The sequence below is a fragment of the Candidatus Nitrosoglobus terrae genome (assembly GCF_002356115.1).
Classification (GTDB): Bacteria; Pseudomonadota; Gammaproteobacteria; order Nitrosococcales; family Nitrosococcaceae; genus Nitrosoglobus; species Nitrosoglobus terrae.
On the sequence record NZ_AP014836.1, the window covers coordinates 1,605,172 to 1,662,842 of the forward strand.

Genomic DNA, 57,671 nt, shown 5'->3' on the forward strand with positions numbered 1-57,671 from the left:
GATAATGGCAACACGTAAGCAGTTAACACCGAGATAGTTAGTTTTACTTACCTTAACTTAAAGGGGTAGGGGGTGGCAATTTAGCTATTGTCGCCCCCTATTAGCTTAGACTAATTAATTGTGGCGTTCTATGTTAACGCTAAACGCTATCACTTTATATCTGTTACGGGTAAAGGAGTCTCCCCAGTATGAGTAGGTAAGATAGGATATTCTATTTTAGGTTGCTCACCCGTTAAGGTTTTTAAGAAAGCAACAACAGATGCCGTATCTTTACTATCAAGCGTAATACCTAGCTGCGTTGATCCCATGATATCCACTGCTTGATTAAGATTCCACACTTGGCCAGAATGAAAATAGGGAGGAGTTAAAGCCACATTTCTTAGGGAAGGAGCTCTAAAAACAAACTCATCACTTGCTTTTTTAGTTATAGCAAAACGTCCTTTATCTTTCTCTGGCAGCACATCAGGGCGAGGTTTTTTTGCAACACCAAAGGGATGATAGCTATTGCCGCCCACATTAACCCCATTGTGGCAATTTGAACAGCCTTTATCCATAAATAATTTAAGCCCAGTTTTTTCGGTTTCGGTCAATGCCTCAGAATTACCTTTAAGGTATTGATCAAAGCGTGATTTTGGGGTTAGCAAAGTAGCCTCAAAAGCTTCTATGGCTTTAGCTGTATTATCAAAGGTCACTGGATTAGCCTCATTGGGGAAGGCTTTCCGGAAACTTTGAACATATTCCGGAATACTCTTAAGCGTATCTTCTACACGTTCTGGGGTATTATTCATCTCCACTCCTGCTTGCACCGGCCCTTTTGCCTGTGCTGCCAGATCTGATGCCCGCCCATCCCAGAATTGAGCTACATTAAACACAGCATTAAGTACAGTAGGCGCGTTACGAGGCCCTTTTGCCCATCCATGACCAATAGAAGTTTCCTGTAGATCTCCGCCACCAAGTGCTAAATTATGGCAAGTATTACAACTAATTAACCAACTTCTAGAGAGACGAGGATCAAAGTAAAGCCATTTACCAAGTGCAATTTTCCCCGGTGTTATCGTCACTCCGTCACGCAAAGCGGGTGGGGTAGCGGGAATAGGTTTAAATAGAGATTGAGCCTGCTGCATAAGCTTATCATCCCCCTCTTTTGCAAGAATGGGATTAATATGGCCAGCTCCCAGCGTCAACGCTAAACAGATAGCAAGTTTTTTCATTCTTCTCCCTCCTTAATATAATGGGCGCGTTAAAAATATGGAGGCAAATCTGATTTATAATTTATCCGTATAACTTTCATATCATGAGTTTTTAATAACAGATATTATAAATACCGTTTCTAATCATTATTCCTTAAATTAAGCGCTGCCTCTTCTAATATTAGATCTAAATTTATTTTAAAAATGTAATTGTAGTCTTGAAATTGATTGCTTACAAATTTACAGTTAAATCCAGAAAAAATGAGCATTAGATCTAATAAATATCTAAAGAACCCCTACTCTAGATAAATACATTCTCGCCTACCCTGCTATACTAAATTTCTTAATTAATTACTTTAACCGTTCTAATTTCTCCCAACGCTGATATAGCTGCTTAACATTGTTTTCTGCCTTTTGAAGCTGGGCGTATAGTGTTGCCAAACGACCAGCGTCACTCATAATTTCAGGATCATGGAGCTGTTGCTGAAAGGTATCCACGATATGCTCTGCTTTAATTATTTTTTGCTCAATTCGATTAAGCTCTTTTCTTTCCTCATAGCTTAGCTTTAAAGAGGCTTTTTTTTCAGAGTTAAGCTTATTTGGGAAATCTTTAGTAGCTGGCTGGGGCTTTCTGGCCTCAAGCCACTGATAATAGTCCGCAAAAAATTCAACTTTTCCGCGGCCATCGAGATAAAGTAGGGTATCGCTAAGACGATCTAACAAAAACCGATCGTGGGTAATCAGTACAATAGCGCCAGGAAAATCTTGTAAACTCTCCTCTAGCACCTCGAGGGTAGGGATATCTAGATCATTCGTAGGTTCATCCAGCAATAAAATATCTGCAGGCTGTAGCATTAAGTTAGCAATTAAAACTCGGGCTTGCTCCCCACCAGAAAGCTGAGAGATGGGAAGCCCTAATTTCTCTACAGGAAAAAGAAAACGTTTAGCCCAAGCGCTGATATGAACAGAATGCTCTCGAAAAACAACCCTATCTCCTAAAGGACATAAGGCTTCCTTTAAAGTTAGCTCAGGATTTAGCTGCTCTCGCTTTTGATCAAAGACTACTACCCGAATCCCATCGGCCCAAGTAATAGTACCTAAATCAGGGGCTAATTCTCCTCTCAATAGTTGTATTAACGTAGTTTTCCCGCTACCATTTTGCCCTAGCACTCCCACGCATTTACCTGGGGAAAGCTGTAAATTTAAATGCGCAAATAGCGCTCTCCCCCCGCGACTAATCCCAATATTTTGGGCTTCTAACAGTTTTTTGGTTTTTCGCCCAATGGCTTCAAAATCAATTTTTGCCGCTTTACCTTGCTGTACATTACGCGCTTTAATTACTTTCAGCTCACCCTGAAGCTGTTGAGCACTATTTAGGCGATAGCGCGCTTTAGAAGTCCGGGCTTTTGAACCTTGCTGTAACCACTCCAGTTCTCGCCGTACTTTATTAGCCAACACCAACTCTTGCTGTTCCTGTTGGCTAATAGCGGCCTCTCGTTTTTGGAGAAAGCTGCTGTAATTACCTTCTACCTTAAGAAATCCTTCTGGATATTGTTGACTGATCTCAACGATCCGATTAGTGGTATTTTCTAAAAAATAACGATCATGACTTGCTAACACAAACGCAAACGAGGATAGCTTTAGTATCCCCTCTAGCCATAAAATCCCTTCCATATCCAGATGATTGGTGGGCTCATCCATAAGTAATAAATCTGGTTTCTGTATCAACGCTCGACTAATAGCAAGCCGTTTACGCCAACCTCCTGATAAAGTCCCTACCTTTTGCGTTGGATCAGCAAACCCTGTTTGACGAATTATTTCCTGAGTACGCTGATCGTACCCCACTTCCAGCCCCCCTTCTGGAAAGGCATCCTGTAAGGTTTCTTCAACCGTTTTTTCTAAATTAAAGCGATCTTCTTGAGGTAAATAAACTACAAAAGTGCTCTGCTTTCGTGTAATTTCTCCTGAATCAGGAAGCTCTACTCCGGAGAAAATTTTCAATAACGTGGACTTTCCAGAACCATTAGGGCCAATTAATCCTAAACGCTCATCAGAAAAAAAATTCAAAGAAATATCGGAAAATAAAACCTGATTTCCATAAGACTTACTTATAGAATAGCTGCTAATCAATAAAGTTGAGGCCATTTTTTGTTAAAACTTACAATTTCAATAAGGCTTACGGGCTTCAAATCGTAGCCGCACATAATCAACTATCCAAGAGTTATCGCTACGGCATAGTTTAGGGCGCAGCTTATCACATACTTCAGCAATGAACTCTGGCTGCTCAAGCTTAGGCACATCGGCGATAAAACATTGCCCAAAAGTCCAAAGCCATTGACTCATATCCGTAGATAATAAAGTTGGGCGCTGAAATAACTCAATCCGGATCAGCTGAAACCCAATAGACTCAAGTAGGCGCTGATATTCTTCGATGCTTGGAAAATACCAAGGGTTGAAGGTGCTAGGATCAGCTCTATATCGTGTTAGTACTTGGTATAACGCGGTGACAATAGTCTGGATATTCCCCTCTCCACCAAGTTCTCCAACAAATCTCCCGCCAGGAATTAAAGCCTTCCAGACCCCTTCGGCTACAGCTCTTGGCTGTTTCATCCAATGTAAGGCTGCATTACTAAATACAGCATCAAATTCAGCGCTAAATTGAAGATACTCACCGTCCATTAGCCGAGCCTCCAGTCCTTGTGCCCTTACAGCATTTATAAATTCCGGACTACTATCCACGCCAACGACATGGCATCCAAAAGCTGCTAGCTTCGCTGTAAGTGTCCCATCACCACAGCCTAGATCAAGGATATGCTCGTCTATTTTTGGGTTTAACCATGCTATCACAGGCATTCCTAGATCTGGCACAAACTGGGCATTTTTCCTATAATTTTGTAAATCCCATACTTGCCCAGCGCACATAAACATCTCCTCTATACTCGGCTGATAAACAATCTTTATATTAGTGATATTTTATCTTAGATGAGAGTTATCCTATAATAGTGTATGTTTTCCATATGCTATCGCAATATGTCTCTTAAGCAGCTCAAGCATTAAATTGCTTTTAACCCTACCTTAGTAAATCTTACTCTTAGACTACACTGTCATAAAATTTAATAATTTTGCATTATTTAGCTTTCAATAAATCTTCTTAGCTAGAATAACTAGCTAATGAAATTAAGCTCTTTCTTGATCACAAACTACAAACAAATAATTTCTACTAAATACCTAGATAACATACTTACTCAAGTTAATCTTACAAAACTCTTTTCTTTCGTAAGCAGAAAACTTGAAGTGATATTACTCATACATTACAGAGGAAAGCAACTTAAGGAGAACAACATGGGATTTCTAACCAATAAAAAAGCGCTTATTGTAGGAGTAGCTAGTTCTCGCTCTATTGCCTGGGGAATTGCACAAGCCATGAAAAAGGAAGGGGCTGATCTAGCTCTAACCTATCAAAGTGAGAAACTTCAAAGTCGGGTTGAAAAGCTTGCCTCCGAATGTGGTACTGATATTATCCTTCCATGTGATGTAAGTAGTGATGAGCAAATTGAAATGCTTTTTACTCGTCTTAATGGCTATTGGAATCATCTAGATATCATCATTCACTCAGTCGCCTTTGCTCACCGTAATCAATTACAGGGTAATTACCTAGAAAATCTTACCCGGGAAGGATTTTTAACCGCCCATGAGATTAGCTCCTATAGTTTTTCCGCTCTGGCAAAAGCAGGTAGAACCATGATGCAGGGCCGCAATGGTGCCCTCCTTACTTTAAGCTATCTAGGGGCAGAGCGAACTATTCCCAACTATAATGTAATGGGAGTTGCTAAAGCGAGTCTTGAAGCAAACGTGCGTTACATGGCAACTTCTCTAGGACCTGAAGGTTTACGAGTTAATGCTATTTCCGCTGGTCCCATTAAAACGCTAGCCGCTTCAGGAATCGATAATTTCAATAAATTCCTGACCTACTCCGAGCACAACACGCCTCTTAGACGTAATGTTACTATTGATGAAGTTGGCAATGTAGCGGCATTCCTCTGCTCTGATTTAGCTTCAGGCATAACAGGTGAAATCATTTACGTTGATAACGGTTATCATATTATTGGAATGGGAGAATAACCAAGCCATCTCATTTCTATAAGTAATCTGATATTTATTCATATAGCTGAGGCGAATTTAATGGCTATCTCAAAGCAGATAAGCACTTAAATTCGCCTATACGTCTATTTTTCGATTAACCATCATCCCTTTTTGCTTGAAAATGAAAGATCCTAATCTGCTGTTTTTTATGATCAAATTAGAGATTTTCAGGGTATAGTTTAATCTTGGCCTTTGATTTTATCCCTTCAATAAAACTACGATAAGTAATCTCACCACGGCTACGCTCAATTTCTTGGATTAAAGATTGACGTGTCTTTTCATCTAATTTGTTGAAATCTCCATCTCGAACTGAGTAAATACCCAGTACGGCATAATCACCTGTTTTCAATAACTGTCCAGCAAACACTGAACCTTCCAGCTCTGATCGCGATAATCCATAGGCTGTGATCAGAATTTCTGGTGGAATATCAGCATTTATATCCTCTCGAGTATAAAATCTCTTCTCACTCCAGTTGACTCCTTCTTCAGCAAAAACAATCTCTGGCGACTCACCCTGTTGCAGCCGCTTAATAAACTCTTCTCCTAGCTCTTGAATTTTAGTTTTAGCTTCTGATCGAGTCAGTTTTTCTTTAATTTCTTTCTGAATCTCCTCAAAAGGCTGAATGTAAGCAGGAATACTTCTATTAACTCGTAGTACTACTAAATCATTAGGCCCTAATTCAATGGCTTGGCTATTAATCCCCTCCTCTAGTACCTCTTCACTAAAGGCCGCTGCTACCACTTTAGGATTAGCAGCAATTCCGCTGCCTCCACCCCGAGGGAAAGGCTTGCTAGTCTCAATCATAAGTCCAAGGGCTTCAGCAGCCATCTCAAGGGAGGAAGAATTCTCATACGTGAGGTTATCCAAGATATCGGCTTTTTCATAGAATTGATCTTCTGCCTGCTGTTGGCGATATTTTTGCGCTAATTCTTCACGTACCTCATCAAAGGATTTAGCTTTACCCGGCTGAATCCCCGTAAGTTTGATGATGTGATAACCAAATTTACTCAGTATTGGTTTACTCAAATCTCCTACTTGTTTTAATGAAAATACCGCTTGTTCAAAAGCTGGATCCATAACCCCGCGACCAAAAAAACCTAAATCACCGCCATTCTTGGCTGATCCCGCATCCTTCGAAACTTCCTTAGCAACCTTTTCAAAAGACTCGCCTTTCTGCAACCTTTCAAGCACTTGCTGCGCCTCTTGTTGGGCGGTCTTATCGTTTTCTGGTGTAATTGATATCAATATATGGCTGGCTCGACGCTGCTCCGGCACGGTATATTGATTTTTTATCTCCTCGTAAAAATTATGTAATACCTGCTCATTGATAGAAATATCTTTAGCCAGAGATTCTCCAGTGAGTCGTAGGTAATTGATGACAACTTGTTCTGGAATCTGAAACTCATCTGGATGGTCGTTATAGTATTCATGCAATTTACCCTCATCAATATGAGCAGTATCATAATACTTAGATACAGGTATAATCCCATAACTAATCTCTCGCTGTTGATATCGCAAGCGAGCTATATCTTCTAATTCCTGCTGGGTAACAAAAGCTGAAAAACGTAAGGTAGAAACTAATTGCTCGCTTAGTAAAGCTAAACGCAAGCGTGACTCGTATTCAGCTGGCTCTAATCCTTCACTATTTAATACACTCTCATAAAGGGCAGAATCAAACCGTCCAGTTTCATCCTGAAAAGTTTTATTAGTTTGGATAACTTGACTGAGATCTGAATCACTCATGTTTAGTCCAAGCTTAGTAACAGTTTCTAGTATTAAGCGTTGTTCAACTAGGCTGTTTAAAACGTTTTGCTTAATTGCCGGATCATCCAGCATATTTTCTGAGAAACCTTGGCCTATTAAAAGGCGTATTTGCTGTAGATAATGCTGGAATGCTGTACGGAATTCTGAGATGGTAATTTCTTCACCATTTACAGAGGCAGCAATGGTTTCACCTCCATCACGGAAATAGTTATTAATACCCCAGAGAGTAAAAGGAATAGCAATAAGCCCAATAATTACCCAAGCTAAGATACCTTGAGCGCGATTCCGTATGGCTTCCAGCATAAATTTAGATACCCCCTTAGCAGGATAATTAAGTTAATTAGAAAAAAAAAGCGCATTTACAATCATGTAAATTGCGCTTTTTATTTTTATAGTCACTAAAAATGGCGGAGTGGACGGGACTCGAACCCGCGACCCTCGGCGTGACAGGCCGATATTCTAACCAGCTGAACTACCACTCCTAAAAACTACCCGCCCTACATGGTGGGTGCTGAGGGGTTCGAACCCCCGACTTTCGCCTTGTAAGGGCGACGCTCTCCCAGCTGAGCTAAGCACCCAAGAAACTTCTAGTTTACGGCATCTTTAAGAAGCTTTCCAGCTTTAAATAACGGACTCTTAGATGCACTAATTTTAATTTCCTCACCCGTCTGCGGATTACGGCCAATTCGAGCAGCTCGCTCTCGAACAGAAAAAGTGCCAAAACCAATAATAGCCACTTGATCTCCGCGTCTTAGGGCATCAGTAACTGCCTCGATAACAGAGTCTACGGCACGAGCTGCTGCAGCTTTAGTCAGACCTCCCGTTTCCGCCACCGATTCAATAAGCTCTGATTTATTCACTAAAATAATTCCCCTATTTTCTTTGATGCTATAAACTTCAACTTATTCTACGGCTCACCAGTTAGCTTCCTCAGCTCGGCTTAGTTCAAATAAATTTCGTAATTTATACCAATTGGTTGTGAATCGGTCAAGCGCCTTTACATTTCAAGCATAGTTTCAACTATTTATCTATCTGCCCCTAATCTGCCTATTTAATATCAGTTATTGCGAGTTATATATTAGTTAATCTTACTAGATTAAGAAACTCAGGGGGAGATAATCAATATGATAACGCTCACTTAATACAGATTATATTTTACGTACTACTACGTATTGTTACCTATATCGACAGCAATATAACCTCTTCACAAATAAATAAAAAGGGGGAAATATGATTAAGCGTTATAGGTTAGCCCGTCTTGTGGCTATTGCTACATTTTCACAGAGTGGTTGTATGTTTCATCCACAAACTGTGCATCTACAACCACAAGTTCAATACGTTGATAGTGACGATGGTCATGGATTGCCTATTGCACTCATAGTGGAAGATGAGCGGCCAACCCAAAACTTAGGGCACAGAGGTGACGGAATGATCTCAGCGGCCGCTATAACTACTGACTCAGACATTGCAGCAACCATCAAACAACACATCGCTCAAGGGCTTACCCATCGCGGCTTCAAAATAGCTGATGATCTAAATAGTATGCCACATGCAACGCTTACAGTACGTATACGTGATCTGCAAACACAACTACATTCCGGTTTCTGGGTTGGCCATCAAGAATCTAATGCCGCCGCACAGGTTACAGCAACCCAAGGTAATCGTACATATGAGCGTTTTTATCGCGCCGACTCAAGGAAATCAAAGATTTTTGTTTCAACTGCGGGGCAAAATAGTAAATATATAAATACAGTCTTATCTAATTTAATTGATAAGATTATTAATGATAAGAAATTAATATCATTAATAACGTCAAATGACTAAAAGACTCTTGTTCTTGTATTGGTGATGGAAAACCCTTTTGAAGGGTTTCGTTAAATAATATTAAACTGCTGTCATTACCGCACCGCTTCGCTATTTAGGAATGTCACATTGCTATGCTTAATAACGGAGTGTAGTGGGAAACTATATCAGGAAAAATTAAAAAAACGAACCTAGACCAGACAGGGTATTCTGGTATCAGCTTAATAATAAGGAATTAAGAAGAATTGCAGTAGAAATAAAATTAACCGCTAAAACCAGGGCACTATCAGGAAATATTGGGAAATGATTCCAATAAATAGTGATTGCAGTTTTGTTTTATATTTATATGTTGCGTCAAACGAAGCAATTAAAAACAGACTTAAAAGAATATTTGATGATATTTAATGCACATTGAAGTAATTACACTGGATTATTTTAAAAGACGATTTATAGAGCGATGATCTTGACTCAAAGCGTAAGCCTGTCTAGGCAAGAAGAGAGCAAGATAAGCTCAAAGTAGAACAGGAGAGGCGACGAAGACAAAAACAGATTGAAGAGGAAGAACGGGAACGTAAACAGCTGGAGAAACTAAAACAGGAAAAGATCCAGCGGGAGCAGTAATGACTTAAACAACTATCGGAAGAACGCTGGAAACAGATATACAAATGGACTAAACAGATTAGAATTCCAATAATAATTGCATGTATTTGGATTTTTATACGGTTCACTTTCCTTTAAAATCAAAAACCTATTTAACAGATAGCTAGCCTCGCTGCGTGACCCTAAACCACCCTTGCCTAGCTTGCTTTTGGGGTGTGTGTCGTCAAGGGTTCGCTGCACCAAATCCTCACCCGCTCGCACTCACGCTGCTCTCGTTTACGCTCTGAGGCTTGCCCCTGACGAAAAACGCATCTCAGATGCGCTGTAAGACATTCTAAACCACAATCCCTTACCTAGAGAGATTATAGAGCGTTCAAGCGCATCAAAGGCTCATGATCCTGAAAGACAGAACAGCAAGAGACACGCAAAACTCGTTTTGCAAGTCGGGTCGCTGCTGACTAAGCGAAGCACGGTAGGTTTGGAAGATTTGACATGGTACACAAAATCACTGCTTTAAAAGACTAGATAGGAGTGAGTTTTATAGTAAAAGTGACTTAATTTTATGAAAGAGAACAAAAAACATGTTTTTTGTACTGAAAAAATATTCTTGTGTTGACTCATTACAAATGATGATACTTTTATAAGCACAAGATTACTGCTAAAGGAGAAGTGTCAATGAAAACCACAAGAAAAAATCAAGATCCTAGGGAAGATTATTAACCTTAAAAGCTATCTATCTGGATGGAATCGAAATCTTGCACCTGAAAATGGGTCGCTGGAAAAATCAGCTTTTCCTCTCGAACTAACCATATTGTTCTCATGCCCGCCTTTGCTGCCGCATTTAGCTCTGCTTCAACATCAGATAAAAAAAGAATTTGCGGGGGCAAAATTTTAATTTCTTCAGCAATACGCTGATAAGATTCTGGATCGTGTTTAGCGCCAATATGGGTGTCAAAATAACCACTAAAAAACACAGTCAAATCACCAGCAATAGTATGAGAAAATAGTAGCTTCTGCGCTTGAACAGAACCAGAAGAAAAAATATAGAGTGTAAGACCCACCTCTTTCCAAGCTCGCAAGTTACGCGCAACATCCGGGTAAATATGGCTAGTTAAATCACCTCTCCAATAACCTTCCTCCCATAGAATCCCTTGCAAGGACTTTAATACTGTTACCTTGGCATCAACATCAATCCATGCAATTAATTGACTAATAATACCCTCCAGACTTAAATGCTTATCTTGGGCAACAACTCGGACATCCTCCAGTAAGGAAACTATCTGTGGATCTTCAGCGTGCTGTTTTACAAAACACGCTATCCGCTCCCGTGAATAAGGAAATAATATGTCTTTAACAAAAGAAAGAGAGGTCGTAGTTCCCTCAATATCAGTGATAATAGCCCGAATCATAATTTTTATTGCTCTAAACGAGGAAAGCGATCGGCAATATCACTGCCAGTAAAATCAGCTACCCATCCATCTGGTGTGGTAAAGAAACGGATACATTTTAAGTTTGGATTTGCACCCATATCAAACCAATGCCGAATTCCCGCAGGCACGCTGATAAGATCGCCAGATTGACAAAGCAAAGCATATACTTTTCCTTGGGTATGTAAATAAAATTGTCCTTGACCCTCGACAAAGAAGCGTACCTCAAAGTCATCATGGGTATGTTCTTTTAAAAATTTTTCTCGAAGCCCTTTTTTTTCTGGATGATCAGGCTTGATACTGATAACGTCCACTGATTTAAATCCATATTGCTGACATAACTTATCTACGGAATCCCGATAAGCGGCTAGAATTTCTTCTTGAGAAGATTCTGAAATTAAAGATTCCCGTTCTTCCCAGCGCTGAAACTGTACCCCAATCTCATCCATATATTGAGCAATATTCTCAAATTGTATATGGGTAGCCGCCTGATTAGGATCGTCTTCATTATAAATCTTTAATCTACTCATAGGTTCTATAATCTCCGTCTAAGTACCTCGCACTCAAATAAAAACTCAAGCGCCTCTACACGATGGCGAGCCTGTTCAACACTACCTCCCCAAGTATATAGGCCATGACCTGCAATAAGATACCCAGGGCTATCTGGTGTTTGTGCTAAGTAATCATCTACAACAATGGATAAACGGCTTATATCCTGATCATTAGGAAAGATAGGGATCCGCACTGAGATTTGATGAGTCTTTATTCCAGGAAGAATCTTAAGTAGCTCGTAATCGCTTAAGATTAATTCATTTGGCAACAAACAAGATAGTACCGTAGCATAAACCGAATGCGTATGAAAAATAGCATTAATTTCTGGAAAGCGCCGATATAGCGTTCCATGCAACAAAGCTTCAGCAGACGGACGTTTATTTGTAGCTGATAGAGGAGAGGCATTAAAATCTGTAACCAGCATCCCCTCTGAGTTTAATTGACCTTTATGCCACCCAGATACTGTTACTATCATACAGGTGGAAGCAAGCCGAGCTGAAAAATTACCGCTGGTAGCTGGCACCCAGCCCTGATCAAAAAAGAAGCGGCCAGCATCTATCAACTGGGTAATAGTTTGCTGCAGATGAGCATTTCCCTCATTCAAATGCTATAGATCCTCTCGTAATAATTTAGAAACTCAATAGGTGCTTCGACAACCAGCAAAATCTACCTTTTCATAAAGGCGAGTATATTAAAAACAAAACAAATATTACTTCTAATCTCCTAGTGGAGATATTAAAATTAATCGCTACTTCCTTAACATAAAGTTATTTACCCTCATAGAGGAAAAAATAAATCTAATAATAATTAGGATAAATAGCAATCATTAGAATCGAAAAACTATACTATAAGCTCTTAAAGTTGTTTATAGATCCTAGAAAATCTCTAATTATAGAATCTACCAAAAGCTAAAAGGATAATGAGTGATGAGACCAAGCCGTCGTACTCCGGATGAATTACGCCATATTCGCCTTACACGCCATTATACAAAGTATGCCGAAGGTTCGGTATTAGTAGAATTTGGTGATACTCGTGTTATCTGTAATGCTTCAATTGAAGATCGGGTACCTCGATTTCTTAAAGGTGCAGGGCAAGGTTGGATTACTGCTGAATATGGCATGCTACCCCGTTCTACTAATAGCCGAGTGGGGCGAGAAGCTACCCAAGGCCGCCAAGGAGGGCGAACTATGGAAATTCAACGCCTGATTGGTCGCTCTCTACGGGCAGTTGTAGATCTAGTCGCCCTAGGTGAAATCACATTAACCATTGACTGCGATGTTATCCAGGCCGATGGGGGAACCCGCACTGCAGCTATTACGGGAAGCTATGTAGCTTTAGTTGATGCAGTCAATAAGCTTGTCAAAAAAAGAATAATTGCCCGCAATCCTATTCATGGACAAGTAGCCTCAGTATCTGTAGGGATTTATGAAGGAGTACCCGTACTAGATCTAGATTACCAAGAGGATTCAGCTGCTGAAACCGATATGAATGTAGTAATGAATGAGGCTGGTGCATTTATTGAGATCCAAGGAACAGCTGAAGGTCATGCCTTCCGGATGAATGAACTTCAATCCATGTTAGATTTAGCAAAAACTGGGATTACCACCTTGCTTGAAAAACAAATAGAAGCGCTCTCTAGGAACTAATATCATGTTATCGCAGCCTATCGTTCTCGCCAGCCATAATCTTGGTAAATTACAAGAGATCAGCGCTATTTTAAGCCCACTTCAGATTGAATTGATTTCCCAATCCAAGCTCAATATCTCCGAGATTGAAGAAACCGGCCTCAGCTTTGTTGAAAATGCAATTATTAAAGCCCGTCACGCTGCCCGCTATACAGGGTTAGCAGCTATCGCTGATGACTCCGGATTAGAAGTTGATTCACTGAATGGAGAACCAGGAATTTATTCAGCTCGCTATGCGGGTTTAGGTGCCTCTGATCAACAAAATCTAGAAAAATTATTAGAAATGCTAAAAGAAACACCAGAAACACAGCGCCATGCCCGTTATCAATGCTTCATTGTCTATATGCATCATTGGCAAGATCCAACTCCCCTTATCTGCCAAGGCACTTGGGAGGGTCATATTCTCGCCATCCCTCAAGGCAATGGCGGATTTGGCTATGATCCCATTTTTTACCTCCCTAATCACCAGTGTACTGCTGCTCAGCTATCAGCAGCGGAAAAAAACCGCTACAGCCATCGAGGTAAAGCTTTAACCGCTCTACTAACAGCGCTTAACTATAAGAAAAATTAGATCTATCTATATAGTGGGTATTTTTCATTACACTGAAGGCAAAAAATTCGTATTATGTTTCAATTCGATACCTTGCCGCCTCTAGGATTATATATCCATCTTCCTTGGTGCTTGCGTAAATGCCCCTATTGTGATTTTAATTCTCATTTATTACCGGATGAATTTCCTGAGAAAGCTTATATCAATGCCCTCATCAGGGATCTAGAACAAGATCTGCCCCGGGTTTTGGATCGGCCTATCCGGAGTATTTTTATAGGTGGGGGTACACCCAGCCTTTTTTCCCCAGAGACGTTAGATCAATTACTCTCGTGGGTACAAAGCCACCTACCGCTGATATCCCCAATAGAAATTACACTGGAAGCTAATCCCGGAACAGTAGAGCAAGGGCGCTTTACTGAATTTCGTGCCCTTGGCCTCAATCGCCTCTCCCTTGGTATTCAGAGCTTTAATGATAACGCCCTTAAACGCTTAGGCCGAATACACGGCGCCAGAGAATCTCATCAGGCCGTAGTCACAGCTTATAATGCTGGATTTGATAATATCAATTTAGATCTTATGTTCGGCTTACCTGAGCAAACAGAGATTCAAGCGCTTGCGGATATAGAAACAGCCATTCGTTTTATCCCGCATCATATTTCCCATTACCAGCTCACGATTGAACCCCATACCTATTTTCATCGTTATCCGCCTTCATTACCTGCTGAAGAGGCTATCGATGCTTGGCAAATAGCTTGCCATACTCGCTTAGCCAAAGCAGGCTATCATCACTACGAGGTCTCTGCCTTTGCTCAGAAAGATCACCAAAGCCAACATAACCTTAATTACTGGCGCTTTGGAGATTATCTCGGAATCGGCGCTGGTGCCCATGGAAAAATTACCGACCCTAAAACAAACTGCATTATCCGAGTTTGGAAAATTAAACATCCTATGGGGTATCTAGCTAAATCAGATAGTATAGAGAGAATCGCAGGAGAGACGATTCTCTCACCTAAAGAGGCGGCCTTTGAATTTATGCTTAATGCTTTACGTCTAACCACCGGTTTCCCTAGCCAACTCTTTCAAGATCGCACTGGCCTTCCTTTGAGCATAGTAGAGAAAACGCTACAACAAGCACAACAACTAGGGTTAATTGAATGTGACTCCCATAACATCCATCCCACTCAGAAAGGACTCGCTTTGCTTAATGAGTTATTACAATTATTTTTACCGTAAAACCCATACCAGTATTTATTTTCTTATCCTTAAGGTATATTACTGCCTCGTTTTTCTTTAGCGCAGATAATCCAGTTGTAGTAATATCGCCGCTGACTTCTTATTATGAATCTTTTAAAACACCAGCTCCCCCCAGAATGGGCACCCCAAGAGGGTGTTATAATCGCTTGGCCTTCAGCTGAGAGTGATTGGGGATCTCGGGTGAATGAAGTTGAGACAGTATATCTCAATATCGCTCGCGAAATCGCCTGCAGGGAAAAGCTCATTATTGTTTGCCATAGCCCACATCAGCTAACTGAAGTTGATCAGCAGCTAAAACAGCAACAAATAAACAGCACTTCCATATCTCTTTATGTTGCTCCCTTTAACGATACCTGGATCCGAGATTACGGACCCATTAGCTGCTTAACGCAAAATGGGCAAATTCAGCTGCTCGATTTTGTATTTAATGGCTGGGGTAAAAAGTACAATGCGACTCTTGATAATCAAGTATCAACCCAGCTATACGAACAAGGGGCGTTTAATACGAGTGTATTAAAACGATCAGATTTAATCCTTGAAGGGGGAAGCATCGAGGTTGACGGCGCAGGTAGCTTACTGACAACGGCAAGCTGTTTATTATCCAAGGCTCGTAATGCCCATTTCAATCAGGTCGCTATAGAGAATCAGCTTAAATACTGGCTAGGAGTTGAACAAGTATTATGGCTATATCATGGACAGTTAATTGGAGATGATACCGACGGCCATATTGATACCTTAGCCCGATTCTGTAACCCACACACAATATGCTATGTAGCCTGTGATGATCCTGAAGATGAACATTACCTTGAGCTTCAAGCTATGAAAGCAGAACTCAGTACCTTCCATACAAAAGGTATCCCTTACCGCTTAGTGCCTCTTCCTTGGCCTTGCCCCAAATTTAGCGCCAACGGTAAGCGGCTGCCGGCAAGCTACGCTAATTTTCTTATTATCAATGGAGCGGTATTGGCGCCTACTTATCAAGATCCAGCAGATACTAAAGCTTTATCAATCCTCCAAGAATGCTTTCCCGATCGGCAAGTTATTGGCATTGACTGTCTTCCTCTCATCCAGCAATATGGTAGCCTCCACTGTATCACCATGCAGCTGCCTGCAAGGACTATTTAGAAATATCTTATAAACTAATACTATCGGATAACCCATTGAAAGTTGCTATCGTCCAACAAATTTGTAGCCAACAGCAGCAGGAAAACCTTAACCACAGTATTCAAGGTATTCGCGAAGCTGCCTCTCAAGGGGCAAAGCTTATTCTGCTACCAGAGCTACATATCGCACGCTATTTTTGTCAAGTTGAAGATACTCGTTATTTTGCCCTAGCTGAGCCTATCCCTGGCCCCTCAACAGCAATTTTTAGCGCCTTAGCAGTAGAGCTTAAGGTTGTTCTGGTCATCTCCCTTTTCGAGCGCCGAACTGCCGGAATTTACCATAATACGGCAGTAGTTTTAGATACAGATGGTCGTATCGCAGGCCGATACCGCAAAATGCATATTCCTGATGATCCTGGTTTTTATGAGAAATTTTATTTTACCCCGGGAGATCTAGGATTTACCCCTATTAATACCTCTATTGGTTGCCTTGGAGTCTTGGTGTGCTGGGATCAATGGTACCCTGAAGCAGCCCGCTTGATGGCTCTGGCTGGCGCAGAGCTACTCCTTTATCCCAGTGCCATTGGTTGGAATCCCGAAGATGATGCGGCAGAAAAATACAGACAACGAGAAGCTTGGATTACAATACAACGCGCCCATGCTATTGCAAACGGATTACCCCTTCTCTCCAGTAACCGAGTAGGCATAGAAGCTAATCCTAACCAACACATACCAGGGATTCAGTTCTGGGGTACAAGCTTTATTGCTGGCCCTCAAGGTGAGCTGCTTACTATAGGGTCAACAGATGAACCTATAGTATTAGTGACAGAAATTGACCTTCAGCGTACCGAAAAAATACGGCAAATTTGGCCTTATTTTCGAGATCGCCGGATTGACTCCTATGGAAAGCTTAGCCAACGCTATCTTGATTAAAGAAAAATGACTCAATAGAGATTATCCTGTTAGCCTATCTAAAATAGCAGCTTGCACTAGATCAAGCTTAGACTCAATGGTTACTATTGGCGCTTTGCACTGCTCAATTGCAGTATTGGGATCTTTTAGACCATGACCCGTTAGCGTGCAAACTATCTTGCTATTACCGGGTATTTTTCCAGTTTCGATATCCCGCATTGTTCCTGCTAAAGAAATCGCCGAAGCTGGTTCGCAGAATATACCTTCTTTTTCAGCAAGTAGCTTCTGAGCCACTAGGATCTCCTCATCGGAGCAGGCACTAAACCAACCCTGAGATTCTTGCTGTGCCCTCCAAGCTTTATCCCAGCTTTGGGGATAGCCAATGCGAATAGCTGTAGCAACCGTCTCTGGTTTATCAATCATTTTTCCTTCTATAAAAGGGGCTGCCTTGCTAGCTTGGTAACCGCACATACGAGGTCGCGTATTTACAAACCCTTGGGAATGATATTCACTGTAACCCATCCAGTAAGCAGTAATATTACCCGCATTACCCACCGGTAGGCAGTGAAAATCCGGGGCAAACCCTAGCTCCTCAACAATCTCGAAAGCGGCAGTTTTTTGTCCTTGGATTCGATAAGGGTTAATTGAATTTACAATAGTGACTGGAGCTTTACTCGCCACCTCCTTAACTAGCTGCATACCTATATCAAAGTTACCCTTTATTTGAATCACCACCGCCCCATGCATCATCGCTTGCGCAATTTTGCCGTAAGCAATTTTACCCTCAGGAATAAGGACAAAAGCCCTAATCCCGGCTCGCGCTGCATAGGCAGCTGCAGAAGCTGAAGTATTGCCGGTAGACGCACAGATAATAGCCCGGCTTCCCTCCTCTACAGCTTTAGTGACAGCTACAGTCATCCCTCGATCTTTAAAAGACCCAGTAGGATTAAGCCCCTCATACTTGATATAAATATCGACTTCTCGATTAAATGCTTTTGGGATATTGTTCAACCTAATCAGAGGGGTGTTTCCTTCTCCTAGGCTAATAATCCGAGTATCATCATGAATAGGTAGCCGATCGCGGTATTTGTCAATAAGACCTATGTAATGTGATCGAAATGGCATCATCTAAAACCCTATCTTTATTATTTCTTAAATAAGATTGGTAAGCGCAAATCCTATAGTAATATTTTAATCCAGAGTCTCTAGTCGAATTCGTACTATTTTCCCTTCAATGGATTCTAGTGCCTCAATCCGGCAAATTGCCTGATTCATATTTCGCTCTAATACCGGCTGAGTCAACATGATAATAGGAACATAGCTCTCCCCAAAGGCCGGCTCTTTTTGCAAAACTGCCTCAATACTAATACCTTGTTCCCCCAATATATAAGTAATTTCTGCAAGTACGCCTGGGCGATCTATAGCTTGCATACGTAAATAATAGGCTGTTTTAGCCTCTTCCATCGAAAGAATTGGGATTTCTACCAGCGCATCAGGCTGAAAAGCAAGGTGGGGTACTCTATTTTCTGGATCAGAAGTCAAAGCGCGCACCACCTCTATCAAATCAGCAATCACTGCAGAAGCTGTGGGCTCAGAACCAGCCCCTGGCCCATAATAAAGGGTTGATCCTACCGCATCACCCTTTACCACAATTCCGTTCATTACCCCATCTACATTAGCAATTAAACGGCGATATGGAATTAGGGTAGGGTGCACCCTAACCTCAATGCCTATTTCTCCCCGTCGAGCAATACCCATATGTTTGATTCGATAACCCAGTTGATCAGCATAATCAATATCCTCGCGAGTAATCGTACAAATACCTTCGGTATATACTTGTTCAAATTGCAATGGGATACCAAAAGCGATAGAGGCTAAAATTGTCATTTTATGGGCAGCATCAATACCCTCTATATCAAAAGCTGGATTTGCCTCAGCATAACCACGCTGCTGAGCATCTAACAATGCCTCAGCAAAACTGCATCCTTTATCCTGCATCTCTGTCAAGATAAAGTTATTGGTACCATTGACGATCCCAGCCACCCACTCAATACGATTACCTGCTAGACCTTCTCGTAGCGCTTTGATAATCGGAATACCTCCACCTACCGCCGCTTCAAAAGCAACCATCACCCCTGCTTTCTGGGCAGCTGCAAAAATCTCATTACCGTGAAGTGCAATTAATGCCTTATTTGCCGTAACTACATGCTTACCTTGGGTAATCGCCTCAAGCACTAGATGGTAAGCTAAATCAACTCCTCCCATCAGTTCCACAACCACTTCCACTTGCGGGTTGATCACCACTTCCCGTGGATTAGTGGTTAGCCTAATATTCTCTATCTTACAGCTACGATCCTTGTAAAGGTCACGAGTAGCCGCCCAGCAAATCTGAATACCCCGCCCAGCACGGCGGGCAATTTCCCCAGCATTACGCGAGAGCACATTCACTGTGCCGCTACCCACTGTTCCTAAGCCTAGTAACCCTATCTTAACCGGTTCCAATAAATTTCCTCTTTGATCAAGTAATTAAATATTTATTAAGCGCGCTTAAACATCTGTCGAATTCCGCGAATAGCTTGGCGAGTACGGTGTTCGTTTTCAATTAGACTAAAACGAACATAACTGTCACCGTAGGTACCAAAACCAACCCCAGGAGATACAGCTACCTTAGCTTCATTTAGCAGTTTTTTAGAAAACTCTAAAGAACCTAAGTGGCAGAATGGCTCTGGAATAGGTGCCCAAACAAACATCGTTGCCTTTGGCAATTCTATTTGCCAACCTATATCAGAGAGTCCTTGGCACAAAACATCACGGCGTTTTTGATAAATTTCACAAATTCCTTTGACGCAATCCTGAGGACCCTCTAAGGCAGTAATAGCCGCTACCTGAATAGGAGTAAATGTGCCATAATCTAAATAAGACTTCAGGCGCGCTAAAGCGGCAACCAATATTGAATTACCGCACATAAATCCCACTCGCCAACCTGGCATATTATAAGTTTTTGATAACGAATAGAACTCTACAGCAATATCTTTAGCTCCTGGTATCTGTAAAATTGAGGGGGCATAGTAATCATCAAATACGATCTCAGCATAGGCAAGATCATGTACAACCCATAGGTTGTACTCACGAGCTATGGCAACCACCTGTTCAAAGAAAGGCAGATCTACGCACCAAGCAGTTGGGTTAGCCGGAAAATTAAGCACCAACATCTTGGGTCGAGGCCAAGTATCTTTAATAGCCTTTTCTAATTCAGTAAAAAATTCCTCTCCTGATATAAGCGGAACATGGCGTATATCAGCGCCAGCAATCACAACCCCATAAGGATGAATAGGATAGGCTGGGCTAGGGACTAAAACAGCATCTCCTGGACCTAAAGTTGCCAGCGCCAAATGCGCTAACCCTTCTTTTGATCCTATAGTCACAATAGCTTCACTTTCAGGATCTAACTCTATATTATAGCGTCGGCGATACCAATGACAGATAGCCCGCCGCAACCGAGGAATACCCCGTGAGACGGAATAGCGATGAGTATCTGGGCGTTGCGCAGCTTCTACCAGCTTATCTACAATATGCTTCGGGGTAGCATGATCCGGGTTGCCCATTCCAAAATCAATAATATCCTCTCCTCGAGCACGAGCCTTAGTCTTTAATTCATTGACAATATTAAAAACATAAGGTGGGAGACGTTGAATACGCGGAAATTCCTTAATCAATCTACATTACCTACTCACCAAATGGTGCAACCTTAATAAATAATATTCTAAAAAGATAAGCGGTCAAAAATACTGTGTGAGGAAAAAAAGTGTCAAAGGAAAGACATTCTAAACCTTTAATTAATTATTTTTGTAACCAAAGCTATGCAATAAATGCTCATTATCTGGCCATCCTTCGCGAACTTTAACCCATAGTTTCAAATAAACTTTACGCTCAAACATTTTTTCCATGGCAATACGAGCCTCATAACCCACTTGCTTAAGTCTTTCCCCTTCCTTTCCAATTACAATAGCTTTTTGCCCAAGCCGTTCAACATAAATTACTGCTGCAATCCGATAAAGATTTTGCTCTTCCTCAAAAGATTCCACCATCACCGTAAGCACATAGGGTAACTCTTGCCCTAGGTGGCGAATTAATTTCTCACGGATGAATTCTGCTGCTAAAAAACGTTCGTTGCGGTCTGTTACTTGATCCTCAGGGTATATCATTGGCCCTTCTGGTAGCAGTTCAACAACTTTTCTCTCTAATGCCGATATATTATCTCCTTTCCAAGCTGATATAGGAACAATCGCTGTAAATTCCATTTTCCTAGAGATCTGTTCTATCATTGGCAGCAACAATTTCTTATCAGTTAATCGATCTATTTTATTAAGAACAAGGACAATAGGAATTGTACATTTAGCCAATCGCCGTAAGATCCATTCATCATCTTTAGTAAACCGATTAGCCTCTACAATAAATAAAATTAAGTCTACTTCTTCAATCGTAGAATCTGCTGACTGATTTAAATATCTATTTATTAATCGACGTTCTTTATCTTGAAAACCTGGAGTATCCACATAAAGCACCTGAGCTCTAGGCAGAGTTTTAATCCCTAAAATCCGATGCCGTGTTGTCTGTGGTCGATGGGCAGTAATACTTACTTTCTGGCCTAAAATATGATTAAGTAGAGTTGATTTACCTACGTTAGGACGACCAATAAGCGCAGCATAACCACAGCGGATATTGTTATCTTCCTTAATAAGCCCTTCAGTCATCCGTGTTCTTATCTCTTAATAATAATAGCTCTAAAATCTGAGTTGCTGCATCCTGTTCAGCCTTACGTCGGCTATAACCAGTACCTATTCTAGATGGAAAGTTATCTATAATACATTGAACTTGGAAAATCCGCTCGTGAGACTCCCCGCTAACCGCATTTATTCGATAATCCGGCAAGGGTAGCTGCCGAGCTTGAAGATACTCCTGAAGACGAGTTTTAGGATCTTTAAGCACGGATTCACTAGTCAGCGCTGCTAATCGATCACGATAGAGCAACTCTATTAACTGGCGGCAAGCTTCTAAGCCATTATCCAAGTAAATAGCGCCTATCACCGCTTCAAAAGCATCTGCAAGTATCGAAGTACGATAGCAACCCCCACTTTTTAATTCACCCAGACCTAGAACTAAGTAACTCCCTATTTCAAGCTCTCGGGCTAGCTCTGCTAGGCTATCTTCCTTAACTAAAGTTGATCTAATTCGACTTAATTTTCCCTCTTGCGCTTCAGGAAAGTAACCATAGAGGAGATCAGCAATGATAAAATTTAGAATTGAATCCCCTAGAAACTCCAAGCGTTCATTATTTTCTTTAGCAGCGCTACGGTGAGTCATTGCTTGCAGTAACAAAGCAGGATTTTTGAAATGATACCCTAATTTTTGACTCAGCTGTTTTAAACTTTTAGCCATTAGGGGAAAAACATCAATTTATACGTTGAACAACAAAAACATATAATCAGTAAGGTTTTTACTACCCGTACTCACTCTTAGGTATAAATGAGTACTTTATTTATTATTAATTTATCGATTTTCCGATACGTCCCCAAATAACCCCTCCCTGATCCCAGCGCCAGCTCATCCAAACCATAAACGCTTTGCCTACTAAATTCTCTTCTGGCACCACTCCCCAAAAACGGCTATCATTACTCCGATCTCGATTATCTCCCATCATAAAATAATGACCATTAGGCACCTCATACTCACCTTCCCCAAGAATAATTCCTGGGTTAACTACAACCTGATGATCCTTATCTCCAAAATACTCAATCCGAAGCTCATCAGGGTAACCATATGAATGATCCTCTTGATAGTAAGGCCCCGTGACCTCTTGCCGCATAGGCTCATTATTAATATAAATAGTTTTATTAACATAATTAATGCGATCACCTGGTAACCCAACTACTCGCTTAATATAGTCGACGCTAGGATTCTTAGGGTAACGAAACACAACCACGTCACCTCGATGGGGCTCATCCATATTGATAATTTTTTTATTGATAACAGGTAATCGAAACCCATAAACAAATTTATTTACTAGAATAAAATCTCCAACCATAAGTGTTGGAATCATAGATCCTGAAGGGATACGAAAGGGCTCTACTAAAAAGGAGCGCAATACTAAAACAGTAAATATGATAGGAAAAAAGGAGCGTGCATACTCTACTAATAGAGGCTCCTTAATAGACCCTATCGCAGTAGATTCATGAGCTACATCTGAACCTATTCTAGCCACTGCTTTCCGCCGCGCAGGTGCCCATAGCCACGCATCTAAAGCCCAAATCATTCCTGTAATTGCGGCAGCAATTACCATCATTGTAGGAAAATCAAAACTCATTAGAAACAACTACCCTTATTTACAAAACCAGAATCTAAAAAACCCTAATCAGCGTCAAACTTATTTTAGGAAAGCTTTTTCCCTACTTTTAATACTGCCAAAAATGCCTCCTGGGGTATTTCTACCGATCCTACCTGTTTCATGCGTTTTTTACCTGCCTTTTGTTTTTCTAGTAACTTACGCTTACGGGTAATATCACCTCCATAACATTTAGCGGTTACATTTTTACGTAAAGCCTTTACCGTCGTACGGGCAATGATATGCGCCCCAATTGCAGCCTGAATAGCAATATCAAATAGCTGTCGTGGAATAAGCTCCCTCATTTTTTCAGCCAGCTCTCGCCCTCTATAGTAGGCCTGATCTCGATGAACGATAAGCGAAAGAGCGTCTACTTGCTCGCTATTAATCAATAAATCCAATTTTACTAAATCAGCTGCTTGAAAACGTAAAAAATGATAATCAAGGGAAGCATAACCCCGGCTTACAGATTTAAGGCGTTCGAAAAAATCAAGCACTACTTCACTTAAAGGTAATTCATAGTGAAGTAAAATCTGATTCCCTAAATACTGCAGTCGCTTTTGTACTCCTCGCTTCTCCTCACAAAGACCAATAACAGCACCAACATGCTGCTGAGGTACCAAGATATCAGCTTGAATAATAGGTTCACGAATTTCAGCAATATATCCAGGATCAGGCAGTAAAGAGGGATTATCAATGGGTAAGACCTCACCCTTATGAGTCAATATTTCATAAACTACTGTGGGGGCCGTAGTAATGAGATCTACGTTATATTCTCGCTCTAGTCGCTCTTGCACAATTTCCATATGTAGCATACCCAAGAAACCACAACGAAAACCAAAACCTAAGGCTTGTGAAGTTTCCGGCTCATAAAATAAAGCTGCATCATTAAGGCGAAGTTTGGCAAGTGCTTCTCGAAGATCTTCATAGCCATCAGAATTTACAGGAAATAGCCCAGCAAAAACTTGGGGCTTCACAGGCTTAAATCCAGGCAGCGACTTAATCGCTGGTTGCCCAGCATGAGTCAAAGTATCCCCTACTGGCGCTCCATTGACCTCCTTGATTCCAGCAATCACATAGCCTACTCCGCCAGCAGAAAGTTGCTCAATTTCCTGGCGCCTAGGGGTGAAAAAGCCTATTTTTTCTACTTGATAATACTGCCCAGTAGACATAACCATAATCTTATCCTTAAGTTTAAGGCTACCATCCACGACCCGTACTAGAGAAATAACGCCTAAGTAATTATCAAACCAAGAATCAATGATAAGCGCTCGCAAAGGCGCGGCGGGATCACCCTTAGGCGGAGGAATACGCTCAATGAGCGCTTCCAGCACTTCCTCAATTCCTTGCCCCGTTTTAGCACTCACCTGTAGGGCATGACTAGCATCTAATCCAATAATTTCTTCAATTTCTTGACATACTTTCTCAGGATCTGCCGAAGGAAGATCAATTTTATTAAGCACAGGGACTACTTCCAAGCCTTGCTCAATCGCCGTATAGCAATTAGCAACACTCTGGGCTTCAACACCTTGAGAAGCATCAACAATTAATAAAGCCCCTTCGCAAGCGGCCAATGATCGGGACACCTCATAAGAAAAATCTACGTGCCCTGGGGTATCAATAAAATTCAGCTCATAATTCTCTCCGCTACGCCCTTGGTAACGTAAAGAGACACTATGCGCTTTAATCGTAATCCCTCGTTCACGTTCAAGATCCATAGAATCCAAAACCTGATGATCCATCTCACGTTCGCTCAACCCGCCACAAATCTGTATAAAGCGATCAGCTATTGTAGATTTACCATGATCAATATGAGCGATAATGGAGAAGTTTCGAATATTCTTCATGCTGCAGCAGGTAAAATAAACATTAGCTATAAAACAAAATACCGGCCAAAGACCCTTGTTTAACCGGCATCTTAATTATAGATTTTGATAAAAATCTTTGTATTATTTCATTTAGGCAACGAGTAGCCCTAACTATTCTTCGGTATTTTTATGGCAATAAAAGAAGTACTCTGTCCTCGCTGTAGCAGCATCGGCACAGTTTTACCTGAAGGAAGTTTTTCCACTACACCTTTGAATTGTTTAATATCTTTTATCTGAGTATCATTAATGCTTAGCAAAATATCACCGCTTTGAACTCCAGCCTCAGAAGCGGGTCCCTCTGTTACATTGATAACCTGTATACCCGAGTCCAAATTTAACTGCGCCCGTTTTTCAGTACTCAGATCAGCGACCTCAAGAGAGAGCCGTTTTTCAATAATTTGCCCTGGTTTACCAACAGCCTTCTGCAGTTCTCCTTCTTCTGGCAGCTCGCCAATCTTGATTTTAAGCGTCTTTTGAGCACCACTTCGTAAAACCTGAACATTAATAGTCTGGCCTACCTTTGCTAGCCCAACTAAGGGTGGTAGTGCCGAGGATTGAGGTACCGGCTTTCCATCAAAGCTAAGAATAATATCACCTACTTGGACTCCCCCTGCAGCCGCTGGACTACCAAGTAATATCTTAGCGACTAAAGCACCTTGCGGTTTTTCCAACCCAAAGGATTCAGCCAATTCTCGAGTTACATCTTGAATTATCACTCCAAGCCAGCCACGAGTCACCTGTCCTTTTTCCTTAAGCTGCGCTACAGCCTCCATCGCCACATCAATGGGTATCGCAAAGGAAAGACCCATAAATCCACCGGTACGACTATAAATTTGAGAATTAATCCCTATCACCTCTCCTGCTAAATTAAAGAGTGGGCCACCCGAATTTCCAGGGTTAATTGCCACATCTGTTTGAATAAACGGTATATAGCTTTCCTCTGGCAAGCTCCTTCCAAGCGCGCTAATGATCCCCGCTGTAGCTGAGTACTCAAAACCAAAAGGCGATCCAATAGCCAATACCCATTCACCTACTTTAAGATCACGCGAGTTACCATGTTTTAGCGTTGGTAATCCTTCCGTCCCTACTTTTAACAGTGCAAGATCGCTACGTTCATCGCTACCTATTACCTTAGCCTCTAATTCTCTACGATCATTGAGGCGTACGATGATCGTATCAGCATCACGGATAACATGGTAATTGGTGATAATGTATCCATCCGATGAAATAATAAACCCTGATCCTAAAGAATGAGTTTCAAATTTTTGCTGACCCTCATCTCCTCCTTGATCGCCAAAAAAGTGGCGAAAAAAATCATCAAATGGGGTTCCTTTTGGAAACTGATGTAATCCACGCGGAAAGCCAGGTCCGCTTCGAGTAACCTTTTGAGTAGTACTAATATTCACTACTGCAGGGCTATTTTTTTTCACTAACTCAGTAAAATCTGGTAATCCTTCCGCCTGCACGCCGCTTATTATCAGTAACAGTGCTATAAAAAACACCCATTGCTTACCCAAAAAAATCTTCATACTAGCTCCCAATATTTACCGCTTAGGAAAAATAATTTATTAGTAAATTAAAATTTTATCTTAAATACTGCCCTAGATCTCTTAATACTGAGGCTAAAGGAGAATTATGGATAATCATCTATAATAATTTTATTTTGCACAACTATCCTTTTCAGGATGCATAATTTTAAGCTCAAAACCTGTCCCAATTTTATATGTCTCATCCCTAAGACTCCTCCTAATAACCCTCCAAGGCTTAGCCATATCACTATATTCTCACCACTACCAAAATATTGAACTAGGATTTCGCCTAATCCAGCACCTAAAAACATGATCAGTAGTGGCATTATATAAAGTAAGAAAGCATTTAAAAGAAATGCTTTTCCAGAAATTCCTACAATAACACTCTCCCCTATTTCTGCCCCTATTGGGTTAAATGCCTTTATTATCATAGGCTTTTTTATTAGATATCTCGTAATTTCTCTGGTACCGCATTCATTACTAGCAACGCAAAAATTACAGCCAATATCCTGCACTTTCTCAACCCAAGCGTATGTTGCATCCGTTGCTACTACACGGGCTTTCTCTACAATCACACCTGAGGATTTAATCAGCACTGGAGTTAATATAATGGATGGATTTACCGATTCGCTCCACCGTCGTATGGGGAACCTCTCCCACTATGGTTAAATTATGAAGCGCCTGAATAATACCATAGGCGTTCACCGCTCCCATGCTCGAAAAACCACGTAAATAGCTTTGATGATCCTCCATAATAGGCTCAATAAATACCGACACCGAGCCTAACCCGTCTGAGTAAGCAAAATGCTCTACAGGCGCTTGGCTATTAGGTAGTAGGTGTTTGCCGTGAGCAACTAAAGTAAAGCCTTCAGGCACCCAATCAACCTCCCATTTACTTTCATAGTCACTGGCTTCAACCTTCAATGGTTTACTTTGGCGGCATGAAGTTTTTTTTCCTGCTACTGTCGGCAACAAATCAGTATCTTCAATTTTTTCGCGCAACAGTACTGAGGTAAACATGATTTGCTCTAGTGTACCACCTTCCTTTCCTATCATAGTAGTCTTCAGCAATAGCCCAGTTTCACTATCCACCCATAAGCGATAGCCATACCGATATTGATCTATAGGGGTAATAATCACCCGTTGCGCACTTCTTCCCGCAACTCGATCCATTCCTCCTATGGAAAATTGATAGTGATCACCTATCACCTTTAATTTAGTCGACCAGCGCTTTGGAAAGTAATTTTTATCGTGGAAATTTTCACCTCTAGCAGATCCTGTTTTATTATCAGGAAACACACAAGTCACTAGCCCATTATTACGGATAATCTCTTGTGGCATGCCATTAAGGGAAATCAAACGATCATACTCTCCAAGCTCATCTGCCTTATGGATAATACGAACAGCTTCCAACTGACTATCTCGTAAATAAACAAAAACCCCTTTGTAGTTAAGGGATTTGGAGGCTTGCTCCACTCCGTTAATTAATTGTAATGCAGTATCGGATTCATTGGCTATTGCTAAGGAAGATATCATCAGGGCTACTAAGAACACTGAAGAAAATTCCCAATAGGAATTACCTAGGGTTTTCATAAAACACGATACGCCCATAACGAAGCATTCCTGGCATATTAATATACTCAGTATGATTAACCAAATAAGTATTTAAACGCTCCTTAACCCCCCGATCTAAAACCGCTGCAGGATGATTATTTTCTAAAGCAGATATTGTTTGAAAATTGGAAATAACTTGAGGTGAACCGTTTATAGCCTGAGGTTCTAATGGGATCGGTTTGCTCATTAACGCCTGTATTCCCAGTACTGTAACTGCGCTTAATGATGCGGCTAAGGCAAGGCTTGCTAGATATTGCCACTTTAGATAGACTTGCTTAGAGATGTCTTTACTACGATATTGTTTTACTGCCAGCGACTCATCATCTGGGGTATAAGAAATCTTCATGGCTAGATGCTGTAAAGATATCTCTGGTAGGTGATCATGCATAGAATCCCTAGCTAAATGATAGGCCAACCAGCGTCTACGTACTTCCTTTTGGGTTTTAAACGCTAAGAGTACTGACTTTATTTCTCTAGATGGTAGTTCTCCATCCATTAAAGCTGATAATTGCTCATTAGTTTTATCATTCATCACGACTTCAACCCTCTATAATCCATTAATACTATTAGGGCAATAAATACCCTCAAATAATTAATTTAAGTGGTAAGATTGATTAAAAGAGGATTAATTTTTTCATCAATAATCTCTCGTGCCCTAAAAATACGCGAGCGTACGGTACCAATTGGACAACCCATGGCTTCAGCAATCTGGGCATAACTCATCCCTTCAAGCTCTCGTAGAGTAATCGCCATACGTAGCTCATCAGGTAGCGCTTCAATAGTTTTACTTACTGTTCTAGCAATTTCATCACGTAGTAGCAAATGCTCCGGTGTAGCATAATCTTTTAATGCTGTTTCTACAGCATACTGTTCTACCTCTTTCGCATCAATATCGTTTTCTGGGGGCCGGCGATTTTGTGCTATTAAATGATTTTTCGAGGTATTAATAGCGATACGATACAACCAAGTATAAAAGGCACTTTCTTCTCGAAAATGTGGTAAAGCTCGGTAGGCTTTGATAAATACCTCTTGCATTACATCTAGAGCCTCCCCAGAATCATGGATATAGCGAGAAACAAGCCTTAATACTTTTCGCTGGTATTTAAGCACCAGCATATCAAATGCTGCTTTATCTCCATGCTGAACGCATCGTACTAGCTCATAATCAACTTGCTTGTCGCTCATACCAGACCAGTTACCCTATTGGGAAGTAACTTGGCCTACCAACATCATAGACAGTTACCTGATTAAGTAGTTCGTACCCCATAATGTATTAAATAAGTACTTATAAGTTTATTATTTCGAGTCGTATACCTAAATAGCTAAAGCGTTCATAGCCCATGTCTCATAACTATGATGTATTAATTATCGGCAGCGGATCAGCAGGTCTAACATTAGCTTTACACCTAGATTCTAAAACCAAAATCGCCGTCTTATCAAAACGCACCCTTGAAGAGGGAGCAAGCCTATATGCCCAAGGGGGTATTTCTGTAGCTCTTGATAAAAGCGATTCTACAGAATTTCACATTGAGGATACTATACGGGTTGGTACTGATTTATGCCACGAAAAAGCAGTTCGCTTTACGGTGGAACACGCCAAAGAGGCCATCAATTGGCTGATTAATCAAGGCATTACCTTCACTCGGGATAAAAACAAGCTTCACTACCACCTTACCCAAGAAGGTGGCCACAGTCGCCGTCGCGTCATCCATGCAGCCGATGCTACTGGCTGGGCAGTAGAAACTAAGCTGGCTCAACTTACTAAACGCAAAGCCAATATTCAAATACTTGAGAACTATATCGCTATCGATTTAATCACCCACCATAAACTAGGAAAAAGGGGTAACAATCAGTGTCTAGGGGCTTATGCGCTAAATCGCACCCAAGGTCGGATAGAAACCTTTAGCGCTCGCTGCGTGGTTCTAGCCACTGGCGGTTCAGGTAAAGTATATCTCTATACCAGTAACCCTGATGTTTGTACTGGAGACGGTATTGCCATGGGCTGGCGCGCTGGATGCCGCGTAGCTAATATGGAGTTTATTCAATTTCATCCAACCTGCCTCTACCATCCTCTTGCTAAGTCTTTTCTTATCACTGAAGCTTTACGTGGAGAAGGTGGACGATTACTTCTGCCTAACGGTGATCCTTTTATGCATCACTTTGACCCACGTAATGAGCTAGCCCCGCGTGATATTGTAGCTAGAGCCATTGATCATCAAATGAAACGGTTAGGGATTGACTATGTCCATTTAAATATTAGCCATAAACCCGCAGAGTTTATTTATCAACACTTTCCTAATATTTATGCTAAATGCTTAAAGCTAGGTATTGATATTACTCAAGAGCCTATACCAGTAGTTCCAGCTGCTCATTATACTTGCGGTGGTATCATAACGGATCTCCAAGGACGAACCGATCTTAGCAATCTTTATGCTATTGGTGAGACGGCTTGTACGGGGCTTCATGGGGCTAACCGCATGGCCAGTAATTCACTACTAGAGTGCTTAGTATTTGCCCGAGCAGCTGCCAAGGATATCAATCAGCAGATTAAAAAAACTCCACCCCCAGAATCTTTACCTCCATGGGATGAGAGCCAAGTCACCGATTCTGAAGAAGAGGTTATCGTTGCCCATAATTGGGATGAGCTACGTCGATTCATGTGGGATTACGTAGGTATTGTTCGTACAGTGAAACGTTTGCAGCGGGCTAAACATCGGGTTGATTTATTAGCTCAAGAAATCGCTGAGTATTATGGCAATTTCCGCATTACTAATGATCTCATCGAACTACGCAATTTAGTTGTTGTTGCCGATTTGATCATTCAATCGGCGCTAGCACGCAAGGAAAGCCGTGGATTGCACTATATCTTAGATTACCCCCATAAAAACTCTATAGCGCAAGATACCATACTTGTCCCTCCAAAATATGAGTCTTCTAGCATTAATGATTATTGGGAATCAGATTCAAATACCACATTAACATAAATGCTTAAGAACGAGTTACCCGTAAACGTACCCGCAATCGTCTTAAAGATTCTAAATCGACATTATCCGATAATAAGGTTACGCTTACGCGCCGCCACCAAACGCCAACTCGAAAGTTAAGTACAATTAAATGAGAACTTACAAAACAGCTAGGAAGCAGTTCACCAACATACTTTATCTTGTTACGCTGACATAAAAACCAAATACCTTGCCTATCCCAGATAACCTGAGTAATTGCTCTAGGACTTAAAAGTAAAACTTGATACTGTAAATTACAGTAAAAACTAATAGAAACTATCACACCAAGAAATAAGATAAATTCTAATGGAAGATCTAGATAAAGAAGAAGTATTAAAGCTCCTCCATGGACAATCCCAATATACGCGGACAAAATCACCGACGGATAGCGTTTAAGGTAAAGCGGTGCGGCGTATATTAGCAATGACATCTGCAATCAAAGGATCTGAATGGAGATTTTCTTCAAAACAATATCCCCATAACTCAGAGTCTGGGTAACATAAAATCGTTTCAAATACTCGTTTTTCTTCATCGGAAATAATGGAGTAGGAAGCCTCTAGAAAAGCCTCTAATAATAGATCTAGCTCTAGAATTCCTCGACGGCAGCGCCAGCGTAACCGACGACGGGTAGCTTCCTCTAACATTGCCTTATGTACCGTCCTTTAGCATCTGCCACTTAATAAGGCTGATAGCCTCTGCTGGATTCAAATCTTTAGGGCACACTTCCGTACAATTCATAATTGTATGACAGCGAAATAATTTATAGGCATCATTGAGTTCTGATAACCTCGCCTCAGTAGCTTGATCTCGATTATCCGCTAAAAAACGATAAGCCCACAGTAGAGCGGCGGGTCCTCGGAATTTTTCTGGATTCCACCACCAAGAAGGGCAATTTGTAGAACAGCATGCACAAAGAATGCATTCATAGAGGCCATCTAAGCGTTTCCGCTCCTCAGGAGATTGAAGAAACTCAATTTCTGGATCTGGATCTTCCCGAATTAACCACGGCTTAACAGCGCGATACTGTTGATAAAACTGGCTTAAATCTACCACCAAATCGCGAATAACTGGCATACCTGGTAAAGGACGTAAAGTTATCGGTTCTTTAAGCGCTATTAAAGGCGTAATACAGGCTAGACCATTGCGCCCGTTGATATTCATCCCATCAGAACCACAGACTCCTTCTCCACAAGAGCGGCGAAAAGCAAGGCTTTCATCCTGAGCCTGAATCTGCTCTAGCGCATCTAATAACATCATATCTGGCTGAATTTCGGTCAGCTGATAATCCTGCATATAAGGCTTGCTATCTGTCTCTGGGTTATAGCGATAAATACGAAATCGCACGATTCTCTACCTATCCCTAAGTTTAATAAACTCGTTCTTTAGGAGGAAATGTTTCTACCGTTAAAGGTTTTAACCGTACTGGCTTGTATTCAATTTGCGTTTGCCCCTTAAAATACAGTGAATGTTTAAGCCAACGAATATCATCTCGTTCAGGATAATCCACGCGGTAATGAGCCCCTCGACTCTCTTGCCTTGCCAACGCACAACAAGCGACCGCCTGGGATAATTCTACTAAATTCTCCAATTCTAGCGCATTAAGCCGCGCCGTATTAAAAACCTTACTCTGATCCTTCAACCGCACATCCTGCAAACGCTCTGCTATTACTGTCACTTTTTTAACAGCTTCTTCAAGCACGGTTTTATTACGGAATACGCCGCAATTTTGTTCCATCACACTCTGGAGTTCTGCCCGTAATTCATCCATGTTTTCCCCATTACCAGAGCGCTCCCAACGAGCTAAACGAGCTAAAGCCTGATCTACATCATCAGCAGCTAATGCTCGATGATAGCGGTGCTTCTTTAGGTGTGCAATAATATGATTACCCGCAGCCCGGCCAAACACTACAATATCTAATAATGAATTTCCCCCTAAGCGGTTAGCGCCATGAACTGAAACACAGGCGCATTCTCCAACAGCGTATAACCCAGGAATAGCCTCCTCTGCTCCCTCCTTATAAGGGGCAACCACCTGACCAAAACGATTGGTCGGAATACCCCCCATGATATAGTGACATGTAGGGTACACAGGAATAGGGTTTTCAGCGGGATCTAAATGTAAAAAAGTCAAAGTAAGCTGCCGAATACCCGGTAGGCGATCTTTAATGACAGCTTCCCCTAAATGCTCTAGCTTGAGCAAAACATAATTGCCATGAGGGCCGCAACCTCGCCCTTCTTTCACTTCAGTATAAATTGCTCGACTCACTACATCACGGCTAGCAAGATCTTTTGCATGGGAGGCGTAGCGCTCCATAAAACGCTCGCCATCTCGGTTGATCAAATACCCTCCTTCTCCCCGAGCACCCTCAGTAATTAACATTCCTTTACCAGCAATACCGGTAGGATGAAATTGAATGAATTCCATATCCTGTAGCGGGATTCCAGCCCGTAAAGCCATAGCCATACCATCACCAGTATTAATACGAGCATTGGTATTGGTGCGAAAAAGCCGCCCAGCTCCCCCTGTAGCCAGCAAAGTGCATTTAGCCTCAATAATCCAAGGCTGCCCAGTCTCAATCTCTAAAACTACAGCCCCAAGAATATATCCACTTATGTCCTTAATGAGATCTAAAGCAAAGAATTCATCGAAAAAATGAGTTTTAGCTTTAATATTCTGTTGATATAGACTATGAAGAATAGCATGTCCTGTACGATCGGCAGCAGCACAGGTTCGAGCAGCTTGTGCTTCACCAAAATTCTGACTTTGACCCCCAAAAGCTCGTTGATAAATTTTTCCGTTCTCTAATCGAGAAAAGGGAACACCCGCATGCTCCAGATCTATTACCAAATGGGCAGCAGCCCGACACATATACTCTATTGCATCCTGATCGCCTAGGTAGTCACTTCCCTTCACTGTATCGTACATGTGCCATAGCCAGTTATCAGGAGATACGTTAGCCAATGCTGCATTAATTCCTCCTTGAGCAGCCACCGTATGGGAACGGGTAGGGAAAACTTTAGAGACTACAGCTACATTCGCTTCTGCCTGAGACAGCTGCAAGGCCGCTCGCAAACCTCCTCCACCTGCGCCAATGACTAAAACATCAAAACATCGCCGAGGTAAATTCATCGCATCAATATTCTAATCACCCAAAAACCTACACTGCTGTACCCTATCGCCACCAAAGAATAGAAAAATAGACGCAGCACCGTAGTATGTACATAATCCAAAATAATATCTCTCAATCCTACCCAAGCATGGAACAGAAGGGCACCAAAAAAAAGCGCGATCATGATGCTTATTAATGGGCTATTCACCCATGCCGTCCAAGCCTCAAAAGTTTTAAACGGGGATTCGGTAAGATCAAAAACAAAAAATAGCAGCAATAGCCCTAGTATGACAATGGCAGTTACCCGCTGCACTAGCCAAGCCCGTAAGCCCGCCATGACTCCTTTCACAATAAAATTCCTATAATCAGCAGCGTTACTATTATCGCTAAAATAATAGCAGCATAGGCACCTCGGCTAGGGCGACAATCCTTTACGCCAATATGAGCATCAAACAACAACAACCGAATCCCAGTCAGAATATGCTGAATCAACGCCCAAAGAGCTATTATACCTACTAATTGAACCCCCAGATGATTGCAAAATTGGATTACGCGAGAAAAGCTTTCTTCATCTCGAAGAGACAGATCAAATAAATAAACAAAAACAGGAATTAATAGCGAAAGAGTAATCCCAGAGAGACGATGTAAAATAGAAGCTACCGCATTCGACTGAAAACGAATCAAAGCTAGGTTAAAAAAAGTAGGGCGAAGGCTTTTATTTGCCATTGGCTCCTTTTTGACTCATTTAGTTTATATAATCCTATCTTTTTCTCTAAGGTTGAGTCTATTTTAAATTAGTTTTTAAATAAAGCGCTAATTGGCTTATATCAAAGCAATGTGGATTATTAACTAACGGCTACGGTATACATCATCACCAAGGGAGAAAATCAGCTAATGGAGCAGAAATGGCGATCCTTTCTGATACAAGCAGGCGCAGTTTTTAAGAACGATAGCGTACTCTATTTTAGAGGTTCTCGGGAAAAATTAGCCGCTCTTCCTAATACTATTATTACTGATTTATCTCACTTAGGCTTAATTGCCATTGCTGGTGAAGAGGCTCGTGTTTTTCTCCAAAATCTACTGACCAATGATATAAGAGAAGTTAATGATCAGCGTAGCCAATTAACGGGATTATGTAATCCTAAAGGCCGATTATTCGCTATTTTTCAACTCTTTCAGTGGAACACTCATTTTTACTTAAGCCTTCCTCATAGCATCCTAGAATCTACGCTAAAAAGACTCAGCATATATATCTTGCGTACTCGTGTATCTCTTATCAATGATAGCGACCATTATTGCCGCTTTGGATTAGCGGGTCTACAGGCCGATAATATGCTTGCACAGTTATTAAATATAACACCGCTTACAGCCAATGAAGTATATCAAACCCCTAATCTCTGTATTATTAGAATGCCAGATCAGCTACCTCGATTTGAGATCATGGGGGAGTTTAACTTTATTCAAGAACTTTGGAATGAACTTAAAAAAGCTGCTGATCCAGTAGGCACTCGTATCTGGGAATTACTCACAATTCGCGCAGGTATCGCTAGAATTTATCCTGAAACCCAAGAGTTATTTATTCCCCAGCAAGTCAATTTAGAACTTAGCGGAGGGGTGAGCTTTACTAAGGGCTGCTACCCTGGACAAGAAATTATTGCCCGAATGCACTACCGAGGAAAACCTAGCCGCCGAATGTTGCTTGCTTATATCCTTACAGATAAGCCACCTAAGCCAGCCGATCCCCTTTATGTATCCAACAATAACGATAAAGAGCATGTAGGGGAAATTGTAGCCGCCGAGTCAACCTTAGATGGCGGCTACGACAGCTTAGTAGTTCTGCATACGGCTAGCCTTGAAAAAGGCGAAATCGTGCTCAACAATGAAATGAAATCAAAGCTTATATTCCAAAAACTTCCCTATGAAGTACCTCTATGAAATTCTAAGAAAAGAAAGATATAAATATCTTATCTATTATCAATTAAGCTGTTTATTCCCAGAAGCAAAGGCTTTAAATCGTAAATAATTTCGAGAAGAAACTTGAGTAGCTTTTCCCGTTTTAGGATTACGTACTTCCCGCGCATCCATGTGTTTAGAATAAAACTTACCAAAATTGCTAAGGCGCACTTCCTCTCCAGCCTTTAAACTCCCAATAACTTGTTCTTTAAATGAAGATAGGACTTTTTCAACTTGCCCTTGATCTATTCCTGCTTGTTTAGCAATACGCGTTGCTAGATCTTTATCATTTGAGGTTTGTCTTTGGCTTTTCTCAGCCTTCTCCAATTTCGCAGTCTTATGTTTATCTTTAGCAACCTGCCCTTGTTGTTTTTCAATCTTCTGTGTTTCTACCGAATCGGACTTATCGCTAGCGGCCACCACAGAGAAGGAAACTGTCATCAACATTAATAAAAAAACTTTTTTCACTTTATCTCTCCTTTTTTATAGAAGCACAGCTTAATTGTTACCTATTATTAGTTTACAGGAAGTTTGATCGCTGCTGTAAACCCATAAGAGAAAACAGAAGCGAAGTTAGCTAGCGTTCCGTTAATATTGCCATTGACGTACTCCTCCATCCCAAAACTAATCACCGGTAACCCAATATAGGTGGCAGCTACATTTCCTGCAGCACCGCTATTGTTAACAATGGCACCAGTAACAGCAGCTATCATGGTATGATCGGAGGTTAGATCTAATTGATTAAGAGTAGCGCCTAACTCTATATTCAACCCAACACTTAATCCGTTTTCTGTCCCCTAAACAAAATCACTAGTAGTATTGATTTTTGATTGTGCTAACAGATGCAAGTCATCCAAATCAAATGCCCCGCTGCCGGTAGCCACTACGTTATTGCCTACTTGCTCCAACCTAACCACATAATTGAGCCTTCACCTCTATTGGAGTCACCAATATCATGGCCATCATTCCTAACCCTAAGCTGCTTGACGAAGCCACACCGAGAGGAAAAGGAAAATTCTGTCACTAGAGTCCTTTAATTGTTATTTGTTATTTGTTATTAATTTATATAGAGCTAAATTATTATTACATTCAACTCCCTATATGATCAAATTTAAGTTAATTCTTATTATAATCTTGATAGAGGATGCATGGGCTGTAACCGTTCAACCCGCCAATAAGCAATACCAAGTACTATCAGTACTCCACAAAATAGCCATGGAATCGCGTCTTGATGTATATTTCCCCAAAGGGCAGCTATCCCTAATACGGTATTTATCACCATGATCCTTAATAGAGATCTACGGTGAGACCCCTCTGCCTGATATAATCGCTGATAGGCATGGGTGCGATGGGCAAGATACCAACGCTCTCCAACGAGGATTCGCCGTAGCAAAGTGACCGTAGCATCAAACCAAAATACCCCGTAGAGAATCATCCATAGCACAATCGGAATATTCCAATAGATTTTTCCCGCAAGCGCAAAAACTGCAACTAAAAACCCCAGAAAACCACTACCGCCATCCCCCATAAAGATTTTAGCGGGCGGCCAATTCCACACTAAAAAACCTGCTACGGTGGCTACCAGTAGCCAAGCAAAGTAGGCGTAATGATGTGCTCCTACCTCCCATAACCACCCGCCCCCGATAAGAAATATAAAACAAGCCTCTGCTCCAGCGAGGCCATCAATGCCATCCATAAAATTAAATAGATTAATAGACCACACGATGAGCAATATTAAACCTAGCCCTTTTAACCAATGAGAACTAAGTACCTTCAAGCTATCGTAGGAGGGAGGGATATGGAGTAAAAAATAGAGAGTTATTAAAGCTGCCATAAAATGCACTAAAATCCGTACTAACGGACTTAAATTATGGTGATCATCCATATAGCCAATAGCAGCTACTAAAATCGCCCCTGGAAAAAAAAGCGATATATCATCGGAAGATAACTCATCTCCCCCACTTAGCAAGATCGCTCCAAGCCATAGGACGACGAAGACTATACCCCCTCCTCTTGGGATAGGTAGCTGATGAGAAGAACGAGCGCTGGGGATATCCAGTAATCCTTTACGTGTAGCATAGCGCCGAAAATAGCCCACTAGGATTAAGGATAAAAAGAAAGATATCAGCAGTGACGCTAACAACGGAATAGCCAAAATAAATTTAGAGCAACCTAAAAAACGAGGTGATGGTGCTGAATAATAACATTATCAATTTGTCATATTTTTACACTTTAAAAACTTATTAATCCTATTAGAAACCTATTGCCCTTAAACCATTAAATTATATCCATATTTTATCTCTGAAATATCTTGATCTACCGTTCGCCAAAGCGCTAAAAAGTGTAAATATTTTTTACAACCCTCCTTTCAGACCTGCTATTATTTTAGCTAATCTATTGTATTTATTTATTTTTTATCTATGGAATAAAAATTGCTTATCTATTTAATCATACCGTATAAAAATCTTACATTTAGCTTTTACACGATAGAATTTTAAAGAAATTTACTCGCTAATTATAACAAAAGTGATGAGGCGTGAATCAACTATGGAAATTACTTTTTTGAGAAAAAATATCATTTTGAATTGTTATCATCTCCTATCTATGCAATTTCAGCGTTTTGTCCATGAAATCTCATTCATATTAACATTCACCATAGCTATATGGAGTCTAAGTGTTTCAACTGCCCAAGCAACCATCGTGTTTAATATCACCTACGACGATATGGTCAACCATACTGGCATTGGCTTTGACGATCCTATTTTTGGGGCAGAGCGTCGTAATACCCTGAATGCTGTATTTGATTACCTGAATACCGTAATTGATTCCAATGGCACCCTAGATTATGAGGTTAAAGATTCAAATAATTTGCCTAATAGCAGTAATCTGGCGGCCGGTAGCTCGCTTTATTTTCCAAGTCTCAACGGATTTCAAGATGGCCTAGCCTTTGATCATATCATGACCGGTATTGACCCCTATCCATCTTCTTATGATGGACTTGTGACGTTTAATTTTGGCAAAAATTGGAATAGCAGCCTCGATACTCCAGCTGCCAATCAATATGATCTTTACAGTGTCGCTTTGCATGAAATTACCCATGCACTAGGTTTCAGAACGTTGCTTAATGAAGCTGGGAATAGCCAAATCAGCGATAGTAACCCTGGCGTTTTTACTACTTGGGATAGCCACTTGGTGCTGGGCGATGGGGACCCACTTTTTAATTCTGCCGGAAAGTTTATCGGCTCAACCACAGATTTGGTCAGTAATGATATTTATTTTAGCGGCACAGAGGCCAATTTAGCCAATGGCGGTAAGCCAGTTCAAGTCTATGCCCCCAGCACATGGAGTGCTTCAAGCCTCGCTCATCTCGATGTAAGCAGTGATTTAATGTATCCTTTCTCTTTTAGAGGTGAAGAAAAACGACAATATAGCCCTATAGATTTAGGAATTCTCCAAGATCTAGGGTATACACTTTATTCCGATCTTACTCAAATACATGATATACCTGAACCGAGTAGCTTAGTTCTATTTATGATGGGGGGCATATTGTTGCTTTCTCTTTATTTCAGGAAATTAAGTAAACCCCCTATCCTTTTTAATAGAATCATCTAATCCAATATAATAGATCGGGACTTTAGCAGATTAATTACCATCGCCACAGACTCTTCTATATCTTGAGTACCAGTGTTCACGACTAATTCTGGTATTTCTGGGGCTTCATAGGGCGAAGAAATTCCCGTAAACTCAGGAATTTCTCCAGCCCGCGCCCGCTTATATAGCCCTTTTACATCCCGTTGCTCACATATAGCAAGGGGAGCTTGGCAATAAATTTCTAAGAAATCACCCTCAGCCACAAGATCGCGCGCCCGCTGACGATCCTGTCTAAATGGAGAAATAAAGGCTGTAAGCGCAATCACTCCTGCCTCTACAAAAAGCTTACACATCTCACCAATGCGGCGAATATTTTCGGATCGATCTTCCTTCGAAAACCCTAAATCAGCACAAAGACCATGGCGGACATTATCTCCATCAAAAACAAAGGTTCGACATCCTAGCTGTAAAAGCCGCGACTCAACTGCATGGGCTAATGTTGATTTACCAGCACCAGATAGGCCCGTAAACCATAAAATGGTACTCTTATGACCATTTAACCATTCCCGATCAGCGCGTTTAACAACAGGTTTATGCCATATAATATTACTTGAAGCCATAATATTTTATTCCATGGAGCTTACATTCAAATAGCGCTCGCTTAGTACAATATAATGCAAACATCATAGTATTGATCATAAGATTCCCAATGAATTCCTTAAACCTGCAAAATGATAATAGTCAGTCTTTTTTTACTGTAGAGATATAGGAGTAATTTTCGGTAAAATACGCTCACTTAGATAACCAAATTTTGAGTTTCAAATATAATTTACAAGCCACTAATGAGGCTATATTTAAGCTAATCACGATAAGGATAATATTATTATGCTGCTACAGCCCGTAATACTTTCAGGCGGATCAGGGACTCGCCTATGGCCCCTCTCTAGAGAGCATTTCCCTAAGCAACTCTTATCGTTAGTGGGCGCCTGTAGCATGCTTCAAGATACACTTACCCGCCTTAACGGTATTTCTTCTGATATCCCTCTTTCTCCTCCGTTGATAGTGTGTAATGAGGAGCATCGGTTTTTAGTTGCAGAGCAAATGCGGCAAATTAACGTTGTTCCTCGACAGTTGATCTTAGAACCATTTGGCCGTAATACCGCGCCTGCCCTTACGCTAGCCGCCTTTTCAACTTTAAAACTAGATGAGGATTGTATCTTGCTAGCAATGCCAGCTGATCATGTGATCACCAATATTGCCGCCTTTCAAGCCGCTGTTCAAGTAGGATATCGACTGGCTCAAGAAAATCATATCGTGGCTTTTGGTATCATCCCTGCTCGAGCTGAAGTAGGTTATGGTTATATTCAAATAGGGCAACCACTACCAAATACAATAGCTCATTTAGCCTCTGCGCCTCAAGCTTTTACCCTTAAGGCGTTTGTAGAAAAACCAGATCAGGAAACGGCGCAACATTACTTAGAATCTGCCGGCTATCTATGGAATAGCGGTATGTTCATGCTTCGAGCATCAGCGTGGATAGCAGAAATTTCAAACTATGCCCCTGAGATCGAGAAAACTTGCTATCAAGCGATATCTGAAGGGGTTCAGGATGGGGATTTTTTTCGAATCAACCGTACTGCCTTTGTATCTTGCCCTCATGATTCTATCGATTATGCGGTTATGGAAAAATTGACTGCTGAAAGCCCCGCTCACTCTCCTGCCGTTATCCCTTTAAATGCAGGTTGGTCAGATGTTGGTTCTTGGCCAAGTCTACTGGACGCTAATCCTCGAGATGAAAATGGCAATATGATACGAGGTGACGTCCTCCTTGAGGATATTCGAGACACATTAGTCCTAGCAGAACATCGGATGGTAGCTGCAATTGGTCTTAAAGATCTTATGATTATTGAGACAGCAGATGCGGTACTGGTAGTACATAAAGAGCACGCTCAGAATGTTAAAAATATCGTAACGCAACTGAAAAGAGAAGGAAGAGAGGAGCATATTAAACATCAAAAAGTGTATCGCCCTTGGGGCTATTATGAAAGTATCGATTTTGGCCATCGGTTTCAGGTTAAACGAATTATGGTAAACCCCGGAGCTTCATTATCTTTGCAAATGCATCATCACCGAGCCGAACATTGGATTGTAGTGACAGGAACAGCCCGCGTTATTCGAGATGATGAAATTATCCTTATTTCTGAAAACCAATCTACTTATATTCCCTTAGGAGTTAAGCATCGTTTAGAAAACCCTGGAAAGTTACCGCTAGAAATTATTGAAATTCAATCAGGTAGCTATTTAGCTGAAGATGATATTATCCGCTTTGATGATCACTATGGCCGTGCTGGGCAATCATATTAGCAGATGGATTCTATTTGATAATATTCACGTTTTGCTAGAAATGATTAATAAACAAAACAATGCTAGTACATTCCAGTTTGAATCTTAGCGGCATCAGACATCATGCTATAATTCCAAGGAGGATCAAAAACCAGCTCTACATTCGCAATTTCAATATTATGAATAGCTTCAACCTTCTCCTTGACATCTTGTACTAAAACTTCTCCCATACCACAGCCTGGAGCAGTTAAGGTCATCTTAATATCCGCTTGCTTTTGGCCATCCGCTAGAGAGGAGATTGAGCACTCATAAACTAATCCTAAATCTACAATGTTAATAGGAATTTCTGGGTCATAGCAGGTCTTCATCTGTTCCCATGCTAACCTTTCAATCTCTTCATCGGAAGTCCCAGCAAGCACTTGTGGGGCTTCTGTTAGCTCTAAACCTAAAGCATCGGCATCTTTACCTGCTACCCTTGCCAAGTTTCCATGAATATAAACTGTATAACTACCCCCAAGGTCTTGCGCCACGATAACCTCTGTACCTTTAGGGATAATTATTTTATCCGCCCTAGGTACCAACACTGCCTCACAATCACGACTTAGGACAATAGGGTCACGGTTATACATTCCTAAGCTCCTATTTATTCTGTTGTGACTACTTGGTTGCTATGATCTAAGGCTGTGTGCAATGTATGCCAAGCAAGGGTTGCGCACTTAACTCGCATCGGAAACTCTTTAACTCCCGCTAACACCTCTAATTTCCCTAAAGGGAGTCCACTAGTATGAGTTAAACCATCATCCGTCATCAATCGGTGAAATTTACTAAATAAGCACTCAGCCTCCTGTGCACTCTTACCTTTGATAATTTCAGTCATGAGCGATGCTGAAGCCATAGAGATAGCACAACCTTCACCTTGAAAGCTTACATCCTTAATAATCTCATCATCTATTTTAAGAAATACCGTCATCTTATCCCCGCATAGAGGATTATGCCCATCAGCCCAAAAATCAGCACTCTCCATAAGGCGAAAATTTCGTGGCCTTTTTTTATGATCCAAAATAACTTCTTGATATAAAGATCGTAAATCACTCATTATCCTAATAACTCTCTTACATGCTTAATTCCAGTAGCTAATGCATCTACTTCTGCTTTGGTATTATATAGTGCAAAGGAGGCCCTTGCTGTTGCTGGAATACCAAAGTAATCCATCACCGGCTGAGCACAATGATGGCCTGTTCGGATAGCAATCCCTTCACGGTCTAAAATGGTTCCAATATCATGGGGATGGATATCATCCAAAACAAAAGACAGTACGCCTACTTTCTCCTGAGCAGTACCGATAAAACGTAACCCTGGAATCTCAGCTAAAATCTCAGCAGCATACGCTGAAAGCTCTTGCTCATATAACGCCACATTTTCCATCCCTATTTCCTGCAGATAATCTATAGCTGTACCAAGACCAATTGCGCCAACGATATGTGGAGTTCCAGCCTCAAACTTATAAGGCAGATTGTTATAAATCGTTTTGTTAAAACTGACCGATAAAATCATATCCCCTCCACCTTGATAAGGAGGCATAATTTCTAACCACTCCCGCCTACCATAAAGCACCCCAATACCTGTAGGCCCCATCATTTTATGGCTTGAGAAGGTATAAAAATCACAATCAAGTACCTGTATATCAACCGGCATATGGGGAACCGCTTGAGCGCCATCAAGTAACACCGGTATTCCACGATTATGAGCCATTGCAACAATTTTCTGCACTGGATTAATAGTGCCTAAAGCATTAGAGACATGAGTTATAGCTACTAAAGATGTTCGTGGTGACAAAAGCCTCTCATACTCATCCAAGATCAGATCGCCGGCATTGTTAATAGGAATTACTTTAAGCACCACACCCATTTGTTCACATAAAATCTGCCAAGGTACAATGTTAGAGTGGTGTTCCATATAAGAAATTAAAATCTCATCTCCTGCCTGTAAACGACTCCGGCCAAAGCTTTGAGCAACTAAGTTGATAGCCTCAGTAGCACTACGTACAAATATGATCTCTTCCCGATAAGCCGCATTAATAAAATGCTGCACTTTATCTCTCGCCGCTTCATATTCTCTGGTTGCCCTTTCACCAAGTTGATGTACTGCACGATGAATGTTGGCATTATTCCAGCGATAATACTGATTAATTGCTTCAATAACTCGGGTAGGTTTTTGTGCCGTAGCTGCATTATCTAAATACACCAGAGATTTTCCGTGTACCTGCTGGTTTAAGATAGGAAAATCAGATCGCACCCGTTCAACGTCAAAATACCTATCTAACCGAGATATCTCAGCAGCAGTATTTCTAGTTATCATAGAACTATCTCCTGATGATGGCCTCTAAAAAACTGAGTATTTAGCCGACGCTCAATGTGTGTGCGAACAGGTATAGGATCAATATCTTTAACCATCTCTTCAGCAAAGGCATAGATCAATAGCTGACGAGCTGCGTCTTCATCCAAGCCTCGAGATCGAAGATAAAATATGTGATTATTATCTAGTTGCCCTACAGTAGCTCCATGAGCACATTTGACATCATCAGCATAGATCTCAAGCTCTGGCTTGGTATTTACCTCCGCTCCTTCGGATAATAGTAGATTGCGATTAGCTTGTTGCGCATCTACCTTCTGTGCGCCTGGATAAACCATCACTTTACCATTAAATACCGCTCGTGATTTATCTCCCAGAATCCCTTTATAGCGCTCTCTACTACTCGTATGAGGATATTTGTGATCAACTCGCGTGTGGTTATCAACGTGACGATTACCCTCTAGGACATATAGCCCTTCTAAAGTACATTTAGCCCCTTCCCCCACTAGTACACTATTAATATCATTACGTGCTAACTGTGCCCCCAAGGCTAGATTACGGGAAAGAAACTCAGTATCTCGCCCTTGCTGTACCTGAATTGTTGCGATATGGAAACTCTTAGCCGACTCTTCTTGTAGCTTAATGTGCTCAATTTTCGCCCCCTCCCTCATCACAACCTCGGTTACAGCGTTAGTGAAGTATGTAGCTTCATTTAACCCGATATAGTGTTCAATAATATTCAGCTCGCTTTCTGGCTCTAAAACAATAAGATTACGTGGATGAGTCACTACCGCTTTATTTTGACTATTCGTAATAAATAGAAGATGTATTGGTTTAGTAAGTGTGATTTTACGGGGCAAATAAAAATAGGCCCCATCAGCTATAAATGCCGTATTAAGTGCTGTAAAAGGCTGCTGTTGATAATCAGCATAACGAGCTAATACATCACGCAGTTGCCTTTCTTGCTGCTTAAAAACGTTAGCTAAATTTCCTATCACCGCACCTTCAGGTAATATCTCAATTTCAGAGGCTTCCGCTACAAAATGACCGTTAACGAATACTAGACGAGAGCAAGGCATCTCTGTAAAAAAATACCTCTGGTAATCCTCTACGCTCACTGGATCTGATGGGACACCAATGGACGTAAATTCCGTGTTAGCAAGACCGTGTACTCGAGTATATTTCCAGTTCTCTTCTTTAGCGTTAGGAAAACCAAGAGAGACAAAATTTCTTAGCGCTTGCTGGCGTAGCGATTGAAGCCACGATCCCTCTCCTCCCAACAGCCACGTCTCTACGTCGACATATGAATTAAGATGAGAATTCCAAGCCTCACTGAATATATTATTCATGATAAGGCCACCCTTGCAGCCAGATTTTTATTTTCCTCAATCCACCCATAGCCCTTCTCTTCTAGCTCCAAAGCAAGCTCTTTGTTGCCAGATTTAATAATACGGCCTCCTGAGAGCACATGAACATGGTTTGGTACGATATACTCTAAAAGACGCTGATAGTGGGTAACTAGAATTATTCCCCTTTTAGGACTACGCAGGGCATTTATTCCATCAGCTACAATCCTAAGTGCATCAATATCTAATCCAGAGTCCGTTTCATCCAAAATAGCTAATGTAGGCTCCAAAATAGCCATTTGTAGCACTTCATTACGCTTTTTTTCACCCCCCGAAAAACCTTCATTAACGGCACGCTGTAAAAAACGTTCATCCATTTTAACTAATTTCATCTTTTCCCGGACTAAAGCTAGGAAATCTATGGCATCAAGCTCATTTAATCCATGGTGTTTACGTATGCTATTTAAAGCAGCTTTTAACAAATACACGTTACTAACGCCAGGAATCTCCACCGGGTATTGAAAAGCTAAGAAAACCCCAGCGCGAGCCCGTTCCTCAGGTGCTAAATTCAGTAGATTTTGTCCCTGATAAATCACCTCTCCTGCAGTAACCTCGTAATCTTCTCGTCCTGCTAAAACATTAGCAAGAGTGCTTTTACCTGAGCCATTAGGCCCCATGATGGCATGGATTTCACCAGGATTTACCTGTAAATCAACACCAGATAAAATGGGTTTTCCGGCTACATTAGCGTGTAAATCTTTAATAGTCAGCATCTAAAATCTCTATAATTTCGCTAAAAGGAGTAGTTTAAAAAGATTAACCGACGGCACCCTCTAAACTTACACTTAACAAATTTTGCGCTTCTACCGCAAACTCCATGGGTAATTCTTTAAATACCTGTTTACAAAATCCATTGACGATCATAGAGACAGCATCTTCAGCAGAGATTCCTCGCTGCTTGCAGTAAAATAATTGATCTTCACTAATTTTAGAGGTTGATGCCTCATGCTCAACCTGAGCTGACGGGTGCTTAACTTCAATATAAGGAAACGTATGCGCACCACACTGGTCTCCCAAGAGCAGAGAATCGCATTGGGTGTAGTTACGGGCACCTACTGCTGTAGGAGCCACTCGTACTAATCCTCGATAAGAATTCTGTCCTTTTCCAGCTGAGATTCCCTTAGAAATAATAGTGCTACGGCTGTTTTTCCCAATATGGATCATTTTCGTACCCGTATCAGCCTGCTGGAAATTATTAGTTAGCGCTACTGAGTAAAATTCTCCTACTGAGTTATCTCCTTGCAATATGACGCTGGGGTATTTCCAAGTAATTGCCGATCCGGTTTCTACCTGAGTCCACGAAATCTTGGCATTTACACCTCGGCAAACCCCTCGTTTAGTCACAAAATTGTAAATTCCACCGCGGCCTTCTTCATCCCCAGGGTACCAATTTTGAACTGTGGCGTACTTTATCTGGGCATTATCCAAAGCAATCAGCTCCACTACTGCCGCATGAAGCTGATTCTCATCTCGCATGGGCGCGGTACAGCCCTCTAGGTAGCTTACGTATGCTCCTTCATCTGCTATAATAAGCGTGCGTTCAAATTGCCCAGTTTGCGCTGCATTAATACGAAAATAAGTGGATAACTCTAAAGGACAACGAACACCTTTAGGTACATACACAAAGGAGCCATCGCTAAAAACGGCAGAATTTAAGGCAGCATAAAAATTATCCCGATAAGGCACTACGGTACCTAAATATTTTTCTACTAAATCCGGGTACTGTCGTACCGCCTCAGAGAAGGGGCAAAAAATAACTCCAGCTTCAGCCAGCTTCTCCTTAAAGGTGGTGGCTACTGAGACGCTGTCAAATACCGCATCTACCGCTACACCAGCTAATCGCGCTCGTTCATGCAAGGGCACGCCTAATTTTTCATAGGTCTCAAGTAACTTTGGATCAACTTCATCCAAGCTCTTAGGGCCGTCTTTCTTTGACTTAGGGGCTGAATAATAAATAATATCCTGATAATTTATGGGAGGATAGTAAACATGAGCCCAATTTGGCGCTTCCATTTCTAACCAATGACGATAGGCTTTAAGGCGCCATTCCAGCATAAACTCTGGCTCATTCTTTTTACTAGAGAGCAGCCGGATCACCCCCTCGTCAAGCCCTGGAGGTATTGAATCTGATTCAATATCAGTTATAAAACCAGCTTCATACTGCCGGTGAGCAAAGTCCTCAACCTTAAGGGTTGATTTAACCATAACCTACTCCTGCGGTTATCCTGTTATATTACCTGTATCTAGCAGCGCTGAATGAGTGGTAAGCTGATGAAATTGGATAGGATGCAGCCTTACAGGATGAACCATATCAGATAGCTTTATCTCATTTAATGCTCTATATATCACCTGATTAATGTACTCCCAATGAGCGCGGGTAGAACAACGGGACTCCTGCCCACACTCCCCAGGCGTACTGATACACTCCGTTAAACCAATGGGCCCTTCTAAAATCGTAATGATCTCTGCTATTGAGATATCCCTAGGCGATTTTGCTAAATTATAGCCACCTTGAGCGCCTCGCGATGAAATCAGTAACTGTGCCCGAGCCAGCTGTTTTAAGATTTTACTCACGGTGGGTAAAGGCATTTCCACCTGAGCCGCTAAGTCAGCTGCTGCATGCTGAATCTCTGGATTCATAGCTAAATGAGTCATTAATACAATACCGTAATCAGTCATTTTGCTCATGCGAATCATAGGAGCTTTCCATTTCAATCTAGTACTATAATAGTCCTAATTAAACTAAAAACCAAATAATTTAGTAAAAAATATAGAGTTTTCTAAAATCTCCTGTAAGCATTAACATAAATAGACTAAAAAAATAATAAATAAAGTATAAAATGCTCCATTTACTAAACTGAAATCCTTTAAATCCAAATAACTAAAACTCATATAGCTTAAAGAGGTATGACTATGACTGATTATAAAATTGCGCCTTCTATCCTATCGGCAGATTTTGCCCGTCTTGGGGAGGAAATTACTGCGGTATTAGAAGCAGGCGCTGATATGGTGCATTTTGATGTTATGGATAACCATTATGTTCCAAATTTAACAATTGGTCCCCTTGTCTGTGAAGCGCTGCGAAAACATGGGATTACTGCCGATATTGATGTTCATCTCATGGTAAAGCCTGTTGATCGAATCATCCCTGATTTTACCAAAGCAGGGGCAAACTATATTACCTTTCACCCTGAAGCCTCTGAGCATATTGATCGGACGCTACAGCTTATTCGTGATCAAGGCTGTAAAGCTGGATTAGTATTCAATCCAGCCACCTCTCTTGATTACCTTAAATATGTCCTAGATAAAGTAGATATGATACTCATCATGTCAGTCAACCCAGGCTTTGGGGGACAAAAATTTATTCTTTCAGCATTAGATAAACTTCGTGAGGCACGGCAAATAATTAAGGCAAGTGGTTATCCGATTCGGCTTGAAATCGATGGGGGCGTTAAAGTAGATAATATTCGGCAAATTGCAGCGGCTGGGGCGGATACTTTTGTTGCCGGTTCGGCCATTTTCCAAAGTGAAAATTATAAAACCACGATTACTGAAATGCGTGCTGAACTTTCCAAAGCTAAATAAAAAATAGAAAGGGGATAGAAAAATGCTAAAAAAGCCCAAGGCAATTGTTATGGATATAGATGGTACTTTAGTAGATAGTGTACCTGATCTTGCCTTTTGCACAGACGCTATGATGGAGCAACTAGGCTTACCCCCTCGGGGAGAGACTAAAGTTCGGCAATGGGTAGGTAATGGGGTTGAACGACTCATTAAACGAGCTTTAGTTGACAACTTAGATGGGGAACCAGAAAAATCTTTATATCAGAAGGCTGAGCCTATTTTTCTGACCCTCTACCAAGAAAACACCAGTAAACGCAGCCAGTTATACCCCGGGGTAAAAGAAGGGTTAGCATGGTTAAAATCTCAAGAGTATCGGCTTAGCAGCGTTACCAATAAAGCGGCACAATTCACCCACCCTTTGCTTAAGGAATTAGGAATTATTGATTATTTTGAGATGATTGTCAGCGGCGATACATTACCAGAGAAAAAACCCCATCCGGCACAGCTACTTCATACTGCTAACTTTTTTGGAATCCCTCCTGAAAAAGCGCTAATGGTTGGAGATTCGATCAGTGATGTAAAAGCTGCTAGGGCCGCAGGTTTTCAAATTATCTGCCTAAGCTACGGTTATAATCATGGTAAGGATATTCGCGATAGTCACCCAGATGCGGTTATTGATTCTTTATTTGAAATTAAAGATTTATTAAACCCAGCGGTTTAAAAATATAAGATGATCATCTTCCAGATACATAAATATAGGCAACGATACCCCTAAAAATTACTCATAATCCATTAAAATTCTGGAAGTATTCATGAAACTTCAATCCTTTAACCAACTTGTTGCCCAAGGCTATAACCATATTCCTCTCATGCGAGAGGTCATGGCTGATCTAGATACACCGCTTAGTACTTATCTTAAACTAGCTAATGGTCCCTATTCCTATTTACTAGAATCCGTTCATGGAGGTGAAAAATGGGGTCGGTATTCATTTATCGGGCTGTCTTGTCGCACTATTCTTAAAGTACAAAACCATAAAATTACGATAGAAACCAATCATCATATTGAAGAGGAGCATTACGCTGATGATCCGCTAGCTTGGATTGAGGCTTTTAAGCAACGTTTCAAAGTTCCAGAAATTGATATCCCTTCTCGTTTCACCGGCGGGCTTGTCGGCTATTTTGGCTATGATACTATCCGTTATATCGAGCCTAGGCTTGCTCAAAGCAATAAACCTGATTCTCTAGAAACACCCGATATCCTCTTATTAGTTTCTGAGGAGCTAGTAATTTTTGATAATCTTAGTAGCAAGCTGTACCTTATTGTTCATGTGAGTCCTAAAGGATATACAGAAGGAATACAACGCTTAAATACATTAGAAAATAGCCTTCGCACAGTAGTACCTGCTTATCACCGTGCTCACTCATCCCGTAGAGTGGTGGAGAATGATTTTATTTCAGAATTTACAGAACAAGGTTTTAAGGAAGCCGTCCATAAAGCGCGCCAATATATTATTGATGGCGATATGATGCAGGTTGTTTTATCACAACGCCTTTCGATACCCTTTACTGCCTCTCCCTTAAATTTATATCGAGCGCTACGCTGTCTTAATCCCTCTCCTTACATGTTTTATTTGAATCTTGATAATTTTCATGTAGTCGGTTCATCTCCTGAAATTTTGGTTCGCCTAGAAGATAATGTAGTTACCGTGCGCCCCATTGCCGGTACTCGACGTCGAGGAAAAAATGAGGAAGAGGATCAAGCGCTTGAAAAAGAATTGCTTACCGATCCAAAAGAGCTTGCGGAGCACTGGATGCTCATTGATTTAGGTCGAAATGATGTGGGTCGGATAGCTGAAATTGGCAGCGTAAAAGTCACTGAAAAAATGATTATTGAACGCTATTCTCATGTTATGCATATTGTCTCCAATGTGATTGGGAAGCTAAAACCAGGCTTTTCTATTATGGATGTTTTACGTGCTACCTTCCCAGCAGGTACAGTTTCAGGTGCTCCTAAGATTAGAGCTATGGAAATCATTAATGAGCTAGAGCCAACTAAGCGTGGTATCTATGCGGGAGCAGTAGGCTATCTTGATTGGTCAGATAATATGGATATGGCAATAGCTATCCGCACTGCCGTCATCAAGAACCAAATACTCTATATTCAAACAGGCGCTGGAGTTATTTATGACTCAATACCTCAAAATGAATGGAACGAAACTATGAATAAAGGTCGAGCAATGTTTCAAGCAGTAGCCTTAGCCGAAGCTGGCCTAAATAATTAGGCTGGTGAAGGATTAGTTTTAGCTCGTAGCTCATCAGTATTAGGCAAGAAAGCTGCCAAAAGACCAAGTGCCGGTAGATAAGAGCAAATACTAAAGACAAAATCAATTCCTTTTAAATCAGCAAGCTCACCTAGCCCCGCTGCACTAAGACCACTGATACCAAAAGCAAAACCAAAAAACATACCTGAAACCATACCGATTCGGCCTGGAATCAGCTCTTGGCCATAGACAATAATACTTGAAAATGCTGAAGCAAGAATTAACCCTATCAATATGATAAGTACGATAGTCCAATCAAGATTGGCGTAGGGTAAAGCTAACGTAAAGGGCAATACCCCTAAGATGGATACCCAAATTACCCATTTTCGACCAAATCTATCACTGATAGACCCGCCAATAAGCGTACCCGTGGCTACTGAAGCGAGAAAAATAAATAGATGTATCTGTGCATCTTGTACCGATATATGAAATTTATGCATCACATAAAAAGTATAATAGCTACTCAAGGAAACGGTATAAACAAATTTTGAAAAAATTAATATTCCAAGTATGCAAAGAGTGACTATTACCTGCTTTGAGGTTACAGAAAGCGCTGTAGAATTTGTTTTCGCTAATCTTGCCTTAGTTGTAACATAGTTACACTTATACCAACCTCCCACTTGCCAAAGTATAACCATCGCAAGCAGAGCTGCAAAAGTAAACCAGCCAAGGCTTGATTGCCCACGGGGTAGAACAATGAACGCAGCAATTAATGGACCAAACGCTGCACCAAAATTACCCCCCACTTGGAAGAGAGATTGTGCCAGCCCATGGCGGCCACCGGAGGCCATTCGGGCAACACGCGAAGCATCTGGATGAAATATGGCTGATCCAAAACCAATTAATGCCGCGCCGACTAAAAGTGATAGATACGCTGTTGCCACTGAGAGCAAAAGAAGACCGAGTAATGTGGAGCTCATTCCAGCAAATAACGCATAAGGAAGGGGTCGTTTATCGGTATAAAGCCCCACAAGAGGCTGTAAAATCGAAGCAGTAAGCTGGAATGCCATAGTCAAAATACCGATTTGACCAAAACTAAGGGCATAATCTTTCTTTAACATCGGGTAGATAGCCGCTAGCAGCGACTGCATCATATCGTTAAGAAAATGGCAGAAACTCAGTGCCACTAAAATTGCAAAAACCGTCCGGTCTGCGGTAGATTCCTCTGCTATTAAAGTTCTCTGAGACAATATCTATCCTCTTTGAATAATACAACTCACTTGATAAATACTTAGAGCACCATTAATAGCTATTTTTATCTATTTATCTATCAGATTCATCTAACAGCTCACTATAGAGCTTCTACCCTATTAAATAATAGGGTGAAGCAGCTGATCGTGATAGAATTTAAGTATATCTATACAATTTTAGTGGATTAATAAGGTACCTTAAATAATGCTGTTAATGATCGATAATTACGACTCGTTTACTTACAATCTAGTTCAATACTTAGGTGAATTAGGTGAAAAAGTCAATGTCTTTCGTAATGATCAAATTAACATTACAGACATAGAGCAGTTACGTCCATCGTACCTCATCATCTCTCCAGGCCCTTGTACACCTAATGAAGCGGGTATTTCTTTAGAAATTATCTATCATTTCACCGGTAAACTCCCTATATTAGGCGTATGCCTTGGGCATCAATGCATAGGCCAAGCTTTTGGGGGACAAATAGTGCACGCTAAAACTATCATGCACGGTAAAACTTCTATGGTATACCATAACAATAAAGGGGTATTTAAAGACCTTAGCAATCCTTTTGAAGCCACACGTTATCACTCTTTAGTAATTGAGCAAACAAGCTTTCCTTCATGCTTAGAGATAACCGCTTGGACTGAAACAGATAAAGGGACAGTTGATGAGATTATGGGGATTCGCCATAGGGATCTAGCTATTGAAGGCGTACAATTTCACCCTGAGTCAATTCTTACTCAACACGGCCACAATCTACTTCTTAATTTTCTTAACCGATCTTAAGTCCATCAAACAGAATCAAAATATTATTTCTAGGGCTTATCCAAAAGCTGCAAAATACCCCATGGATATGCAGGCCGCTATTTTTGCTATCATTACGGGACGTAATCTTACTCATGAAGAAATGGTTTCAGTCATGAATAAAATCATGACTGGCCAAGCTAGCCCAGCACAGATTGCTGCCCTACTTATTGGTCTTCGAATAAAGGGGGAAACAGTAGAAGAGATCACAGCAGCTGCTAGGGTGATGCGCAAGCTGGCAGCTAAAATTAAAGTTAAAGGATCTCATACTGTTGATACCTGCGGCACTGGCGGAGATAACACTAATACCTTTAATATTTCAACCGCTAGCGCCTTCGTAGTAGCAGCTGCTGGAGGAAAAGTAGCCAAACACGGTAATCGCTCTGTCTCTAGCCAATGTGGTAGCGCAGATGTCCTTGAAGCAGCCGGAGTTAAACTTGAGCTTACAGCAGAACAAATAACTCGCTGTATTGAAGAACTTGGAGTAGGATTTTTATTTGCGCCTCAACACCATGAAGCCATGAAATATACTATGGCCTTACGGCGGGAAATCGGGGTGCGAACTTTATTTAATCTTCTAGGCCCACTGACCAACCCAGCTAATCTACCCAATCAAGTTGTAGGAGTTTCCAGCTTAAAGTGGCTTGATCCTTTTGCTTTAGCCCTACAGCATTTAGGTAGCCAGCATGTATTAGTTGTACATGCTGAAGATGGTTTAGATGAGATCAGCATTGGGGCAGCAACACAAATTGCTGAGCTGAAGAACGGAACCGTTATTAATTACACTATTACACCCGAGCAATTTGGCTTTAAACGAACATCCATTAGTTATTTAGCAGTTAATAATATTCAAGAAAGCTTAAATACTTTACACGCTGTATTAGCTAATCAACCTGGGCCTGCTCGTGACATTGTAGCTTTAAATGCTGGGGCAGCTATTTATGCAGCCAATCTTACCTCTACCTTAGAAGCAGGGGTAGAAAAAGCGCTACAAGCGCTCTGTGAAGGCAAAGCACAAGAGAAGTTAGCAGCGCTTATCGAGTTCACCCAAGCATGTAGGGTAATATAGTCTACAGGAAGCATTATCCTAAATTTTTATCTTTTATAGATTTTAATTCAATTTTACTAGCTAAAAGAATAGTACATTTTTATTTATGTCCTCAATCTATAAATGAGGTAAGCCATGAAGGATACCCCAGATATCTTAAAAAAGATCTTACAGCGTAAAGCTGAAGAGATTACTGAGCGTGCTCAGAAAATTCCAATGCGAGATCTTAGCCGGAAAATTGAAGGAGCGCCTCCAGTACGCAATTTTATCGATGCTATTAAAGAAAAGATAACGGTAGCCAAAATCGCTATTATTGCTGAAATTAAAAAAGCCTCTCCTAGCAAAGGGTTATTACGTAAAGATTTCTATCCAGATGCAATTGCCCGTAGCTATGAGCAAGGAGGGGCGGCTTGCCTCTCAGTTCTTACTGATCATAATTTCTTTCAGGGTAGCGAAGCAGATCTCAAAATAGCTCGAAATGCCTGCATGCTACCTATTTTACGGAAAGACTTTATAATCGATCCTTATCAAGTATATGAGGCTAGGGTCATAGGTGCTGACTGCATCCTACTTATTGCTGCCGCTTTAGGCGACTCTTTAATGCTAGAGTTAACTCAATTAGCTAATCACCTAAATATGGACGTGCTATTAGAAGTACATAATAATGAAGAATTAGAGCGAGCTTTAAATTTAAATACTTCTCTTATTGGTGTTAATAATCGGGATTTAAGAAGCTTTAAAACAGAGCTAGAAACTACGCTAACCTTATTACCACAAATACCACCTAATCGTTTGGTGGTCACTGAAAGTGGTATTCATACTGCAGAAGATATAATAAAAATGAAAAACGCTGGAGTAAGTGCTTTCCTGATTGGTGAAACCTTTATGAAAGCAGCTTATCCCGGAGCTAATCTTAGCAAATTATTATCCGAAACTTTAGTGAAGTACCCCTGAACGCTCAAGACGCCAGACATGTACGCAAATTATAAGTAAAATACTTAAAACTACTGCTTCCCCAATAGATTCAGAGCTAAAAATTCTCTTGAAAGAACCCTCATGAAAAGCCGCCCATCCCATTCTCATAAAACCCGCTACAAAGGAGCCCAAAAAGAAGTAAAAAGATTGCTTTCGATGTAAGTAAAGTAGTATTGCAGCAATAAAAACAGTAATATTAACAAAGAAAGTTAGTCCAATCTCCGTCCACGGTAGGCTGTCAATTACCACTTGCTGTTCATTAGAGAAGCGACCATATCCAGCTATCGCATAAAAATAGCTTAGTAAAGATGTACCAGATATAACAGCAAGTAGTAAAGATAAAAAGATAACTCCTGGATTGAGATTCTCATTATATTTAGTGCTCATTACGAAAGTACCCTTTTTTAGTTTAGGAGATATGAGGAGCGTTACTTCTTTAAATATAGGGTAATTTCAGCTTCTCCGTCAATAACATCGTCAAAATCACCATCTAAATTCAAATCTTCTTTCAAGATTAACTTATTTCCATTAAGTGAAAAAAAGATAGAGTGATTATTAGTGCTAGGGCTCATCTTAATTGAGCTCCAACCACCTGCTTCCTTATTATATTTCGCCGCGCCATAGAGATTTGCTGTCCATTGCATATAACCTTCCGTGATTGAGTCCCACCCAGTTTCGCGGGCAACTTCAGACCAATCATAGATTATAGATCCCTCTTTCATTGCTAGTTTTTTATACCAAGAGTACTGATAAGTATTATCTGAAAATCTGATTTCTTTTTTAATACTTAAAATTTCATTACCTCGTGGTTGCTTATTGACCTCTGATTCCCAAACTCCTATTAATCCATGGTTCTTATTACTTTGGCAAGCAGATAGCGTCAAGGCTAACGTAAATACTATTATCCAATATAGATTTTCATTAGCAACAGAATTCCTCAAAATAGTATTACTAATAGGCATGGGTGAAATATAATAATGCAAACTAGCTCAAGTATTTTTTAAAAAAATACTATATGTTAATCCTGCATCAGATATAAGTTATTTTTAATTTAACTAGCCTAACAAAAGGAGGAAGGAAGGGAAATAATCATTTATCTATTTCCAATTAAATCTCCCCATCCTCCACACCAATTATAAACTAATCAGATCTAAGCGTGCGCTCCCTTCATTTTTTCTCCGCGATCTCTATGCCACATAATGAAGCCAAAGACTGCGATCGTAAAGACAACTGCTATAACCCATTGAGTCATCTCGCTATGTCCTCCTACTTGGAGCGGTAATTCAAAAGTAAGCTCCTTATTTTCACCTGCCTTTATTATGGCGTTATATTCTCCGGGCTCATTAAAATTAGCATCAATAGTAATTGTTCCTGCTGGGTACGCTTGGGCAGGCTTTACTAGGAGAACCTTATCATGGTCATGATTCTCTGTACCGCCATCATGGTTATGAGCATGATTCTTTTTATCCGATTCACGAAGAATCGTAATTTCTATGGGCTGATGGCGTAATTTCTTTTCTTCTATATCAAAAACTAAGACTGTACGGCCTATCATGGGAAATTCTTGACATAACCGCTCACTACCCGAAGTATCAGGCTGATACGCTGTAAACTGTACTCGATAGTCACCAATA

At 40.9% G+C, this 57,671-nt stretch carries 58 protein-coding genes and 2 tRNA genes (1 of these 60 running past the window's edge); 17 read left to right on the plus strand and 43 right to left on the minus strand.

The features are described from left to right. Positions 1-149: 149 nt before the first annotated feature. From TAO_RS07570 to TAO_RS07580, 3 genes are all read right to left on the minus strand, one after another. Positions 150-1,211 (minus strand): cytochrome-c peroxidase, encoded by a 1,062-nt coding sequence (locus tag TAO_RS07570; RefSeq protein ID WP_096527333.1) that lies wholly within the window; start codon positions 1,209-1,211, stop codon positions 150-152. Positions 1,212-1,541: 330 nt separating this feature from the next. Continuing rightward, positions 1,542-3,335 (minus strand): ABC-F family ATP-binding cassette domain-containing protein, encoded by a 1,794-nt coding sequence (locus TAO_RS07575; RefSeq protein WP_096527334.1) that lies wholly within the window; start codon positions 3,333-3,335, stop codon positions 1,542-1,544. Between the two features lie 21 nt (positions 3,336-3,356). Continuing rightward, complete coding sequence (locus TAO_RS07580) at positions 3,357-4,112, minus strand: class I SAM-dependent methyltransferase (RefSeq protein ID WP_096527335.1); 756 nt, start codon at positions 4,110-4,112, stop codon at positions 3,357-3,359. A gap of 420 nt (positions 4,113-4,532) precedes the next feature. On the opposite strand from TAO_RS07580, the gene TAO_RS07585 reads away from it, so the two are divergent. Then, positions 4,533-5,312 carry an enoyl-ACP reductase FabI gene (locus TAO_RS07585; protein WP_096527336.1) on the plus strand — a complete coding sequence of 260 codons (780 nt, stop codon included), beginning with the start codon at positions 4,533-4,535 and terminating at the stop codon, positions 5,310-5,312. A 178-nt stretch (positions 5,313-5,490) separates the two neighbouring features. Here the strand turns inward: TAO_RS07585 and TAO_RS07590 are convergent, their stop codons facing one another. The 4 genes from TAO_RS07590 to TAO_RS07605 all read right to left on the minus strand — a co-directional run bounded on the left by TAO_RS07590 (position 5,491) and on the right by TAO_RS07605 (position 7,958). Then, complete coding sequence (locus TAO_RS07590; RefSeq protein WP_096527337.1) at positions 5,491-7,401, minus strand: SurA N-terminal domain-containing protein; 1,911 nt, start codon at positions 7,399-7,401, stop codon at positions 5,491-5,493. A 102-nt stretch (positions 7,402-7,503) separates the two neighbouring features. After that, positions 7,504-7,580 (minus strand) — tRNA-Asp (locus TAO_RS07595). Positions 7,581-7,600: 20 nt separating this feature from the next. Continuing rightward, positions 7,601-7,676: transfer RNA gene (locus TAO_RS07600), tRNA-Val, on the minus strand. Between the two features lie 9 nt (positions 7,677-7,685). Next, a complete protein-coding gene (locus TAO_RS07605; protein ID WP_096527338.1) occupies positions 7,686-7,958 on the minus strand; it encodes an HU family DNA-binding protein in 273 nt (90 codons plus the stop codon). A gap of 370 nt (positions 7,959-8,328) precedes the next feature. Between TAO_RS07605 and TAO_RS07610 the strand changes: the two genes are divergently transcribed. Beyond that, positions 8,329-8,922, plus strand: coding sequence for a YajG family lipoprotein (locus tag TAO_RS07610; RefSeq protein WP_096527339.1), 594 nt, complete (start codon positions 8,329-8,331; stop codon positions 8,920-8,922). Positions 8,923-10,223: 1,301 nt separating this feature from the next. Here the strand turns inward: TAO_RS07610 and mtnC are convergent. Genes mtnC through TAO_RS07625 form a run of 3 tightly spaced genes read right to left on the minus strand, consistent with a single transcriptional unit; the run spans position 10,224 to position 12,084 of the window. Further along, entirely contained in the window at positions 10,224-10,910 is a 687-nt protein-coding gene (gene mtnC / locus TAO_RS07615; RefSeq protein ID WP_096527340.1) for an acireductone synthase, read from the minus strand. A gap of 5 nt (positions 10,911-10,915) precedes the next feature. Beyond that, positions 10,916-11,458, minus strand: a complete 543-nt coding sequence (locus TAO_RS07620) for a 1,2-dihydroxy-3-keto-5-methylthiopentene dioxygenase (protein ID WP_096527341.1) — start codon at positions 11,456-11,458, stop codon at positions 10,916-10,918. Positions 11,459-11,463: 5 nt separating this feature from the next. Next, a complete protein-coding gene (locus tag TAO_RS07625; protein ID WP_096527342.1) occupies positions 11,464-12,084 on the minus strand; it encodes a methylthioribulose 1-phosphate dehydratase in 621 nt (206 codons plus the stop codon). A 322-nt stretch (positions 12,085-12,406) separates the two neighbouring features. On the opposite strand from TAO_RS07625, the gene rph reads away from it, so the two are divergent. The 5 genes from rph (at position 12,407) to TAO_RS07650 (ending at position 17,005) form a co-directional block, all read left to right on the plus strand. Beyond that, on the plus strand, positions 12,407-13,126 hold the full coding sequence (rph, locus tag TAO_RS07630; RefSeq protein WP_096527343.1) for a ribonuclease PH: 720 nt from the start codon (positions 12,407-12,409) through the stop codon (positions 13,124-13,126). 4 nt (positions 13,127-13,130) lie between these two features. After that, positions 13,131-13,736 carry an RdgB/HAM1 family non-canonical purine NTP pyrophosphatase gene (gene rdgB, locus TAO_RS07635; protein ID WP_096527344.1) on the plus strand — a complete coding sequence of 202 codons (606 nt, stop codon included), beginning with the start codon at positions 13,131-13,133 and terminating at the stop codon, positions 13,734-13,736. 54 nt (positions 13,737-13,790) lie between these two features. Continuing rightward, positions 13,791-14,948: a radical SAM family heme chaperone HemW gene (gene hemW, locus TAO_RS07640; RefSeq protein ID WP_096527345.1), complete on the plus strand. Its 1,158-nt coding sequence runs from the start codon at positions 13,791-13,793 to the stop codon at positions 14,946-14,948. Between the two features lie 105 nt (positions 14,949-15,053). Continuing rightward, a complete protein-coding gene (locus tag TAO_RS07645) occupies positions 15,054-16,094 on the plus strand; it encodes an agmatine deiminase family protein (RefSeq protein ID WP_096527346.1) in 1,041 nt (346 codons plus the stop codon). A 35-nt stretch (positions 16,095-16,129) separates the two neighbouring features. Further along, the gene (locus TAO_RS07650; RefSeq protein ID WP_096527347.1) at positions 16,130-17,005 is read left to right on the plus strand and encodes a carbon-nitrogen hydrolase; all 876 of its coding nucleotides are present in this window, start codon (positions 16,130-16,132) and stop codon (positions 17,003-17,005) included. 21 nt (positions 17,006-17,026) lie between these two features. Here the strand turns inward: TAO_RS07650 and thrC are convergent, their stop codons facing one another. The 12 genes from thrC to rpoE all read right to left on the minus strand — a co-directional run bounded on the left by thrC (position 17,027) and on the right by rpoE (position 29,562). Next, a complete protein-coding gene (thrC, locus tag TAO_RS07655) occupies positions 17,027-18,109 on the minus strand; it encodes a threonine synthase (RefSeq protein ID WP_096527348.1) in 1,083 nt (360 codons plus the stop codon). 66 nt (positions 18,110-18,175) lie between these two features. Continuing rightward, the gene (locus TAO_RS07660; RefSeq protein WP_096527349.1) at positions 18,176-19,486 is read right to left on the minus strand and encodes a homoserine dehydrogenase; all 1,311 of its coding nucleotides are present in this window, start codon (positions 19,484-19,486) and stop codon (positions 18,176-18,178) included. Between the two features lie 35 nt (positions 19,487-19,521). Beyond that, positions 19,522-20,700: an alanine transaminase gene (gene alaC, locus TAO_RS07665; protein WP_096527350.1), complete on the minus strand. Its 1,179-nt coding sequence runs from the start codon at positions 20,698-20,700 to the stop codon at positions 19,522-19,524. Between the two features lie 120 nt (positions 20,701-20,820). Further along, positions 20,821-21,738 carry a GTPase Era gene (gene era / locus TAO_RS07670; RefSeq protein WP_096527351.1) on the minus strand — a complete coding sequence of 306 codons (918 nt, stop codon included), beginning with the start codon at positions 21,736-21,738 and terminating at the stop codon, positions 20,821-20,823. Beyond that, positions 21,731-22,423, minus strand: coding sequence for a ribonuclease III (gene rnc / locus TAO_RS07675; RefSeq protein WP_096527352.1), 693 nt, complete (start codon positions 22,421-22,423; stop codon positions 21,731-21,733). The genes era and rnc overlap by 8 nt, the downstream gene beginning before the upstream one ends. A gap of 106 nt (positions 22,424-22,529) precedes the next feature. Beyond that, on the minus strand, positions 22,530-23,348 hold the full coding sequence (lepB, locus tag TAO_RS07680; RefSeq protein ID WP_096527353.1) for a signal peptidase I: 819 nt from the start codon (positions 23,346-23,348) through the stop codon (positions 22,530-22,532). Positions 23,349-23,413: 65 nt separating this feature from the next. Beyond that, complete coding sequence (gene lepA / locus TAO_RS07685; protein WP_096527354.1) at positions 23,414-25,213, minus strand: translation elongation factor 4; 1,800 nt, start codon at positions 25,211-25,213, stop codon at positions 23,414-23,416. A 128-nt stretch (positions 25,214-25,341) separates the two neighbouring features. Next, positions 25,342-26,763: a DegQ family serine endoprotease gene (locus TAO_RS07690; protein ID WP_096527355.1), complete on the minus strand. Its 1,422-nt coding sequence runs from the start codon at positions 26,761-26,763 to the stop codon at positions 25,342-25,344. Between the two features lie 104 nt (positions 26,764-26,867). Then, the gene (locus TAO_RS07695) at positions 26,868-27,338 is read right to left on the minus strand and encodes a SoxR reducing system RseC family protein (RefSeq protein ID WP_172419086.1); all 471 of its coding nucleotides are present in this window, start codon (positions 27,336-27,338) and stop codon (positions 26,868-26,870) included. A 10-nt stretch (positions 27,339-27,348) separates the two neighbouring features. Beyond that, positions 27,349-28,356 (minus strand): MucB/RseB C-terminal domain-containing protein, encoded by a 1,008-nt coding sequence (locus tag TAO_RS07700; RefSeq protein ID WP_096527357.1) that lies wholly within the window; start codon positions 28,354-28,356, stop codon positions 27,349-27,351. Further along, the gene (locus tag TAO_RS07705) at positions 28,340-28,909 is read right to left on the minus strand and encodes a sigma-E factor negative regulatory protein (protein ID WP_096527358.1); all 570 of its coding nucleotides are present in this window, start codon (positions 28,907-28,909) and stop codon (positions 28,340-28,342) included. The genes TAO_RS07700 and TAO_RS07705 overlap by 17 nt, the downstream gene beginning before the upstream one ends. Before the next feature lie 65 nt (positions 28,910-28,974). Further along, a complete protein-coding gene (gene rpoE, locus TAO_RS07710; RefSeq protein WP_096527359.1) occupies positions 28,975-29,562 on the minus strand; it encodes an RNA polymerase sigma factor RpoE in 588 nt (195 codons plus the stop codon). Between the two features lie 155 nt (positions 29,563-29,717). On the opposite strand from rpoE, the gene nadB reads away from it, so the two are divergent. After that, positions 29,718-31,361: an L-aspartate oxidase gene (gene nadB, locus TAO_RS07715; RefSeq protein WP_096527360.1), complete on the plus strand. Its 1,644-nt coding sequence runs from the start codon at positions 29,718-29,720 to the stop codon at positions 31,359-31,361. Positions 31,362-31,365: 4 nt separating this feature from the next. Here nadB and TAO_RS07720 read toward each other — a convergent pair whose 3' ends face one another. From TAO_RS07720 to sdhC, 6 genes are read right to left on the minus strand one after another with little or no spacing between them, the layout of a single operon-like run. After that, entirely contained in the window at positions 31,366-31,809 is a 444-nt protein-coding gene (locus tag TAO_RS07720) for a protein YgfX (RefSeq protein ID WP_096527361.1), read from the minus strand. Then, positions 31,772-32,023, minus strand: coding sequence for an FAD assembly factor SdhE (locus tag TAO_RS07725; protein ID WP_096527362.1), 252 nt, complete (start codon positions 32,021-32,023; stop codon positions 31,772-31,774). The genes TAO_RS07720 and TAO_RS07725 overlap by 38 nt, the downstream gene beginning before the upstream one ends. Positions 32,024-32,027: 4 nt before the next feature. Then, a complete protein-coding gene (locus TAO_RS07730) occupies positions 32,028-32,723 on the minus strand; it encodes a succinate dehydrogenase iron-sulfur subunit (protein WP_096527363.1) in 696 nt (231 codons plus the stop codon). 22 nt (positions 32,724-32,745) lie between these two features. Then, positions 32,746-34,509, minus strand: a complete 1,764-nt coding sequence (gene sdhA / locus TAO_RS07735) for a succinate dehydrogenase flavoprotein subunit (RefSeq protein WP_096527364.1) — start codon at positions 34,507-34,509, stop codon at positions 32,746-32,748. Next, positions 34,506-34,838, minus strand: coding sequence for a succinate dehydrogenase, hydrophobic membrane anchor protein (sdhD, locus tag TAO_RS07740; protein WP_231910628.1), 333 nt, complete (start codon positions 34,836-34,838; stop codon positions 34,506-34,508). The genes sdhA and sdhD overlap by 4 nt, the downstream gene beginning before the upstream one ends. Then, complete coding sequence (gene sdhC, locus TAO_RS07745; RefSeq protein ID WP_096527365.1) at positions 34,835-35,215, minus strand: succinate dehydrogenase, cytochrome b556 subunit; 381 nt, start codon at positions 35,213-35,215, stop codon at positions 34,835-34,837. The genes sdhD and sdhC overlap by 4 nt, the downstream gene beginning before the upstream one ends. Positions 35,216-35,383: 168 nt before the next feature. Between sdhC and ygfZ the strand changes: the two genes are divergently transcribed. Continuing rightward, on the plus strand, positions 35,384-36,424 hold the full coding sequence (gene ygfZ, locus TAO_RS07750) for a CAF17-like 4Fe-4S cluster assembly/insertion protein YgfZ (RefSeq protein WP_096527366.1): 1,041 nt from the start codon (positions 35,384-35,386) through the stop codon (positions 36,422-36,424). 39 nt (positions 36,425-36,463) lie between these two features. On the opposite strand, the gene TAO_RS07755 is transcribed toward ygfZ, so the two are convergent. The 3 genes from TAO_RS07755 to TAO_RS07765 form a co-directional block, all read right to left on the minus strand. Beyond that, entirely contained in the window at positions 36,464-36,910 is a 447-nt protein-coding gene (locus TAO_RS07755) for an HU family DNA-binding protein (RefSeq protein WP_231910629.1), read from the minus strand. Positions 36,911-36,957: 47 nt separating this feature from the next. Next, the gene (locus tag TAO_RS07760; RefSeq protein WP_096527367.1) at positions 36,958-37,212 is read right to left on the minus strand and encodes a hypothetical protein; all 255 of its coding nucleotides are present in this window, start codon (positions 37,210-37,212) and stop codon (positions 36,958-36,960) included. Between the two features lie 356 nt (positions 37,213-37,568). Beyond that, positions 37,569-38,540, minus strand: coding sequence for an MraY family glycosyltransferase (locus tag TAO_RS07765; protein ID WP_231910630.1), 972 nt, complete (start codon positions 38,538-38,540; stop codon positions 37,569-37,571). Positions 38,541-38,989: 449 nt separating this feature from the next. Between TAO_RS07765 and TAO_RS07770 the strand changes: the two genes are divergently transcribed. After that, on the plus strand, positions 38,990-40,054 hold the full coding sequence (locus TAO_RS07770) for a PEP-CTERM sorting domain-containing protein (protein ID WP_096527368.1): 1,065 nt from the start codon (positions 38,990-38,992) through the stop codon (positions 40,052-40,054). On the opposite strand, the gene cysC is transcribed toward TAO_RS07770, so the two are convergent. After that, entirely contained in the window at positions 40,051-40,653 is a 603-nt protein-coding gene (cysC, locus tag TAO_RS07775; protein ID WP_096527369.1) for an adenylyl-sulfate kinase, read from the minus strand. The two genes, TAO_RS07770 and cysC, sit on opposite strands and share 4 nt — an antisense overlap. A gap of 265 nt (positions 40,654-40,918) precedes the next feature. On the opposite strand from cysC, the gene TAO_RS07780 reads away from it, so the two are divergent. After that, on the plus strand, positions 40,919-42,397 hold the full coding sequence (locus TAO_RS07780; RefSeq protein ID WP_096527370.1) for a mannose-1-phosphate guanylyltransferase/mannose-6-phosphate isomerase: 1,479 nt from the start codon (positions 40,919-40,921) through the stop codon (positions 42,395-42,397). Positions 42,398-42,459: 62 nt separating this feature from the next. Here TAO_RS07780 and sufT read toward each other — a convergent pair whose 3' ends face one another. Genes sufT through TAO_RS07815 form a run of 7 tightly spaced genes read right to left on the minus strand, consistent with a single transcriptional unit; the run spans position 42,460 to position 48,831 of the window. Continuing rightward, positions 42,460-43,005: a putative Fe-S cluster assembly protein SufT gene (sufT, locus tag TAO_RS07785; protein ID WP_096527371.1), complete on the minus strand. Its 546-nt coding sequence runs from the start codon at positions 43,003-43,005 to the stop codon at positions 42,460-42,462. Positions 43,006-43,019: 14 nt separating this feature from the next. Beyond that, the gene (gene sufU, locus TAO_RS07790) at positions 43,020-43,472 is read right to left on the minus strand and encodes a Fe-S cluster assembly sulfur transfer protein SufU (protein ID WP_096527372.1); all 453 of its coding nucleotides are present in this window, start codon (positions 43,470-43,472) and stop codon (positions 43,020-43,022) included. Further along, positions 43,472-44,734: a cysteine desulfurase gene (locus tag TAO_RS07795; RefSeq protein WP_096527373.1), complete on the minus strand. Its 1,263-nt coding sequence runs from the start codon at positions 44,732-44,734 to the stop codon at positions 43,472-43,474. The genes sufU and TAO_RS07795 overlap by 1 nt, the downstream gene beginning before the upstream one ends. Further along, a complete protein-coding gene (sufD, locus tag TAO_RS07800; RefSeq protein ID WP_096527374.1) occupies positions 44,731-46,077 on the minus strand; it encodes a Fe-S cluster assembly protein SufD in 1,347 nt (448 codons plus the stop codon). Before sufD ends, TAO_RS07795 begins: the two co-directional genes overlap by 4 nt. Beyond that, positions 46,074-46,847 carry a Fe-S cluster assembly ATPase SufC gene (gene sufC / locus TAO_RS07805; protein ID WP_096527375.1) on the minus strand — a complete coding sequence of 258 codons (774 nt, stop codon included), beginning with the start codon at positions 46,845-46,847 and terminating at the stop codon, positions 46,074-46,076. Before sufC ends, sufD begins: the two co-directional genes overlap by 4 nt. A 43-nt stretch (positions 46,848-46,890) precedes the next feature. Continuing rightward, a complete protein-coding gene (gene sufB, locus TAO_RS07810; protein ID WP_096527376.1) occupies positions 46,891-48,339 on the minus strand; it encodes a Fe-S cluster assembly protein SufB in 1,449 nt (482 codons plus the stop codon). 15 nt (positions 48,340-48,354) lie between these two features. Beyond that, a complete protein-coding gene (locus tag TAO_RS07815; protein ID WP_096527377.1) occupies positions 48,355-48,831 on the minus strand; it encodes an SUF system Fe-S cluster assembly regulator in 477 nt (158 codons plus the stop codon). 216 nt (positions 48,832-49,047) lie between these two features. On the opposite strand from TAO_RS07815, the gene rpe reads away from it, so the two are divergent. From rpe to trpE, 3 genes are all read left to right on the plus strand, one after another. Beyond that, positions 49,048-49,719 (plus strand): ribulose-phosphate 3-epimerase, encoded by a 672-nt coding sequence (rpe, locus tag TAO_RS07820; RefSeq protein ID WP_096527378.1) that lies wholly within the window; start codon positions 49,048-49,050, stop codon positions 49,717-49,719. A 22-nt stretch (positions 49,720-49,741) separates the two neighbouring features. Further along, entirely contained in the window at positions 49,742-50,419 is a 678-nt protein-coding gene (locus TAO_RS07825) for a phosphoglycolate phosphatase (protein WP_096527379.1), read from the plus strand. A gap of 91 nt (positions 50,420-50,510) precedes the next feature. Further along, complete coding sequence (trpE, locus tag TAO_RS07830) at positions 50,511-51,980, plus strand: anthranilate synthase component I (protein ID WP_096527380.1); 1,470 nt, start codon at positions 50,511-50,513, stop codon at positions 51,978-51,980. Here the strand turns inward: trpE and TAO_RS07835 are convergent. After that, positions 51,977-53,209, minus strand: a complete 1,233-nt coding sequence (locus TAO_RS07835) for an MFS transporter (protein ID WP_096527381.1) — start codon at positions 53,207-53,209, stop codon at positions 51,977-51,979. The genes trpE and TAO_RS07835 overlap by 4 nt on opposite strands. Before the next feature lie 205 nt (positions 53,210-53,414). Between TAO_RS07835 and TAO_RS07840 the strand changes: the two genes are divergently transcribed. From TAO_RS07840 to trpC, 3 genes are all read left to right on the plus strand, one after another. Further along, on the plus strand, positions 53,415-53,996 hold the full coding sequence (locus tag TAO_RS07840) for an anthranilate synthase component II (protein ID WP_096527382.1): 582 nt from the start codon (positions 53,415-53,417) through the stop codon (positions 53,994-53,996). A gap of 61 nt (positions 53,997-54,057) precedes the next feature. Then, positions 54,058-55,083: an anthranilate phosphoribosyltransferase gene (gene trpD / locus TAO_RS07845; protein WP_096527383.1), complete on the plus strand. Its 1,026-nt coding sequence runs from the start codon at positions 54,058-54,060 to the stop codon at positions 55,081-55,083. A 114-nt stretch (positions 55,084-55,197) separates the two neighbouring features. After that, on the plus strand, positions 55,198-56,016 hold the full coding sequence (trpC, locus tag TAO_RS07850) for an indole-3-glycerol phosphate synthase TrpC (protein ID WP_096527384.1): 819 nt from the start codon (positions 55,198-55,200) through the stop codon (positions 56,014-56,016). Here trpC and TAO_RS07855 read toward each other — a convergent pair. The 3 genes from TAO_RS07855 to TAO_RS07865 form a co-directional block, all read right to left on the minus strand. After that, complete coding sequence (locus TAO_RS07855) at positions 55,999-56,424, minus strand: hypothetical protein (protein WP_096527385.1); 426 nt, start codon at positions 56,422-56,424, stop codon at positions 55,999-56,001. The genes trpC and TAO_RS07855 overlap by 18 nt on opposite strands. 41 nt (positions 56,425-56,465) lie before the next feature. Beyond that, entirely contained in the window at positions 56,466-56,999 is a 534-nt protein-coding gene (locus tag TAO_RS07860; protein WP_096527386.1) for a hypothetical protein, read from the minus strand. A 188-nt stretch (positions 57,000-57,187) separates the two neighbouring features. Next, positions 57,188-57,671, minus strand: partial view of a hypothetical protein gene (locus TAO_RS07865; RefSeq protein WP_096527387.1) — the 3' portion only. The gene runs 107 nt beyond the window's last position; the window shows 484 of its 591 coding nt (coding positions 108-591); the start codon falls outside the window, past its right edge — the gene reads right to left on this strand; the stop codon is at positions 57,188-57,190.

Excerpts from the sequence above, each read along its gene's own strand:
- TAO_RS07570 (WP_096527333.1), bottom strand. The coding sequence starts at position 1,211 with ATGAAAAAACTTGCTATCTGTTTAGCGTTGACGCTGGGAGCTGGCCAT.
- TAO_RS07575 (WP_096527334.1), bottom strand. The coding sequence starts at position 3,335 with ATGGCCTCAACTTTATTGATTAGCAGCTATTCTATAAGTAAGTCTTAT.
- TAO_RS07580 (WP_096527335.1), bottom strand. The coding sequence starts at position 4,112 with ATGTGCGCTGGGCAAGTATGGGATTTACAAAATTATAGGAAAAATGCC.
- TAO_RS07585 (WP_096527336.1), top strand. The coding sequence starts at position 4,533 with ATGGGATTTCTAACCAATAAAAAAGCGCTTATTGTAGGAGTAGCTAGT.
- TAO_RS07590 (WP_096527337.1), bottom strand. The coding sequence starts at position 7,401 with ATGCTGGAAGCCATACGGAATCGCGCTCAAGGTATCTTAGCTTGGGTA.
- TAO_RS07610 (WP_096527339.1), top strand. The coding sequence starts at position 8,329 with ATGATTAAGCGTTATAGGTTAGCCCGTCTTGTGGCTATTGCTACATTT.
- mtnC (WP_096527340.1), bottom strand. The coding sequence starts at position 10,910 with ATGATTCGGGCTATTATCACTGATATTGAGGGAACTACGACCTCTCTT.
- TAO_RS07620 (WP_096527341.1), bottom strand. The coding sequence starts at position 11,458 with ATGAGTAGATTAAAGATTTATAATGAAGACGATCCTAATCAGGCGGCT.
- rph (WP_096527343.1), top strand. The coding sequence starts at position 12,407 with ATGAGACCAAGCCGTCGTACTCCGGATGAATTACGCCATATTCGCCTT.
- rdgB (WP_096527344.1), top strand. The coding sequence starts at position 13,131 with ATGTTATCGCAGCCTATCGTTCTCGCCAGCCATAATCTTGGTAAATTA.
- hemW (WP_096527345.1), top strand. The coding sequence starts at position 13,791 with ATGTTTCAATTCGATACCTTGCCGCCTCTAGGATTATATATCCATCTT.
- TAO_RS07645 (WP_096527346.1), top strand. The coding sequence starts at position 15,054 with ATGAATCTTTTAAAACACCAGCTCCCCCCAGAATGGGCACCCCAAGAG.
- thrC (WP_096527348.1), bottom strand. The coding sequence starts at position 18,109 with ATGCCATTTCGATCACATTACATAGGTCTTATTGACAAATACCGCGAT.
- era (WP_096527351.1), bottom strand. The coding sequence starts at position 21,738 with ATGACTGAAGGGCTTATTAAGGAAGATAACAATATCCGCTGTGGTTAT.
- rnc (WP_096527352.1), bottom strand. The coding sequence starts at position 22,423 with ATGGCTAAAAGTTTAAAACAGCTGAGTCAAAAATTAGGGTATCATTTC.
- lepB (WP_096527353.1), bottom strand. The coding sequence starts at position 23,348 with ATGAGTTTTGATTTTCCTACAATGATGGTAATTGCTGCCGCAATTACA.
- lepA (WP_096527354.1), bottom strand. The coding sequence starts at position 25,213 with ATGAAGAATATTCGAAACTTCTCCATTATCGCTCATATTGATCATGGT.
- TAO_RS07690 (WP_096527355.1), bottom strand. The coding sequence starts at position 26,763 with ATGAAGATTTTTTTGGGTAAGCAATGGGTGTTTTTTATAGCACTGTTA.
- TAO_RS07700 (WP_096527357.1), bottom strand. The coding sequence starts at position 28,356 with ATGAAAACCCTAGGTAATTCCTATTGGGAATTTTCTTCAGTGTTCTTA.
- TAO_RS07705 (WP_096527358.1), bottom strand. The coding sequence starts at position 28,909 with ATGAATGATAAAACTAATGAGCAATTATCAGCTTTAATGGATGGAGAA.
- rpoE (WP_096527359.1), bottom strand. The coding sequence starts at position 29,562 with ATGAGCGACAAGCAAGTTGATTATGAGCTAGTACGATGCGTTCAGCAT.
- nadB (WP_096527360.1), top strand. The coding sequence starts at position 29,718 with ATGTCTCATAACTATGATGTATTAATTATCGGCAGCGGATCAGCAGGT.
- TAO_RS07720 (WP_096527361.1), bottom strand. The coding sequence starts at position 31,809 with ATGTCATTGCTAATATACGCCGCACCGCTTTACCTTAAACGCTATCCG.
- TAO_RS07725 (WP_096527362.1), bottom strand. The coding sequence starts at position 32,023 with ATGTTAGAGGAAGCTACCCGTCGTCGGTTACGCTGGCGCTGCCGTCGA.
- sdhA (WP_096527364.1), bottom strand. The coding sequence starts at position 34,509 with ATGAATTTACCTCGGCGATGTTTTGATGTTTTAGTCATTGGCGCAGGT.
- sdhC (WP_096527365.1), bottom strand. The coding sequence starts at position 35,215 with ATGGCAAATAAAAGCCTTCGCCCTACTTTTTTTAACCTAGCTTTGATT.
- ygfZ (WP_096527366.1), top strand. The coding sequence starts at position 35,384 with ATGGAGCAGAAATGGCGATCCTTTCTGATACAAGCAGGCGCAGTTTTT.
- TAO_RS07770 (WP_096527368.1), top strand. The coding sequence starts at position 38,990 with ATGGAAATTACTTTTTTGAGAAAAAATATCATTTTGAATTGTTATCAT.
- cysC (WP_096527369.1), bottom strand. The coding sequence starts at position 40,653 with ATGGCTTCAAGTAATATTATATGGCATAAACCTGTTGTTAAACGCGCT.
- TAO_RS07780 (WP_096527370.1), top strand. The coding sequence starts at position 40,919 with ATGCTGCTACAGCCCGTAATACTTTCAGGCGGATCAGGGACTCGCCTA.
- sufT (WP_096527371.1), bottom strand. The coding sequence starts at position 43,005 with ATGTATAACCGTGACCCTATTGTCCTAAGTCGTGATTGTGAGGCAGTG.
- sufU (WP_096527372.1), bottom strand. The coding sequence starts at position 43,472 with ATGAGTGATTTACGATCTTTATATCAAGAAGTTATTTTGGATCATAAA.
- TAO_RS07795 (WP_096527373.1), bottom strand. The coding sequence starts at position 44,734 with ATGATAACTAGAAATACTGCTGCTGAGATATCTCGGTTAGATAGGTAT.
- sufD (WP_096527374.1), bottom strand. The coding sequence starts at position 46,077 with ATGAATAATATATTCAGTGAGGCTTGGAATTCTCATCTTAATTCATAT.
- sufC (WP_096527375.1), bottom strand. The coding sequence starts at position 46,847 with ATGCTGACTATTAAAGATTTACACGCTAATGTAGCCGGAAAACCCATT.
- sufB (WP_096527376.1), bottom strand. The coding sequence starts at position 48,339 with ATGGTTAAATCAACCCTTAAGGTTGAGGACTTTGCTCACCGGCAGTAT.
- TAO_RS07815 (WP_096527377.1), bottom strand. The coding sequence starts at position 48,831 with ATGATTCGCATGAGCAAAATGACTGATTACGGTATTGTATTAATGACT.
- rpe (WP_096527378.1), top strand. The coding sequence starts at position 49,048 with ATGACTGATTATAAAATTGCGCCTTCTATCCTATCGGCAGATTTTGCC.
- TAO_RS07825 (WP_096527379.1), top strand. The coding sequence starts at position 49,742 with ATGCTAAAAAAGCCCAAGGCAATTGTTATGGATATAGATGGTACTTTA.
- trpE (WP_096527380.1), top strand. The coding sequence starts at position 50,511 with ATGAAACTTCAATCCTTTAACCAACTTGTTGCCCAAGGCTATAACCAT.
- TAO_RS07840 (WP_096527382.1), top strand. The coding sequence starts at position 53,415 with ATGCTGTTAATGATCGATAATTACGACTCGTTTACTTACAATCTAGTT.
- trpD (WP_096527383.1), top strand. The coding sequence starts at position 54,058 with ATGGATATGCAGGCCGCTATTTTTGCTATCATTACGGGACGTAATCTT.
- trpC (WP_096527384.1), top strand. The coding sequence starts at position 55,198 with ATGAAGGATACCCCAGATATCTTAAAAAAGATCTTACAGCGTAAAGCT.
- TAO_RS07855 (WP_096527385.1), bottom strand. The coding sequence starts at position 56,424 with ATGAGCACTAAATATAATGAGAATCTCAATCCAGGAGTTATCTTTTTA.
- TAO_RS07860 (WP_096527386.1), bottom strand. The coding sequence starts at position 56,999 with ATGCCTATTAGTAATACTATTTTGAGGAATTCTGTTGCTAATGAAAAT.